Annotated in this window: 52 protein-coding genes (2 of these 52 only partly in view); 21 read left to right on the top strand and 31 right to left on the bottom strand. The window is 66.3% G+C overall.

What is annotated here, in order from left to right; genetic code table 11:
• Positions 1–734, bottom strand: the 5' portion of a protein-coding gene (gene glcC / locus CTR55_RS02480) for a transcriptional regulator GlcC (RefSeq protein WP_296283951.1). Its footprint begins 37 nt before the window's first position; the window shows 734 of its 771 coding nt (coding positions 1–734); its start codon is at positions 732–734; its stop codon lies beyond the left edge, outside the window.
• 244 nt (positions 735–978) lie between these two features.
• Between glcC and glcD the strand changes: the two genes are divergently transcribed.
• From glcD to CTR55_RS02455, 5 genes are all read left to right on the top strand, one after another.
• Complete coding sequence (gene glcD, locus CTR55_RS02475; protein WP_296283950.1) at positions 979–2,478, top strand: glycolate oxidase subunit GlcD; 1,500 nt, start codon at positions 979–981, stop codon at positions 2,476–2,478.
• Entirely contained in the window at positions 2,478–3,518 is a 1,041-nt protein-coding gene (gene glcE / locus CTR55_RS02470) for a glycolate oxidase subunit GlcE (RefSeq protein WP_296283949.1), read from the top strand. The genes glcD and glcE overlap by 1 nt, the downstream gene beginning before the upstream one ends.
• The gene (gene glcF / locus CTR55_RS02465) at positions 3,518–4,792 is read left to right on the top strand and encodes a glycolate oxidase subunit GlcF (RefSeq protein WP_296283948.1); all 1,275 of its coding nucleotides are present in this window, start codon (positions 3,518–3,520) and stop codon (positions 4,790–4,792) included. The genes glcE and glcF overlap by 1 nt, the downstream gene beginning before the upstream one ends.
• Positions 4,771–5,169 carry a heme-binding protein gene (locus tag CTR55_RS02460; protein WP_296283947.1) on the top strand — a complete coding sequence of 133 codons (399 nt, stop codon included), beginning with the start codon at positions 4,771–4,773 and terminating at the stop codon, positions 5,167–5,169. Before glcF ends, CTR55_RS02460 begins: the two co-directional genes overlap by 22 nt.
• Positions 5,170–5,407: 238 nt before the next feature.
• Positions 5,408–7,102: a lactate permease LctP family transporter gene (locus CTR55_RS02455; RefSeq protein ID WP_296283946.1), complete on the top strand. Its 1,695-nt coding sequence runs from the start codon at positions 5,408–5,410 to the stop codon at positions 7,100–7,102.
• Between the two features lie 389 nt (positions 7,103–7,491).
• On the opposite strand, the gene arfB is transcribed toward CTR55_RS02455, so the two are convergent.
• The gene (arfB, locus tag CTR55_RS02450; RefSeq protein WP_296283945.1) at positions 7,492–7,905 is read right to left on the bottom strand and encodes an alternative ribosome rescue aminoacyl-tRNA hydrolase ArfB; all 414 of its coding nucleotides are present in this window, start codon (positions 7,903–7,905) and stop codon (positions 7,492–7,494) included.
• 384 nt (positions 7,906–8,289) lie between these two features.
• Here arfB and CTR55_RS02445 point away from each other — a divergent pair, with 384 nt between their 5' ends.
• Entirely contained in the window at positions 8,290–9,084 is a 795-nt protein-coding gene (locus CTR55_RS02445) for a nucleoside-binding protein (RefSeq protein ID WP_296283967.1), read from the top strand.
• A 260-nt stretch (positions 9,085–9,344) separates the two neighbouring features.
• Here the strand turns inward: CTR55_RS02445 and CTR55_RS02440 are convergent, their stop codons facing one another.
• The 3 genes from CTR55_RS02440 to hppD all read right to left on the bottom strand — a co-directional run bounded on the left by CTR55_RS02440 (position 9,345) and on the right by hppD (position 11,626).
• Positions 9,345–9,722, bottom strand: a complete 378-nt coding sequence (locus tag CTR55_RS02440; protein ID WP_296283944.1) for an MliC family protein — start codon at positions 9,720–9,722, stop codon at positions 9,345–9,347.
• 128 nt (positions 9,723–9,850) lie between these two features.
• Complete coding sequence (gene maiA / locus CTR55_RS02435) at positions 9,851–10,492, bottom strand: maleylacetoacetate isomerase (RefSeq protein WP_296283943.1); 642 nt, start codon at positions 10,490–10,492, stop codon at positions 9,851–9,853.
• Positions 10,493–10,543: 51 nt separating this feature from the next.
• On the bottom strand, positions 10,544–11,626 hold the full coding sequence (gene hppD, locus CTR55_RS02430; RefSeq protein ID WP_296283942.1) for a 4-hydroxyphenylpyruvate dioxygenase: 1,083 nt from the start codon (positions 11,624–11,626) through the stop codon (positions 10,544–10,546).
• A gap of 314 nt (positions 11,627–11,940) precedes the next feature.
• Between hppD and CTR55_RS02425 the strand changes: the two genes are divergently transcribed.
• From CTR55_RS02425 to CTR55_RS02415, 3 genes are all read left to right on the top strand, one after another.
• Positions 11,941–12,708, top strand: a complete 768-nt coding sequence (locus CTR55_RS02425) for a helix-turn-helix transcriptional regulator (RefSeq protein WP_296283941.1) — start codon at positions 11,941–11,943, stop codon at positions 12,706–12,708.
• A gap of 655 nt (positions 12,709–13,363) precedes the next feature.
• Positions 13,364–13,525: a DUF1427 family protein gene (locus tag CTR55_RS02420; protein WP_296283940.1), complete on the top strand. Its 162-nt coding sequence runs from the start codon at positions 13,364–13,366 to the stop codon at positions 13,523–13,525.
• A gap of 34 nt (positions 13,526–13,559) precedes the next feature.
• A complete protein-coding gene (locus CTR55_RS02415; protein ID WP_296283939.1) occupies positions 13,560–14,516 on the top strand; it encodes a zinc-binding alcohol dehydrogenase family protein in 957 nt (318 codons plus the stop codon).
• Positions 14,517–14,576: 60 nt separating this feature from the next.
• On the opposite strand, the gene CTR55_RS02410 is transcribed toward CTR55_RS02415, so the two are convergent.
• Both CTR55_RS02410 and CTR55_RS02405 read right to left on the bottom strand, forming a co-directional pair.
• The gene (locus CTR55_RS02410) at positions 14,577–15,365 is read right to left on the bottom strand and encodes an iron-containing redox enzyme family protein (protein ID WP_296283938.1); all 789 of its coding nucleotides are present in this window, start codon (positions 15,363–15,365) and stop codon (positions 14,577–14,579) included.
• A 76-nt stretch (positions 15,366–15,441) separates the two neighbouring features.
• Positions 15,442–17,901, bottom strand: a complete 2,460-nt coding sequence (locus CTR55_RS02405) for an EAL domain-containing protein (protein WP_296283937.1) — start codon at positions 17,899–17,901, stop codon at positions 15,442–15,444.
• A gap of 356 nt (positions 17,902–18,257) precedes the next feature.
• Between CTR55_RS02405 and CTR55_RS02400 the strand changes: the two genes are divergently transcribed.
• Together CTR55_RS02400 and CTR55_RS02395 are read left to right on the top strand one after the other, a co-directional pair.
• On the top strand, positions 18,258–19,361 hold the full coding sequence (locus CTR55_RS02400; protein ID WP_296283936.1) for a PAS domain-containing protein: 1,104 nt from the start codon (positions 18,258–18,260) through the stop codon (positions 19,359–19,361).
• A 131-nt stretch (positions 19,362–19,492) separates the two neighbouring features.
• Entirely contained in the window at positions 19,493–20,380 is an 888-nt protein-coding gene (locus tag CTR55_RS02395; RefSeq protein ID WP_296283935.1) for a class I SAM-dependent methyltransferase, read from the top strand.
• Here CTR55_RS02395 and CTR55_RS02390 read toward each other — a convergent pair whose 3' ends face one another.
• The 5 genes from CTR55_RS02390 to CTR55_RS02370 all read right to left on the bottom strand — a co-directional run bounded on the left by CTR55_RS02390 (position 20,381) and on the right by CTR55_RS02370 (position 24,738).
• Positions 20,381–22,174: an ABC transporter ATP-binding protein gene (locus tag CTR55_RS02390; RefSeq protein WP_296283934.1), complete on the bottom strand. Its 1,794-nt coding sequence runs from the start codon at positions 22,172–22,174 to the stop codon at positions 20,381–20,383.
• Positions 22,167–22,802 (bottom strand): DsbA family protein, encoded by a 636-nt coding sequence (locus CTR55_RS02385; protein WP_296283933.1) that lies wholly within the window; start codon positions 22,800–22,802, stop codon positions 22,167–22,169. Before CTR55_RS02385 ends, CTR55_RS02390 begins: the two co-directional genes overlap by 8 nt.
• A gap of 3 nt (positions 22,803–22,805) precedes the next feature.
• Positions 22,806–23,741 carry a rhodanese-related sulfurtransferase gene (locus CTR55_RS02380; RefSeq protein ID WP_296283932.1) on the bottom strand — a complete coding sequence of 312 codons (936 nt, stop codon included), beginning with the start codon at positions 23,739–23,741 and terminating at the stop codon, positions 22,806–22,808.
• Positions 23,742–23,891: 150 nt separating this feature from the next.
• Positions 23,892–24,200 carry a BolA family protein gene (locus CTR55_RS02375; RefSeq protein WP_296283931.1) on the bottom strand — a complete coding sequence of 103 codons (309 nt, stop codon included), beginning with the start codon at positions 24,198–24,200 and terminating at the stop codon, positions 23,892–23,894.
• Between the two features lie 25 nt (positions 24,201–24,225).
• Positions 24,226–24,738 carry a DUF2059 domain-containing protein gene (locus CTR55_RS02370; protein WP_296283930.1) on the bottom strand — a complete coding sequence of 171 codons (513 nt, stop codon included), beginning with the start codon at positions 24,736–24,738 and terminating at the stop codon, positions 24,226–24,228.
• Between the two features lie 167 nt (positions 24,739–24,905).
• On the opposite strand from CTR55_RS02370, the gene CTR55_RS02365 reads away from it, so the two are divergent.
• From CTR55_RS02365 to aqpZ, 4 genes are all read left to right on the top strand, one after another.
• A complete protein-coding gene (locus CTR55_RS02365) occupies positions 24,906–25,919 on the top strand; it encodes a DUF2804 domain-containing protein (protein WP_296283929.1) in 1,014 nt (337 codons plus the stop codon).
• A 133-nt stretch (positions 25,920–26,052) separates the two neighbouring features.
• Complete coding sequence (locus tag CTR55_RS02360; protein ID WP_296283928.1) at positions 26,053–27,447, top strand: class II fumarate hydratase; 1,395 nt, start codon at positions 26,053–26,055, stop codon at positions 27,445–27,447.
• Positions 27,440–28,063: an NAD(P)H-dependent oxidoreductase gene (locus tag CTR55_RS02355; RefSeq protein WP_296283927.1), complete on the top strand. Its 624-nt coding sequence runs from the start codon at positions 27,440–27,442 to the stop codon at positions 28,061–28,063. The genes CTR55_RS02360 and CTR55_RS02355 overlap by 8 nt, the downstream gene beginning before the upstream one ends.
• Before the next feature lie 192 nt (positions 28,064–28,255).
• Complete coding sequence (aqpZ, locus tag CTR55_RS02350; RefSeq protein WP_296283926.1) at positions 28,256–28,939, top strand: aquaporin Z; 684 nt, start codon at positions 28,256–28,258, stop codon at positions 28,937–28,939.
• A gap of 180 nt (positions 28,940–29,119) precedes the next feature.
• Here aqpZ and CTR55_RS02345 read toward each other — a convergent pair whose 3' ends face one another.
• The 12 genes from CTR55_RS02345 to CTR55_RS02290 form a co-directional block, all read right to left on the bottom strand.
• Positions 29,120–30,079, bottom strand: a complete 960-nt coding sequence (locus tag CTR55_RS02345) for a DMT family transporter (protein WP_296283925.1) — start codon at positions 30,077–30,079, stop codon at positions 29,120–29,122.
• A 93-nt stretch (positions 30,080–30,172) separates the two neighbouring features.
• The gene (locus CTR55_RS02340) at positions 30,173–30,592 is read right to left on the bottom strand and encodes an MAPEG family protein (RefSeq protein ID WP_296283924.1); all 420 of its coding nucleotides are present in this window, start codon (positions 30,590–30,592) and stop codon (positions 30,173–30,175) included.
• A gap of 259 nt (positions 30,593–30,851) precedes the next feature.
• The gene (locus CTR55_RS02335; protein ID WP_152224774.1) at positions 30,852–31,067 is read right to left on the bottom strand and encodes a TOBE domain-containing protein; all 216 of its coding nucleotides are present in this window, start codon (positions 31,065–31,067) and stop codon (positions 30,852–30,854) included.
• Positions 31,068–31,106: 39 nt separating this feature from the next.
• Positions 31,107–31,919 carry an aliphatic sulfonates ABC transporter ATP-binding protein gene (gene ssuB / locus CTR55_RS02330; protein WP_296283923.1) on the bottom strand — a complete coding sequence of 271 codons (813 nt, stop codon included), beginning with the start codon at positions 31,917–31,919 and terminating at the stop codon, positions 31,107–31,109.
• Positions 31,916–32,704: an aliphatic sulfonate ABC transporter permease SsuC gene (gene ssuC, locus CTR55_RS02325; RefSeq protein WP_138212749.1), complete on the bottom strand. Its 789-nt coding sequence runs from the start codon at positions 32,702–32,704 to the stop codon at positions 31,916–31,918. The genes ssuB and ssuC overlap by 4 nt, the downstream gene beginning before the upstream one ends.
• 99 nt (positions 32,705–32,803) lie before the next feature.
• Positions 32,804–33,952: an FMNH2-dependent alkanesulfonate monooxygenase gene (gene ssuD, locus CTR55_RS02320; protein WP_296283922.1), complete on the bottom strand. Its 1,149-nt coding sequence runs from the start codon at positions 33,950–33,952 to the stop codon at positions 32,804–32,806.
• A 168-nt stretch (positions 33,953–34,120) separates the two neighbouring features.
• On the bottom strand, positions 34,121–35,083 hold the full coding sequence (locus CTR55_RS02315) for a sulfonate ABC transporter substrate-binding protein (protein WP_296283921.1): 963 nt from the start codon (positions 35,081–35,083) through the stop codon (positions 34,121–34,123).
• Positions 35,084–35,240: 157 nt separating this feature from the next.
• The gene (gene ssuE, locus CTR55_RS02310; RefSeq protein ID WP_296283920.1) at positions 35,241–35,834 is read right to left on the bottom strand and encodes an NADPH-dependent FMN reductase; all 594 of its coding nucleotides are present in this window, start codon (positions 35,832–35,834) and stop codon (positions 35,241–35,243) included.
• A 273-nt stretch (positions 35,835–36,107) separates the two neighbouring features.
• The gene (locus CTR55_RS02305) at positions 36,108–36,860 is read right to left on the bottom strand and encodes an ABC transporter ATP-binding protein (protein WP_296283919.1); all 753 of its coding nucleotides are present in this window, start codon (positions 36,858–36,860) and stop codon (positions 36,108–36,110) included.
• The gene (locus CTR55_RS02300) at positions 36,860–37,696 is read right to left on the bottom strand and encodes an ABC transporter permease (RefSeq protein WP_296283966.1); all 837 of its coding nucleotides are present in this window, start codon (positions 37,694–37,696) and stop codon (positions 36,860–36,862) included. The genes CTR55_RS02305 and CTR55_RS02300 overlap by 1 nt, the downstream gene beginning before the upstream one ends.
• A gap of 18 nt (positions 37,697–37,714) precedes the next feature.
• Positions 37,715–38,743, bottom strand: a complete 1,029-nt coding sequence (locus tag CTR55_RS02295; protein WP_296283918.1) for an aliphatic sulfonate ABC transporter substrate-binding protein — start codon at positions 38,741–38,743, stop codon at positions 37,715–37,717.
• A 176-nt stretch (positions 38,744–38,919) separates the two neighbouring features.
• On the bottom strand, positions 38,920–39,558 hold the full coding sequence (locus CTR55_RS02290) for a peroxiredoxin (RefSeq protein WP_045212297.1): 639 nt from the start codon (positions 39,556–39,558) through the stop codon (positions 38,920–38,922).
• 293 nt (positions 39,559–39,851) lie between these two features.
• On the opposite strand from CTR55_RS02290, the gene CTR55_RS02285 reads away from it, so the two are divergent.
• Positions 39,852–40,061: a DUF6316 family protein gene (locus tag CTR55_RS02285; protein ID WP_296283917.1), complete on the top strand. Its 210-nt coding sequence runs from the start codon at positions 39,852–39,854 to the stop codon at positions 40,059–40,061.
• Positions 40,062–40,171: 110 nt separating this feature from the next.
• On the opposite strand, the gene CTR55_RS02280 is transcribed toward CTR55_RS02285, so the two are convergent.
• On the bottom strand, positions 40,172–41,734 hold the full coding sequence (locus CTR55_RS02280) for a sigma-54-dependent transcriptional regulator (protein WP_296283916.1): 1,563 nt from the start codon (positions 41,732–41,734) through the stop codon (positions 40,172–40,174).
• 260 nt (positions 41,735–41,994) lie between these two features.
• On the opposite strand from CTR55_RS02280, the gene phhA reads away from it, so the two are divergent.
• The 3 genes from phhA to CTR55_RS02265 all read left to right on the top strand — a co-directional run bounded on the left by phhA (position 41,995) and on the right by CTR55_RS02265 (position 44,438).
• The gene (phhA, locus tag CTR55_RS02275; RefSeq protein ID WP_296283915.1) at positions 41,995–42,783 is read left to right on the top strand and encodes a phenylalanine 4-monooxygenase; all 789 of its coding nucleotides are present in this window, start codon (positions 41,995–41,997) and stop codon (positions 42,781–42,783) included.
• A gap of 105 nt (positions 42,784–42,888) precedes the next feature.
• Positions 42,889–43,245: a 4a-hydroxytetrahydrobiopterin dehydratase gene (locus CTR55_RS02270; RefSeq protein WP_017517211.1), complete on the top strand. Its 357-nt coding sequence runs from the start codon at positions 42,889–42,891 to the stop codon at positions 43,243–43,245.
• Positions 43,242–44,438, top strand: coding sequence for an amino acid aminotransferase (locus CTR55_RS02265; RefSeq protein ID WP_296283914.1), 1,197 nt, complete (start codon positions 43,242–43,244; stop codon positions 44,436–44,438). Before CTR55_RS02270 ends, CTR55_RS02265 begins: the two co-directional genes overlap by 4 nt.
• 223 nt (positions 44,439–44,661) lie before the next feature.
• Here CTR55_RS02265 and CTR55_RS02260 read toward each other — a convergent pair whose 3' ends face one another.
• The 6 genes from CTR55_RS02260 to CTR55_RS02235 all read right to left on the bottom strand — a co-directional run bounded on the left by CTR55_RS02260 (position 44,662) and on the right by CTR55_RS02235 (position 52,260).
• Entirely contained in the window at positions 44,662–45,684 is a 1,023-nt protein-coding gene (locus CTR55_RS02260; protein ID WP_296283913.1) for a transporter, read from the bottom strand.
• A gap of 162 nt (positions 45,685–45,846) precedes the next feature.
• A complete protein-coding gene (locus tag CTR55_RS02255) occupies positions 45,847–46,977 on the bottom strand; it encodes a TIGR03364 family FAD-dependent oxidoreductase (RefSeq protein ID WP_296283912.1) in 1,131 nt (376 codons plus the stop codon).
• Positions 46,978–47,055: 78 nt separating this feature from the next.
• Positions 47,056–48,081 (bottom strand): putative 2-aminoethylphosphonate ABC transporter substrate-binding protein, encoded by a 1,026-nt coding sequence (locus CTR55_RS02250; RefSeq protein WP_296283911.1) that lies wholly within the window; start codon positions 48,079–48,081, stop codon positions 47,056–47,058.
• 95 nt (positions 48,082–48,176) lie between these two features.
• Positions 48,177–49,892, bottom strand: a complete 1,716-nt coding sequence (locus CTR55_RS02245) for a putative 2-aminoethylphosphonate ABC transporter permease subunit (RefSeq protein WP_296283910.1) — start codon at positions 49,890–49,892, stop codon at positions 48,177–48,179.
• Position 49,893: 1 nt separating this feature from the next.
• Positions 49,894–50,961 (bottom strand): putative 2-aminoethylphosphonate ABC transporter ATP-binding protein, encoded by a 1,068-nt coding sequence (locus CTR55_RS02240; protein WP_296283909.1) that lies wholly within the window; start codon positions 50,959–50,961, stop codon positions 49,894–49,896.
• Positions 50,962–51,408: 447 nt separating this feature from the next.
• Positions 51,409–52,260, bottom strand: a complete 852-nt coding sequence (locus tag CTR55_RS02235; RefSeq protein ID WP_296283908.1) for a LysR family transcriptional regulator — start codon at positions 52,258–52,260, stop codon at positions 51,409–51,411.
• A 255-nt stretch (positions 52,261–52,515) separates the two neighbouring features.
• Between CTR55_RS02235 and wecB the strand changes: the two genes are divergently transcribed.
• On the top strand, positions 52,516–53,670 hold the full coding sequence (gene wecB, locus CTR55_RS02230) for a UDP-N-acetylglucosamine 2-epimerase (non-hydrolyzing) (protein ID WP_296283907.1): 1,155 nt from the start codon (positions 52,516–52,518) through the stop codon (positions 53,668–53,670).
• On the top strand, positions 53,667–55,342 hold the 5' portion of the coding sequence (nrfB, locus tag CTR55_RS02225; protein ID WP_296283906.1) for a cyclic di-3',5'-guanylate-activated glycosyltransferase NrfB. Its footprint extends 499 nt past the window's final position; 1,676 of the gene's 2,175 nt are visible here — the first part of the coding sequence; it begins with the start codon at positions 53,667–53,669; its stop codon lies off the right edge, out of view. The genes wecB and nrfB overlap by 4 nt, the downstream gene beginning before the upstream one ends.

Below are 55,342 nucleotides of genomic sequence, written 5' to 3'. Positions count from 1 at the left end.
AACCGCTGTTCCTCCTGCTCGATCTCCCGCAGGTTGTCCCGCACGCTGTGGATATGTTCGCGGGCGGCGCGCTGGGCCTGTTCCGGCTGGCGTTCGCTGATGGCGCGGTGCAGCCGCGCGTGCTGGCGGTCGATCTGGCGCTTCTGCGGCGGGCGGTTGTAGAGGTTGTTCACCGAGGCGAACACGGTGCTGAGCATCAGCTCGTTGAGCGACTGCAGCGTGTGCACCAGCACCGGGTTGTGCGAGGCCTCGCTGATCGCCTGATGGAAGGCATGGTCGCGCCGCGCATGCTCGCGCGGGTCCAGCGGCTGCGGTTCGTCGTAAGCGGCGTGCATCTCCTCGAAACGCCGGCCGATCAGCACCAGGTCGGCCTCGGTCGCGCGCAGCGCGGCCAGGCGCGCGGACTCGCCTTCCAGCAACGCGCGGACCTCCAGCAGGTCGTAGAGCGTGCGTGGTTGCGAACTGAACAGATGCAACAGCGGCGATACGTCCTTCGCGCCAGTCAGGTCCGCAACGAATGAACCGCGCCCCTGCTCGGTGTCGACGATGCCGCGCCCGCGCAGTGCACGCAGCCCTTCCCGCAGTGCCGAGCGCGAGCAGCCGAGCTTCTCCACCAGGCGCCGTTCCGAGGGCAACGCCTGGCCGACCTTCAGTACCCCATCGACGATCAGCCGCTCGATCTTCTCGGCCACCTGGTCGGCGACGCTCGGCTTGCCCTGTGCATAAGTCGTCATCGGTGCTCCCCGCAACGGCTGCTCTTGAAAACTGGTAGGACCAGTCAGTCCGCGCCTGCCTGGCTGCGCAGAACCCTAGCTGTCAGGACGGCGACTTTCCAGTGACCGCCCGTACAAGAACTGGTAGGACCAGTGTTGAAGGTGATGGACGCGCGCCGAGCATCGGTCGCATTTTCAGCGTGCCGTGGCTCCACGCCCCGCTTGCCGGGCGCGAACAACAACAAGATCAGAGCACCGCCAGCCTATGACCATCCTCTACGACGAGCGCGTCGACGGCGCGCTGCCTGCCGTCGACAAATCCGCCCTGCTGGCCGAGCTGCGCGCGGCCCTGCCCGACCTCGAACTGCTGCACCGCGCCGAAGACCTCAAGCCCTACGAGTGCGACGGCCTCTCCGCCTACCGCACGGTGCCGATGCTGGTGGCACTGCCCGAGCGCATCGAGCAGGTGCAGGCGCTGCTCAGGCTCTGCCACGCGCGCAAGGTGCCGGTGGTGGCGCGCGGCGCGGGCACCGGGCTCTCCGGCGGCGCGCTGCCGCTGGAGAAAGGCATCCTGCTGGTGATGGCGCGCTTCAACAGGATTCTCGAAGTGAACCCGCAGGGGCGCTTCGCCCGCGTGCAGCCCGGCGTACGCAACCTGGCGATCTCCCAGGCCGCCGCGCCGCACGGCCTGTACTACGCGCCTGACCCGTCCTCGCAGATCGCCTGCTCCATCGGCGGCAATGTTGCCGAGAACGCTGGCGGTGTGCATTGCCTGAAGTACGGCCTGACCGTGCACAACCTGCTCAAGGTGGACATCCTCACCGTCGAGGGCGAGCACCTGACGCTGGGCAGCGACGCCCTGGACTGCCCCGGCCTCGACCTGCTCGCCCTGTTCACCGGCTCCGAGGGCATGCTCGGCATCGTCACCGAAGTCACCGTCAAGCTGCTGCCCCGGCCGCAGGTGGCGCGGGTGCTGCTGGCCAGTTTCGATTCGGTGGAAAAGGCCGGCCGCGCGGTGGCCGAGATCATCGCCGCCGGCATCATCCCCGGCGGGCTGGAGATGATGGACAACCTGTCGATCCGCGCCGCCGAAGACTTCATCCACGCCGGCTACCCGGTGGACGCGGCGGCCATCCTGCTGTGCGAACTCGACGGCGTGGAAGCCGACGTGCAGGACGACTGCGAACGCGTCGACGGCGTGCTGCGCGCGGCCGGCGCCACCGACGTGCGCCTGGCCTGCGACGAGGCCGAGCGCGTGCGCTTCTGGGCCGGACGCAAGAACGCCTTCCCGGCGGTGGGGCGCATCTCCCCGGACTACTACTGCATGGACGGGACCATTCCGCGCCGCGAGCTGCCGCGCGTGCTGCACGGCATCGCCGAGCTGTCGCAAGAGTTCAGCCTGCGCGTGGCCAACGTGTTCCATGCCGGCGACGGCAACATGCACCCGCTGATCCTCTTCGACGCCAACGTGCCCGGCGAGCTGGAACGCGCCGAGGCCATCGGCGGCAGGATCCTCGAACTCTGCGTGGCGGTGGGCGGCAGCATCACCGGCGAGCACGGCGTGGGGCGCGAGAAGATCAACCAGATGTGCGCGCAGTTCAACAGCGACGAGCTGACCCTGTTCCACGCAGTGAAGGCGGCCTTCGACCCGGACCGCCTGCTCAACCCCGGCAAGAACATCCCGACCCTGCACCGCTGCGCCGAGTTCGGCGCGATGCACGTGCACCACGGCCAACTGCCCTTCCCCGACCTGGAGCGCTTCTGATGCGGGACGCCAGCGCCGAACTGCTCGACCAGGTGAACCACGCGCTGCAGGAGCGCACGCCGCTGCGCATTCGCGGCGGAGACAGCAAGGCCTTCCTCGGCCGCCCGGTGGAGGGCGTGGAACTCGACACACGCGCCCACAGCGGCATCGTCAGCTACGACCCGACCGAGCTGGTGCTCACCGCCCGCGCCGGTACGCCGCTGGTGGAAATCGAGGCAGCGCTGGAAGCCGCCGGGCAGATGCTGCCATGCGAACCGCCGGGTTTCAGCGCAGCGACCTTCGGCGGAATGGTCGCCGCTGGGCTCTCCGGCCCGCGCCGGCCCTGGGCGGGCTCGGTGCGCGACTACGTACTCGGCACGCGGCTGATCACCGGCCACGGCAAGCTGCTGCGCTTCGGCGGCGAGGTGATGAAGAACGTCGCCGGCTACGACCTGTCACGCCTGCTGGCAGGCAGCTTCGGTTGCCTGGGGGTGATCACCGAAGTCTCGATGAAGGTGCTGCCCAAGCCGCGGATGTGCGCCAGCCTGCGCCTGGAGATGGGCGTGCATCAGGCGCTGGGAGAACTGGCCGAATGGGGCACCCAGCCCCTCCCGATCAGCGCCGCCTGCTACGACGGCCAGGCGCTGCATCTGCGCCTGGAAGGTGGTGAGGGCTCGGTGTGTTCCGCGCGCCTGCGCCTGGGTGGCGAGGAGATCGACAGCGGCTACTGGCAGGACCTGCGCGAGCAACGCCTGGGCTTCTTCGCCGGCCCCGGCACGCTCTGGCGCCTGTCGTTGCCCAACGCCACGCCAGCGCTCTCACTGCCCGGCGAACAGCTGATCGACTGGGGCGGCGCGCAGCGCTGGCTGAAGTCCGAGGCAGACGCCCAATTGATCCGCCACAGCGTCGCCGAAGTCGGCGGCCATGCCCTGCGCTACACGCCGGGCGACGACGGCTTCCATCCGCTGCCCGCCGCGCTGCTGCGCTACCACCGCAGCCTCAAGCAGCAACTCGACCCGCAAGGCCTCTTCAACCCCGGCCGGATGTACAGGGAGCTCTGATGCAAACCAACCTGAGCGAACAGGCCAGACACCTGCCGCGCGCCGAGGAAGCCGAGCGCATCCTGCGCTCCTGCGTGCACTGCGGCTTCTGCACCGCCACCTGCCCGACCTACCAGTTGCTGGGCGATGAGCTGGACGGCCCGCGCGGGCGCATCTACCTGATCAAGCAGGTGCTCGAAGGCGCCGAGCCCAGCGCCAGCACCCGCGAGCACCTGGACCGTTGCCTGAGCTGTCGCAACTGCGAAACCACCTGCCCTTCCGGCGTGGATTACCACAACCTGCTGGATATCGGCCGCGCGGTGGTCGAGGAACAGGTGCCGCGCACCTTCGGCGAGCGCGCGATCCGCCGGGGCCTGCGCGCCGTGGTGCCGAATGCCGCGCTGTTCGGCGCGCTGGCCAAGGCCGGGCGCACCTTCTACCCGCTGCTGCCAGAAGGTCTGCAAAGCAAACTGCCGCGCCACCCGCATCCGCCCGTGGAGCGACCGAAACCACGCCACACGCGGCGCATGCTGATCCTCGAAGGCTGCGTGCAACCGGCGCTTTCGCCCAACACCAATGCCGCTGCCGCGCGGGTGCTGGATCGTCTCGGCATCAGCGTGATCCCGGCGGCGGATGCCGGCTGTTGCGGCGCCGTGGACTATCACCTGAACGCCCAAGGGCAGGGGCTGGATCGGGCGCGCAGGAACATCGACGCCTGGTGGCCGTCGATCCAGGCGGGCGCCGAAGCCATCGTGCAGACGGCCAGTGGCTGCGGCGCCTTCGTTCGCGACTACGGCCATCTGCTGGAGCGCGATGCCCAGTATGCGGCCAAGGCCCGGCGGGTCAGCGAACTGTCCCGCGACCTGTCCGAGGTTTTGCGCGATGAACCGCTGGAAGCGTTGCACTTGCACGGCGACCGTCGCCTGGCCTTCCACTGCCCCTGCACGCTGCAGCACGCGCTGAAGCTCGGCGGAGCGGTGGAAGGCGTGCTCACGCGCCTGGGCTTCAGCCTCACCGCCGTGCCGGACAGCCACCTTTGCTGCGGCTCGGCCGGGACCTATTCGCTGACTCAGCCGGAGCTGTCCCGGCGCCTGCGCGACAACCGTCTGAAGGCGCTGGAGAGCGGCGCCCCGGAAGTCATAGTCACCGCCAACATCGGCTGCCAGACGCACCTGGGCGGCGCAGGCCGTACGCCGGTCAGGCACTGGATCGAACTGGTGGAAGAGGCGCTCGCCGATGCGCCATTGGAATCCCTTCAAGGCGAGGTGCAAGCATGCTCAGCAAAGCCGTTCTGACCCAGCAGGAAGTCGGCCGCATCCTCGCCGCCGCGCGCGCCGAGGCGCAGCGCAACCACTGGGCGGTGTCCATCGTGGTGGTCGATGACGGCGGCCATCCGCTGGCCCTGGAGCGCCTCGACGGCTGTGCCCCGGCCAGCGCCTACATCGCCACTGAAAAGGCCCGCAGCGCGGCACTGGGCCGACGCGAAACCAAGGGCTACGAGGAGATGGTCAACGGCGGCCGCACCGCCTTCGTCACCGCGCCGCTGATCACCTCGCTCGAAGGCGGCGTGCCAGTCCTGCTCGATGGTCAGGTGATCGGCGCGGTGGGCGTATCCGGCGTGAAGGCCGGCGAGGATGCGCAGGTCGCCAGCGCCGGAGTGGCAGCGCTTTGAAAGCCCTCACACAATCCTGGCGAGCGGTGGCCACAAGCCAGGGCAGGGTCGCCGCCGGCCTCAAGCGAGCCGGTGGCGACACCCCGAAAAGCTTGCCCGAATCAGCTTTCAAAAGCCCCGCTACGCGCCGCGTTGCGGGGCTTTTTCAATACCTGCCGGCGCGTGCGCCGCCCAGGCGTACGCGACCTGAAATAGTTATCCACCGCTGACGCTTTGACAACAACAAGGGACAATCCCCATGCAAACCTGGCAGCAGCTCTATACCCCGCTTGGCAGCCTCGGCCTGTCGGCCCTGGCAGCCCTCGTGCCGATCATCTTCTTCTTCCTCGCCCTGGCGGTGTTCCGCCTCAAGGGCCACGTCGCCGGCGCCATCACCCTGGTGCTGTCGCTGCTGATCGCGGTGACCGTCTACCAGATGCCGGTGGACAAGGCGCTGGCCTCGGCGGTCTACGGCTTCTTCTACGGGCTTTGGCCGATCGCCTGGATCATCGTGGCGGCGGTGTTCCTCTACAAGCTGACGGTCAAAAGCGGGCAGTTCGAGATCATCCGCAGCTCGGTGCTGTCGATCACCGTTGACCAGCGCCTGCAGGTGGTGCTGATCGGCTTCTCCTTCGGCGCCTTCCTCGAAGGCGCGGCGGGTTTCGGCGCACCGGTGGCGATCACCGCGGCGCTGCTGGTCGGCCTGGGCTTCAACCCGCTGTACGCGGCCGGGCTGTGCCTGATCGCCAACACCGCGCCGGTAGCCTTTGGCGCGCTGGGCATCCCGATCATCGTCGCCGGGCAGGTGTCGGGGGTGGATGCGTTCAAGATCGGCGCCATGGCCGGGCGGCAGTTGCCGATCCTGTCGGTGATCGTGCCCTTCTGGCTGGTGGCGATGATGGATGGCTGGCGTGGCATCCGCGAGACCTGGCCGGCGCTGCTGGTCGCCGGCGGCACCTTCGCGGTCAGCCAGTTCTTCACCTCCAACTTCATCGGCCCGGAGCTGCCGGACATCACCTCGGCGCTGTTGAGCATGGTCTGCCTGACCCTGTTCCTGCGCGTGTGGCAACCGGCGAACGTGCGTGAAACCGAGTTCTCCAGCCTCAACGCCGACGGCAGCGCCACGCTGGGCAGCTTCGGTGGTGGCGGTGGCGGGCAGCGCCAGGAATCGCAGTACAGCTTCGGACAGATCTTCAAGGCGTGGTCGCCGTTCCTGATCCTCACCGTGCTGGTGACCATCTGGACCATGAAGCCGTTCAAGGCAATGTTCCTGCCCGGCGGCGCGCTGGAGAACTGGGTGGCGGTGATCGCCGTGCCCTACCTCGACCAGTTGGTGCTGAAAGTCGCGCCCATCGTCGCCAACCCGACGCCGATGCCGGCGGTCTACAAGTTCGACCTGGTGTCGGCCAGCGGCACGGCGATCTTCCTCGCCGCGCTGATCTCCATGGCCATCCTGCGCATCGGCGTGAAGAGCGGCGCGACGACCTTCCGCGACACGCTGCTGGAACTCAAGTGGCCGGTGCTGACCATCGGCATGGTGCTGGCCTTCGCCTTCGTCACCAACTACTCCGGGATGTCCACGACCCTGGCGCTGGTGCTGGCGGGGACGGGTGCGGCGTTCCCGTTCTTCTCGCCCTTCCTCGGCTGGCTGGGGGTATTCCTGACCGGTTCGGACACTTCGTCCAACGCCCTGTTCGGTTCACTGCAGGCGACCACCGCGCACCAGCTGGGGGTCAGCGACACGCTGCTGGTGGCGGCCAACACCACCGGCGGGGTGACCGGCAAGATGATCTCGCCACAGTCCATCGCCGTGGCCTGCGCGGCTACCGGGATGGTCGGCCGCGAGTCGGACCTGTTCCGTTTCACGGTCAAGCACAGCCTGATCTTCGCCGCGTTCATCGGCTTGATCACGCTGGCGCAGGCCTATGTGTTCACGGGGATGCTGGTGCACTGACGTCATTCATGCCTGGCGCCGAGGCTCCCTGTAGGAGCGAGCTTGCTCGCGAACCGGTTCCGCTGCGGGGTCTATTCGCGAGCAAGCTCGCTCCTACAAAGAGCCAGAGCCCCTCTCCCTAACCCTCTCCCGCAAGCGGGAGAGGGGACTGGTTCGGCAAATGGGAAAGCCCAGAGAGGCCAGTGTGCAGGGCGCATAACGCGCCAGCGTTATCCGCCGTGCGGAGAGAGGCGGCGAATAACCTGTGCCAGGTTATGCGCCCTACAGGACTGGCGGTGGAGTTGACCCTGTAGGAGCGAGCTTGCTCGCGAACCGAATCCGTTGCGGGGTCCGTTCGCGAGCAAGCTCGCTCCTACGAAAAGCAAGCGCTCTTGTCCCCTTACAACCGATCAGAAATCCACCTTCCCCCGCCCCGCCTTGATGCTCCCGCGCTTGCTCTTGCCCTCCAGCCTGCGCGTCTTCGAACCCAGCGTCGGCTTGGTCGGGTGGCGCTTCTTCTCCACCTTCGTGGCACTGCGGATCAGCTCCGCCAGGCGGCTCAGCGCGTCCTCGCGGTTCTGTTCCTGGGTGCGGTACTGCTGCGCCTTGATCACCACCACGCCCTCGCCGGTGATGCGCTGGTCGCTCAGGGCAAGCAGGCGTTCCTTGTAGAACTCCGGCAAGGATGAGGCGCGCACGTCGAAGCGCAGGTGCACGGCGCTGGACACCTTGTTGACGTTCTGCCCGCCGGCGCCCTGGGCACGAATCGCGCTCAGCTCGATCTCGGCATCGGGGATCTGCACGGTGTTGGAAATCTGCAGCATGGGGAGGATTCAGGGAGGAAATGAACGTCAGGATACCGCGCCCCGAGATGCCTGTCCCGAAACCATCTAGCCCGCCCCGGAGCGCTCGTTCCTGACTTTTGCGTCAATTTTTGTATACGAACTTGTGTACAAGTTTTTCTTGCAATGTCTGCAATTCACCATTAGAACCCAGCCTGTCACCGACCGCAGTTCGCCCTGCGGGACGCCGGCCCCGAAGCCCCCCTAAACCACGAAAAACAACAAAAACAAGAACAGAGGTGCAGCATGGTTTCATCCGCGATGACGGCCCTTGGCGCCGCCCGCCCCCAACCGCGTTCCAGCCGCCGCCTGAGCAACGGTCGCCGGTTCGCCCTCGGTACCGCCCTGATCCTCGCCCCGCTGGGCATGGCGCAGGCCGAGGAGGACCGCTTCTTCGAGTGGACCAGCAATACCCTGGGGTTCCGCTACGGCAAGGGCTTCACCAACCCGAACAACCCCCACGACATCAGCAAGCGCATCTTCAGCTTCAGCCACGCCGACGGTTACCGCTACGGCAGCAACTTCTTCCATCTCGATGTGCTGCAGTCCGACAGCGATGACCCGCGCAAGGGCACCGACCACGGCAGCAGCGAGGTCTACGGGGTGTTCCGCAGCCAGTTGTACGCCTCGCGGGTGTTCGATCTGCCGCAGGGCAAAGGTCTGGTGAAGGACCACGCGTTCACCTTCGGTTTCGACGCCAGCCGTAACAACAACCTCGGCTCGGCGAAGAAGCGCGCGCTGGTGTTCGGCCCCACCGTCAAGTTCAACGGCCCCGGTGTGCTGGACCTGTCGCTGTTCTACTACCGCGAGAAGAACCACTCGGGCATTCCCAACGCGAAACACCCGGACCACACCTTCGACGCCACCTACATGGTCAACCTGACCTGGCTGCGGCCGTTCCAGCTGGGCGACCACGGGGCGAAGTTCCAGGGCTTCCTGAACTACACCGGGGAAAAGGGTGAGGACTACAACGACAACGACACCGCGCCGGAGACGCTGATCCGCACCTCGCTGATGTTCGCCACCCTGCCGGGCACCAAGCGCCAGCCGAACCTGTGGCTGGGCGTGGGCTACGAGTACTGGCACAACAAGTTCGGCGTGGATGGCGGCCGTGGCACCCGCACCTCGACGCCGACGGTGAACGTCGAGTTCACCTTCTAGCGCCGGATTTGGCGGTGGTTCGCGAGCAAGCTCGCTCCTACAAGAGCCGGCCTGCACCAGGTCGGCTTTTCGTAGGAGCGAGCTTGCTCGCGAACCCGCCCGGTCGTAGGGCGCATAACCTGGAACAGGTTATCCGCCGTTGCCCGCGCGGCGGATAACGCTGGCGCGTTATTCGCCCTGCAAAAGCTCACCGGCCCAGTGGCCCCGAAATGAAAAAGCCCGGCAGATGCCGGGCTCTTTCATTCGTGCCGCGAGAAGAATCAGTTCTCCTTGCAGGCCACGCCGTCGGCGGGCTCGCCGCCTTTCCAGTCCTTGTACAGGGTGGCGTCCTCGCCCTTGGTCCACCACACATACTGACCCGCCGCATAGCGAGCGCCGGAGGCGGAGATGACGTTGGCGAAGACCAGACTGGAGGCGTCCGTCACCGGCACCACGGCCAGGCTGTTGTCGCCCTTGTTCAGGTACTGCACGCTGATCTTGCGGCCGTCCTCGCACTTGTACGAGACGCTGCGCGAATCCAGTTTGGCGTCGCCGGGCAGGACCAGTGCGTCGACCTGGGGCGCTTTCTTTTCTTCGCCGCCGCAGGCGACGAGGATGACCGGCACGGCAGCCGCGAGCAGCCAAAGTGCTTTTTTCATGAGTATCCCTCTGACGAAAAATGGCCCGGTCACTCTAGGAAAGGTCGGGCCGCGCGGTCAATCGCGGGCGGCCCGTCTCAAAGTCGGGCTGGCGCTTTTCAGCACTCGGCCCTCTTCCGGCCCGCCCATCACTGGGCGTCCGGCTGTGCCTCCGGGGCGGCCTGCTGGAAAGCTTCGAGGGGCTCGCAGCGCGCGGCGATGGCGAGCAGGCGGGGGCAAGCGGAGAGGTCGCAGTCGAAGCGGCGGGCGTTGTACAGCTGGGGAATCAGGCAGGCCTCGAAGTAGCCGGGGCGCTCGCCGAGTGACAGCGGGCCGCTCCAGTTGGCGACGCCCTCTTCCACCGCGTGCAGGCCGGTTTCGACCCAGTGCCGTATCCACGCACTTTTCGCCTCGTCCGCCACACCCAGCGGGCCGCTGAGGTATTGCAGCACGCGCAGATTGTTCAGCGGGTGGATGTCGCAAGCGATATGCAGGGCCAGCGCACGGACCTGCGCGCGTTGCAGCGCATCGCGCGGCAGCAGGCCGGGTTGTGGATGGGTTTCGTCGAGGTATTCGAGGATCGCCAGGGACTGGGCGATGCGTGCGTCGCCTTCCACCAACAAGGGCACCAGCTCCTGCGGGTTGAGCGCCTTGTAGTCGGCGGCGTGCTGCTGGCCACCGTCCTTCACCAGGTGCACCGGCACCTGGCGGTAGGCCAGGCCCTTCAGCCCGAGGGCGATGCGCACGCGGTAGGCGGCGCTGGAGCGCCAGTAGGAATACAGGGTGAGCATGATGTTCTCCGTGGGCGACCACGCTATGCGCGCGGCCGCCCGGCAAGCGAGTTACTGGTCGGAGATCACGCCACGGCGGATCTGGTCTTCCTCGATGGATTCGAACAGAGCCTTGAAGTTGCCCTCGCCGAAGCCCTGGTTGCCCTTGCGCTGGATGATCTCGAAGAAGATCGGGCCGATCACCGTATTGGTGAAAATCTGCAGCAGGATGCCGTCATCGCCCGGTGCACCGTCGATCAGGATGCTCAGCTCGCGCAGTTGCTCCAGCGGCTCGCCGTGGCCCGCGACGCGGGTGTCGACCTTGGCGTAGTAGGTGTCCGGGGTGCTCATGAAGTCCACGCCGTTGGCGCGCAACTGGCGCACGGTGGCGTAGATGTCGTCGGTGGTCAGGGCGATGTGCTGGATGCCTTCGCCGTGGTACTCACGGATGAATTCCTCGATCTGCGACTTGTCGTCCGCCGACTCGTTGATCGGGATGCGGATCTTGCCGCAGGGCGCGGTCATCGCGCGGGACAGCAGGCCGGTGAGCTTGCCTTCGATGTCGAAGTAGCGGATCTCGCGGAAGTTGGCGATGCGCTCGTAGAAGCCGGACCAGACATCCATCTGGCCGCGCTTGACGTTGTGGGTCAGGTGATCGATGCACAGCAGGCCGACGGCGTTGTCCTGGGCGGTGCGGCCTTCGATGAACTCGAAGTCGACGTCGTAGATGCTCTTGTCGCCGTAACGGTCGACGAGGTACAGCAGCGAGCCACCAATGCCTTCGACGCAGGGGATATTCAGCTCGCCAAAGTTGGCGTGGCTGCCCACCAGTCTGGCGCCCTGGGACTCGACATAGGCAGCAGCCTGGCCGGCGTTCTTCACCCGGAAGGCCATGGCGCAGGCGCTCGGGCCGTGCTTCTTGGCAAATTCGTGGACGTGGCCAGTAGGGCTGCCGTTGAGCACGATGTTGATGTCGTTCTGCTGGAACAGGAAGACTTCCTTGGAGCGGTGCTTGGCGGTCTCGGTAAAGCCCATGCCGGTAAACAGCTGGCGCAGTTGCTCGATGCCCTGGGCGTCGGGGGCGGTGAACTCGACGAACTCGAAGCCGTCGGTGCCGATGGGATTGTGTTGTGCGATCTTGGACACGGCGTTCATCCGGCCTCCTCGTTGTCGTTATCGGCTGGCTCGGCGCGGGGCCGTCCAGGCGTCTGGAATACCGTCATCACAACCGGCGGCGGGCGCCGGAACAAGCCGGGTGCGAGCTGCCCGCCGCATGGTTGCGCCGGTAGCCCGGCAAGAAATCCTTACGCCGTCCAGAGCCCCGTGCGGCATGCCGCCGCACCGTAAAGAATTCGTGACAAGGTGGTGTGCCAGCCTGCCAGTGCGAATGCCACGCTCTCGTCAGGCTGCCGCGCGGCGGCTACCATGCGGCCCATCTCCCCTGCCCGAACCGGACTAAGGCCCGCACTATGGCCCGCGCCGCTCCCCCTGATTTCGAAGCCACTCCGGCGTCCTTGCGTGCCCTGGCCCGCAGCTACCCGCGCGGCCTGCACATCGAGCCGCACTCCCACGACTGGGGGCAGGTGCTCTATGCGATGTCCGGGGTGATGTGGCTGGAGACGCCGTCCGAAGCACTGCTGGTGCCGCCGAATCGCGCCGTCTGGCTACCGCCGCAGGTGCCCCATGGCATCCGCGTGGTCAGCGAACTGCAGATGCGCAACATCTACCTGCGGCCGGGGACGGCGGATTCCCTCGGCGAACAGGTACAGGCGTTCGAGGTGAGCGGGCTGCTGCGCGAGCTGATCGTCAAGCTGGTGGAGCATGAGCGCGAACCGGACACCGAGTATTACCAGGCGCTGTCGCAACTGGCCGTGCTGGAGCTGCAACGCGCGCGCAGCCTGCTGTTGCGCGTGCCGCTGCCGGACGACTCCGACCGCCGCCTGCTGAACCTGTGCCTGGCAGTGATGGCCGAGCCGAGCCAGGAGGTTTCCTTCGAGCAGCACGCCGCCGACGCCGGCGCCAGCGTGCGCACCCTCGCCCGCCTGTTCCAGCACAGCCTGGGCATGGGCTTCGCCCAGTGGCGCCGGCAGGTGCAGTTGGCCACGGCGGTGGCGCAGCTCAACGAGGGCATCGCGGTAAGCCAGATAGCCCATGGGCTGGGGTATCAGCCGGGGAGTTTCAGCGAGATGTTCCGCCGTGAATTGGGCGTGGCGCCTTCGGAGTATTGCGCGCGGTAGCGCGATGCTTTTCGTAGGAGCGAGCTTGCTCGCGAACTGGATGGGCACGGCGCTATGCGTTCGCGAGCAAGCTCGCTCCTACGAAGTGCCCCACCCAACGATCCAGCGCTGGCTTTGGTTCTGAAGACTTCCAGAGAAATACCAGCGCACTCCAGACCGCCCCGTTCAGGAGGCCTCGTTGAAGCGGAGTTTCAGGGGTTGAGCGACATGGATGTCGCGAGAGCTGCGATGGGCCAGGGATGGCCCTTCGCAGCGTGCCCCTGAAACTTCGCTTCAACGAGGGTATTTTTCGCCTGAGCGAAAAACCGGATGTCCGGGGCAAGACTTTTTGGTTCCTTTTGTGGCGTTTGACAAAAGGGACTCGCCCGAGGGGGCGAAACCAGAAGTCCGCGCGCACGCCGAAGCGACGCAGAAACTCCCAAACCAACGCAGCAGACCTGCAACGCCAGAGCAAGAGAAAGCGCCGGCCCTGTCGGTGGATCGCGCCCATGGGGCGCTCCTACAGGTCGAATCCGAGCAGCACCTGACACGCCCATCCAATACACCCCACCCACATCTGTCCGATATTCCGAAGCCAATGACCGGCGGCGCCCCGGCGCGGCTCCTAGACTGGATCCATTCCCGCCAGCCGCCGGAACCACCCGCGGAGAACAGCATGAGTTACCTGGTTTCACTGGCCATCGGCATCGCCGTCGGCCTCGCCTACCACTTCCTCGACTTCCGTTCGCCGGCGCCGCCGCTGGTGGCGCTGGTCGGCCTGCTGGGCATGCAGATCGGCGAAAACGCCCTGCCGCTGCTGACCCGCTGGCTCTCCTGATTCGATTCCCCCCTTGCTGCCACGGAACCTTGCCATGAAAGCCCTGCAATTCGACCGTACCGGCGACCTCGCCGCCCTGAGCTTCACCGAGATCGCCGACCCGCTACCCGCCGCCGACGAAGTGCTGGTGGAAATCCACGCCGCCGGCCTCAACCCCAGCGACGTGAAGAACGTCCTCGGCCGCTTCCCCTACACCACCCTGCCCCGCGTGCCCGGCCGTGACTTCGCCGGCACCGTGGTGAAGGGCCCGGCCGAGCTGCTGGGCAAGTCCGTCTGGGGTACCGGCCGGGGGCTGGGCTTCACCCGCAACGGCAGCCACGCCCAGTTGATGAGCGTACCGGCCGGCGGCGTGGCGCTGATGCCCGAGCGCATGAGCTTCGCCCAGGCCGCCAGCTGCGGCGTGCCCTTCACCACCGCCTGGGACGCGCTGGAGCGCAGCCAGGTCGGCGCCGGCACCCGCCTGCTGGTGATCGGCTCCGGCGCCGTTGGCGCGGCAGCCATTTCCCTGGCCAAGGCCCGAGGCGCCCAGGTGCTGGGCGCGGTGCGGCGCACCGAAGCACAGGCGGAGCTGCAGGCCCGGGGTGTACCGAGCCTTCTGCTGGGTTCGGCGGAAACCCTGGCGGCGCAGGTGGAGGAACACTTCCCCGGCGGCGCCGAGGTGATTTTCGACACCACCGGTTTCTGGCTGCCGGCAGCGGTTTCCGCCCTGGCCACATTCGGTCGCATCGCGATCATCGCCGCACCGGTCGACGGCCACGTGCAGCTGCCGGCCCTGGCGCTGTATCGCCGTGGCGGTTTGGTGGTGGGGGTGAATTCGCTGCTGTACGACACACTTGCCTGCGCGGCGATGCTGCGCCAGTTCGGCCAGTGGTTCGACGACGGCAGGCTGCCGCTGCCCACCGGCCTGCGCGAAGTGCCGCTGAGCGAGGGCGTGCAGCGTTACCACGAGGTCAACGAGGGGAGCAGCGAGAAGATTATTCTGGTGCCTTGATATAGGTCTTCGGCGGCCGGGGAGCCCCACTCCGATCAACCAGCAATCCCCCGACCTGCCCTACCCCGCCACCTGCATCGAACCCCGCCGCACATCGCCCTGCGCCTGCTCCAGCGCCAGGCACTGGTCGAGGAACAGGCGCATGTAGCCGTAGCTCTTGCAGATCGCCTCGCGCAGCGCCAGGCAGCGCGGCATGGCGAGCTGCGGGCCGCAGAGAGTGCAGATGATCTCCAGGGCTTCCCAGGGGTGATCGTCGTCGTAGCGGGCGTGCATCCTCAGCCAGCGCATGGCGTCCTTGCGGGTGCCGGCCGGGAGCGTTCGTTCATAGGTGTCGGTGGAGCAGACCAGCGCCGACCAGTCGCCGGTGGCGCCTTCGATGGCGTAGTTGGTCGCCGCCATGGCCAGCGCCAGCTCCTCGGTGGCGCAGCTGTGCCAGCACCAGTGGCCGAGGGCGTGGAGTTCGGCGGGTACCAGTTGGGCCTTGAGTTCGGCCAGGGTGACGCCGTAGGCCTCGGCCCAGCGCAGCCAGTAGTCGGCGTGGTTGAGTTCGACGCGGATGTTGCGCATCAGCCAGCGCCGCGCCATGTCTTCACCGGGGCTGCGGCCGAAGCGGGTCTTGAGCAGGTTGTGGGACATGTACAGGGGGAACTGCTCCACCACCTGCCAGCCGCCGATGAGGAAGGCGCGCATCGCCTGGCGGCTCAGTTGGCCGTCGCGCATTCGCGCATAAAGCGGATGCGCGACCACCGCCAGCCGGCTGGCCTCGCACTCCTGCACCAGGCGCTGTGCCCAGTGCGGGTAACTGGAAAGGTCCTTGAGCGGCCCACTGCGAACAAAGGTGTCGTTCATCCAAGGCTCCGTTGCTGGTCGATCCCTGCAAGCACCGGTAAGGCAGGCCTCAGATTAGTCCTCTCTTGTCGGCACGTCACCGTCCGGAGGTTGTGTCGGAGGCCACCGCTGCGACCTGAATCTCACGCAGGAAGCTCCGGTTGAACGGCTGCGGCCTGGCCAGGCCGTATCCCTGGGCGTAATCGATGCCGATCTCGCGCAGTACATCGAGGATCTCCTGCGTCTCGACGAACTCCGCCACCGTGCGCTTGCCCATCACATGGCCGATCTGGTTGATCATCTGGACCATGGCGCGGTCGATGGGGTCCTTCAGCATGTCCTTGATGAAACTGCCATCGATCTTCAGGTAGTCCACCGGCAAATGCTTGAGGTAGACGAAGGAGGACATGCCGGCGCAGAAGTCGTCCAGCGAGAAGCGGTAGCCCAGCGCCTTGAGTTCCTGGATGAAGCGCGTGGCGTTGACCAGGTTGGCGATGGCGCTGGTTTCGGTGATCTCGAAGCAAACGCTGGCCGGCTCGATGCCGTAGCGCGGCTGCGCCTCGCGGAGGAAGTCGAGGAAGGTGTCGTCACCGATGGTCGCGCCGGAGAGGTTGATGGCGCAGGTATGGATCGGTTCGTAACCGCTGTCGGCAATGCGCTCTGCCAGGGTCCGGAAGGCGTTCTCGACCACCCAGCGGTCGATGTCCGGCATCAGCCCGTAGCGCTCGGCGGCTGGGATGAAGTTGATCGGCGCCACCAACCGGCCGCTTTCATCATTCAGGCGCAGCAGCAGTTCAACGTGGGCGCCCTCTGTCGCGCGCTCATCGACCGGGAAGATCGACTGGGCGAAGAGGCAGAAGCGCTCTTCTTCCAGCGCCAGGCGGATGCGCTGCACCCAGGCCATCTCGCCGACGCGGTTGGACAACTCAGTGTCGTCCGGACGGAACACCTGAGCGCGGTTACGGCCCTTTTCCTTGGCCATGTAGCAGGCCATGTCGGCGCAGCGCAGCGCCTCTTCCACCGACACCAGCATCACCGAGATGTGCACCACGCCAATGCTGACGGTGATGCTGAAGCCCCGGCCTTCCCACATGAAGTACAGGGCCTGCACGGTCAGGCGGATACGTTCGGCGATCTGCACCGCCATGTCCGGGGGGCAGTGCTGGAGGAGAATGCCGAACTCATCGCCGCCCAGGCGCGCCAAAGTGTCGCCATCGCGCAGGCATTGCTGCAGCACCGAGCAGACCTGGCGCAGCAGTTCGTCGCCGGCGGCGTGTCCACAGGTGTCGTTGACCAACTTGAACTGGTCCAGGTCCAGGTACATCAGCGAGTGCTGGTCGTGGGAATCCGCCGAGCTTTCCAGTGCCTGTTTCAGGCGGAATTCGAACTCGCGGCGGTTGGTCAGGCCGGTCAGCGCATCGTGGGTCGCCTGCCAGGACAGGCTGGCCATGTACTGCCGCTCGCGGGTCATGTCGTGCAGCACCAGCACCACGCCGACCACCCGGCCATCGGCATGGATGGGGGTAGCGACCAGGGTCACCGCCACGCTGGTGCCATCCAGGCGCTGGATCATCTTGCTGGTTTCGTTGCCACCGTCCACCTCGCCACGCAGGATCTGCCCCACCAGCGGCAAGCCCTCGACCTGGGAGTTCTCGTCGAACACCCGCAGCAGCGAGCGCAGTGGCAGGCCGACAGCCATGGAGTTGTCCCAGCCGATCAGCCGCTCGGCCGCCGAGTTGAAGTAGGCGATGCACTCATATTCGTCGAGGGTGACCACGCCGTCGCCGATGGCCGCCAGGGTGGTCTGCGCGCGCTCCCGCTCGGTGTCCAGCGCACTTTCGAAGGCGCGCTGCTGGTGCAGCAGCTTGCGGGTGCGCCACACCGCCAGGAGGATCAGCGCCAGGCCGGTCAGGCCGTTGAGCACCAGCAACACCCACATGATCATCCGCGAGCCCTGCCCGAGCGCGGCGGCGAAGGCCATGGCGGCGGGAGTGACGCCGTCGTTGACCGCCTGGATGCGGCTGTTCCAGTAGCTCAGGTCACCGGGGCGGACGTCATTGGCACGGATCTTCGCGCTCATCTCGTCGGCCAGTTGCTCCAGCTGGTCGAGGTAGGCGTCGCCGATGATCCACATCTTCACCGCCTGGTCGAAATAGCTGTACTCGTGGAAGTAGCGGTACAGCCAGATCAGCCCGTTGATGTCGTCGGGATGGATGCCCCCCTGAAGCGCACCGACGCGGGCCAGTTCCAGGTCGGGCTGGCTGAGATCGAGCGCGTCGCGGAAGATGTGGTCGCCCTGGGGGATGGCAATGGCGGTGCGGTAACGCTCGTAATCCGAAGGGTCACGGGTCTGGCCGTAAAGCTGCAGGTAATGAATGGCGTCCTTCTGGCCCTTGGACCAGAGACTCTCGCCACCGACATAGGCGCGCACGCCAGAGAGGATAAAGAAGCTGCCGCTGCCGATCAGCGTCTGTAGCAGGACCACGACCATGAACGGCCAGACCAGCTTGAGCAGACGCGTCGTACGTCGGGTCGGCAACAGTCCCAATGCATCCATAACCAGTTTCGACTTCCTTCTTCTGATCCCTGCCAGGCCACAGGGGAGGAGCGCCCGCTCCACCTCGGGGACTTTTCTGTCAGACCGCCCCTTCTTAACTTCTAGCCGATCGCGGGGATTCCTCAAACTCCCAGGCATGACGCTTGGTCGGCTGGACACTCTCCGTCCGGCAGAAGGGTGCCGGGAACCCTCCGCAAACGCCCTCTCCCGGGCCGCCGGGTGGGCTCTCGAGCGCCAGCCGATTAGTGGCCTTGCGACAGCAAGGGCCATGTGCCATACCTCAGTCGATCGTGCAATCTGCAAAGTGCAATCTGCACGATGCAAAGTGCAATCCCCAAACAACCGATGGAGCGGCCATGCCACGGCGGGATATGGATAGGCAGTACGACCGGCTGGTGGGCCTGACCTACGAGTGCGTGCTCGACGAGGGCAACTGGCTGCCGCTGCTCACCGAGTTGATCCCCTCCAGCGGCCGCCAGCAGGGCGCCCTGCTGTTCTGGGACCAGACCGAGAGCGGCGCGCTGGCCAGTGAGATCAACCTCTGCGACCCCGGCGCCATCGAGATCTACAACCGCGAGTTCTGCACCATCGACCCGTCCAAGGGCTTCATGCTCCACCGGCCGGTCGGCCACTGGTACCACGACCGCGAGGAGTACGGCCCGCAGCGCATGGCCCGCGACCCGTACTACCAGGAATTCCAGCGGCCCAACGGCATGCACAACGTGTCCTGCCTGAAGCTGAACGAGCAGGCCAGTTCCGGCGTCTACCTGTCGGTACTGACCAGCCTCGGCGCGCGCTATCCCGACCCGCTGGAACAGACCCTGCTGACCCGCCTGAGCGAACACCTCACCCGCGCCGCGCGCATGTTCGGGCGCATCGACCAGATGCGCCAGGAGCTCGCCCACCGCAACCTGCTGCTGGACCAGCACCCCACGCCGCTCTGGCTGCTGGAAGGCAACGCCCGCGTGCTCTACGCCAACCAGGCGGCGCAACAGCGGCTCGGGCTGCGCGCCGGGCTGTTCCATGAAGTCTTCGGCCGCCTGCACTGCCGCCAGTACGACGCCAAACTCCAGGCCCTGGTGCGCCAAGCCGCGCCGCGCACCGGCAAGGGCAAGGCCGGCTGGCTGCCGCTGGGCGATGGCAGCGGGCAGGAACTGCTGGTCACCCCGGTGCCCGCCGAGGCGAGCTTCAACCAGCCCTTCCAGCGCCCGTTGGTGCTGCTCGCACTGCTCGACGCGCACCGACAGAGCCAACTGCTCGGCGAACTGTTCGGCCTCACCCCGGCCGAGCAACGCCTGGGCGCCCTGCTGGTGCGCGGGCTTGCACCGGAACATTGCGCCGACCAGCTCGGCACCTCGATCAACACAGTGCGCAGCCAACTGCGCGCGCTGTTCCGCAAGACCTGCACCAGCCGCCAGGCCGAACTGGTCAGCCTGCTGGTGCGGCTGGGGCAGCGCTGAATTTTCGTGGCCGTCATTCATTCAGATGATGGCCCGGGGCCAAACGGTCCCTAAGGTGTTGGACGGACCACCGGCCAGGCCGGCGAGTGGCGTACTCATTTCACTGAGCAGTGCATCCCAGGTGAACGGCAATGGACAATCGCACTCAGCAGCAACCAGGTTCGCTTACCGAAGCCATCGAGCAACTCGAACAGCAGCTGCGTCATCTGCGCGATGACGAAACCGACCTGCTGGCGCTCGCCACGGGCAGCGCCACGCCACCGGAAGCGCCGCGCGTGGTGCCCTTCCCCCGGCGGCGTGAACGACCGATGGGCGAAGGCGCCGGCAACGCCGTGCTGATGGACTATCTCTATGGCATCGACAGCACCTTGCGCTCGCTGCTGCCCGACGGCCCGACCGAGGAACTGTTCCGCTATGCCAGTTCCGCCCCCGCATCCCGCGCGCTGCGCTCGCGCCGCCAACTGCTGGCGCGGGAGATCGACCGCTGCTGCGACCATCTCAGCGGCCAGGCACGCATCCTCTGCGTAGGCTGTGGGCACTTGCGCGAGGTGGAGCTGGCGCGCTCGCTGCGTCATGGGCACTTCGCCGAATTCACCGCCCTGGATGCCCAGGTACTGTCCCTGCAGACGGTCGAAGCCAGCTACGCCGCCCTCGGCATCCAGACCCAGCAATGCACCCTGGATGACCTGTTCTACAGCCGTCAGGACCTCTGCCATTTCGACCTGATCTACTCGCCGGGCCTCTACGAGGTGCTGGACGACCAGGATGCCCGCGACCTGACTCGCAACCTGTTTGCCCGCCTGTTGCCCGGCGGGCGCCTGCTGATGGGCAACTTCCTGCCCAACGTGCCGAATATCGCCTACCTCGAAGGCCTGCTGGACTGGCACCCGCACTACCGCAGCGACGCCTCGCTGCTCGACCTGCTGCTGGGCATTCCCTACAACGACATCGGCAGCGCGCGGGTCTTCCACGACCTGGGCAATTGCGTGGCCTTCCTCGAGGTCACCCGCTACGGCTGATCAGCCCTGCTGCAGGTGGCCGTACAGGCGGGCGTAGAGCCCGCCTTCAGCGATCAGTTGCTGGTGATCACCGTCCTCGGCGATACGTCCGCCGTCGAACACCAGCACGCGGTCGGCCTGTTTCACCGCGGACAGGCGGTGGGCGATGATCAGCGTGGTGCGGCCTTCGAGGAAGCGCTCCAGCGCCTGGTGCAGGGCGTATTCGGTGGCGGCGTCGAGGGCCGAGGTCGCCTCGTCGAGAATCACCACCTTCGGTTCGGCGAGCACCATGCGGGCAATCGCCAGGCGCTGCCGCTGGCCGCCGGAGAGGCGCACGCCGGAACGCCCGACCACGCTGTCCAGCCCTTGCGGCAAGGCGTGGATGGTGTCCGCCAACTGCGCCACTTCCAATGCGCGCCAGCAGGCTTCGTCGCTGCGCTCGCGGCCCATGGTCAGGTTGGCGCGCACCGTGTCGTTGAACAGCGCCGGATGCTGCAGCACCACGGCGACCTGCTCGCGCACGCAGTCCAGGCCGATCTCCTCCAGTGCCGCGCCGCCGTAGCGGATGCTGCCGGACTGCGGCTGGTAGAGGCCGAGCAGCAGTTGCACCAGGGTGCTCTTGCCGCCGCCACTGGCGCCGACGATGGCGACCTTCTCGCCGGGGGCGATGTCCAGGTCGAGGCCGTCCAGCACCCGCTCGTCGCGGTAGGCGAAACTCAGGTCGCGCACCTGGATGCCGACGCTGGTCTGCCCGGCGAAGGGATCGCGGCGGTGCTGGTAATGCGGCTCATCGGCGCGGGCCAGCAACTCGTTGATACGGGCCAGCGCGCCACCGGCGGCGTAATAGGCGTACTGCAGACTGAGCAGTTGTTCGACCGGGCCGATCATGAACCAGAGGTAGCTGAACACCGCCAGCATCTGGCCGATGGACAGGTCGGAGAACAGCACGGTGACCATCGCCGCGGCGCGGAACAGGTCGATGCCAAACTGGAACAGCAGGCCGCTGGCGCGCCCGGCCGCATCGCTCTTCCACTGCGAGGCGACAGCGTAGTCGCGCACCTCGCGGGCACGCACGCCAAGGCGGCCGAGGAAGAAGCCCTGGCGGTTGCCGGCGCGCACTTCCTGGATCGCTTCGAGGGTTTCGGTGAGGGCCTGGGTGAAGCGCGCCGTGCTGTCGTTCTCCAGCTTCTTCAGGTGCTTCACGCGCTTGCCCAGCTGCACCGTGGCAAAGATCACCAGCGGGTTGAACAGCAGGATCAGCAGCGCCAGTTTCCAGTGCATCCAGATCAGGATGCCGGCGGTGCCGCAGAGGGTCAGCAGCGCCACCAGGAAGCGGCTCAGGGTGTCGCCGACGAACTTGTCGAGGGTGTCGAGATCGGTCACCAGATGCGCGCTGACCGAGCCGCCGCCAAGGGTCTCGTACTCGCCCAGGGCGATGCGTTTCAGCCTTTCGATCAGGCGCAGGCGGATGCGGTACACCACGTCCTTGGACAGCCGGGCGAACAACTTGGCCTGCAGCACGTTGAACACCAGCGCGCAGCTGCGCAGCACCAGGGTCACCAGCAGCATCAGGCCGATGTAGCCGGCGGGTTTATGCCAGCCTTCGGGCAGCCAGTGGTTCATCACCTGCAGGGCGGCGTCACCCTTGCCCAGCAGCACTTCATCCACCAGCAGCGGCAGCAGCAACGGGATAGGCACGCTGCAGGCGGTGGCCAGGACGGCAACCAGGTTGGCGAGGAGCAGGGCCTTGCGGTGACGGAAAGCGAGCCGGCGAATCTCCGCCCAGCTCAGGCGGTCAGCGGCCAGCTCAGGCATGCCGCCCGCGCTCCAGCCAGCGCTCCAGCAGCGGGGCGAGTTCGCCCAGCGGCTGGTAACCGTTGGTCAGAAGGGCCAGTTGGCCATCGCGCTCGGCCAGCAGCGTGGGGAAGCCGGCGATGCCCAGGTCGCGCGCCCAGGAGAAGTCGGCCAGGGTTGCCAGGTGGTTGTCCTGGCTGTCGAAGGCTTCGGCGAACTCGATGCGCGGCAGCCCGGCACGTTCGGCCAGTTCGCTGAGAACGCTGGCCTGGGTGACGTCGCGGCCCTGCGCATAGAAAGCCTGCTGGATTTCGCTGACCAGCGCCCAGGCGCAGTCCTCGTCCAGGCGGCGCGCGGTGACGACCGCCCGACAGGCCGGCTCGGTGTCGTAGACGAAGCCGTCGGGCAAGGCGTTTTCGAAGCGGAACGGCTGGCCGGTGGCGTCGTGCACCGCGTGCCAGTGTTCGAGGATGTAGCGCTTGGTGGTCGGTTCCAGCGCGGCGCCCTGCCCCGTGCGCAGCCCGCCCATCACCAGCGCCAGCGGCACACCGGCGGCGCGCGCCTGCTCAATCAGCTGCCCGGCTACCGGAGCGAAGCCCCAGCACCAGGAGCACATCGGGTCCATCACATAGAGCAGGCGGCTGGTCATGGATCAGATCTCCGCGCGAGGGTCACGGCCAATGGGGTGCGGCTGGTTGCGCTCGCGCGCCAGCTCGATCTGCTTCTGCCGCTCGCGGGCGCTGGCGCGGGTCTTCTCCGACAGCGAATCCCAGCAATGCGGGCAACTGATGCCCGGCGCGTAATGCTCAGAGGCGCGTTCCAGGGCCGAGATCGGGTTGCGGCAGGCATGGCACTGATCGTAGTCGCCCTCGCTCAGGTCATGGCGCACGGTCACCCGGTTGTCGAACACGAAGCAGTCGCCGCGCCAGAGGGTCTGCGCCTCGGGCACTTCTTCCAAGTACTTGAGGATGCCGCCCTTGAGGTGGAAAACCTCTTCGAAGCCTTCGCTCAGCATGTAGCTCGACGCCTTCTCGCAGCGGATGCCGCCGGTGCAGAACATCGCGACCTTCTTGTGCTTCGCCGGGTCGTAGTGCTCGCGGATGTAGTCGGGGAATTCGCGGAACGACTTGGTCTTCGGGTCGACGGCGCCCTCGAAGGTGCCGATGGCCACTTCGTAGTCGTTGCGGGTGTCGATCAGCAGCACTTCCGGGTCGGAAATCAGCGCGTTCCAGTCCTTGGGCTCGACGTAGGTGCCGACCTTGGCGTTCGGGTCCACGCCCGGCACGCCGAGGGTGACGATTTCCTTCTTCAGCTTGACCTTGGTGCGGTAGAACGGCTGCTCGTCGCACCAGGACTCCTTGTGGTCGACGTCGGCCAGGCGCGGGTCGTTGCGCAACCAGGCGAGCAGGCCGTCAATACCGGCGCGGGTACCAGAGACGGTGCCGTTGATGCCTTCTTCGGCGAGCAGCAGGGTGCCCTTCACGCCGTTGTCCAGCAGGGCCTGCAGCAGGGGTTCGCGCAGGGCGACGTAGTCGGGCAGGGAGACGAACTTGTACAACGCCGCGACAACGATTCTTTCGGTGGTCATGCATCACTCCAGTGGTCACCCGCGTAAAGGGCGGACCGGGCTCAATCAGAACAAAAGCTGAAAATGACAGCGCCGGCAGGAGCCGGCGCTGGGGGTCGCATTCTACTCGGAGCGGGACGATTACCGCATGCGGCTGGTCAGCGCGCCCGATCAGTGCAGATCGTGCTTGCTGCCACCACGGCAGGTTGGCGAATCGGGCGCCTGGCCCTGCTCCGCCCACTCCTCGGGGGTGTAGGTGTGCATGGCCAGAGCATGAAACTGGCCCATCAGCTCGCCGAGCGCGCCGTAGACCTTCTGGTGCCGCTTCACCGCGTTCAGCCCGGTGAAGGCCGGGCTGACGATCACGGCCTTGTAGTGCGTTTCCTGCCCGCGGCTGTGCATGTGGCTCTCGTCGAACACCTCGAGATGTTGCGGTTCGAGGGCGCCCAGGGCGGACTGGATACGGTCACGCATACTCATGTCAGGCCTCGTACGCTATGGGAAATCAGGGTTTCTTGGCCGGAGCGGCCGGGGCTTTCACGCCCAGCTCCTTGTCCATGTCGGCCATCAGCTTGTTCACCGGCTCCACCGCGGTCTGCAGTTTGGCCTGGGTCAGTTGGGCGGACTCGGCGGTCAGGCGCGGCATCTTCTCCAGTACCTTGCGGCCCAGCGGCGAGGCATAGAAGTCGTTCAGCTGCTTGAGCTCGGATTCGCTGAAGTTGCTGGTGTAGAGCTTGACCAGTTCCGGCTTGAGCTTGTCCCAACCCACGGCGCGGTCCAGTTCGGCATTGGCCTTGGCCTGGTAGCGATCGAGCACGGCCTTCTTGCTGTCCGGCGCCTTGGCCTGGGCGAAGCGCTGGGCGAGCATCTGCTGGACTTGCGAATAGACCGGCACGGTCAGCTTGTCGGCATGGACCTGCTTGAGGAATTTCTCCGCCTCGGCGTTGGCGTCAGCCAGTGCCACGGAACTGAAGCCAACCAGGAGTGCTGCGGTGCAGAGGGAGCGAAGAACGGTCATGGGGCGGTCCTGTGAGTCTGAAGGGTGTCCGGGTGGGACCCGCCATTCTGCGCCTAAGTTCGGAATGCGCTCAAGAGACTGCCAATTGGCCTGGAAGTGACCGGCGTCTCTTGTAGGACAGTTCATGAAACGGCATGCTGCGGCGCGTTGCCACACGGATGTGACCGATGAACATTCTCACCCACCCGCCGACGACCGCTGCCGCGCCGCCCCTGTGCGATGCGCGCGGCCGCCTGAACAGTGCGGCCGTGGGCTGGTCGTCGCGGCCGCAGACGCTGTGTCAGCTCTCCGGCAACGCCGGCCGGCGCAAACGCTGGAACCACTGGTGCATCAACGCGCCGGGCTGGATGCTCTCGATCACCATCGCCGACCTCGACTACCTGGGTTACGGCGCCGTGTACTTCCTCGACCTGGAAACCGGACAGTCGGTGCATCGCACCCAGTTCAGCCCCTTCGGCCTGGGCTGCCACCTGCCCGATATGCCGAACCAGAGCCACCGTTTCGAACACGGCCAACTGTGCCTGGGCTTCGACGAGCAACCCGGCCAGTTGCGCATCACCGCCTGCGCGCCGAACCTAGGCGGTCAGCCGCTGAACCTCGCCCTGGAAGTGCAACGCCCGGCGCACCTGGAGTCGGTCAACCTGGTGGTGCCGATGGACGGCAAATGCTTCCACGCCTGCAGCCGGCAAATGGGCCTGCCGATCAGCGGCAGCCTCACCCTCGGCCACAAGACCTACCACTGCAGCGAAGGCCAGAGCTTTGCCGCACTGGACTTCGGACGCGGCGTCTGGCCCTTCAATACCCACTGGACCCGCGCCGCCTTCGCCGCGCCCGGCGGCATCGCCGGCAACTTCGGCGCCGGCTGGACGGAAAACAGCCACCTGAGCGAGAACGCCCTGTGGTTCGGTGGAGAGTTGCAGCCGCTGCCAGGCCCTGTGGATATCCGCCAGGTGCCGCACGATCCGTTGTCACCCTGGCAATTGCGCGGCGCCGACGAGCGCGTCGAACTCACCTTCACCCCGCGCAAGCTGCACCGCGTCTGCCCGCGCCTGGGCCCGCTGTTCGTCGAGACCAGCCAGTGGTTCGGCCGCTTCGACGGCGCCCTGCGCAGCGACGAAGGCGACCTGGTGCCGGTCAACGGCGCCCTGGGCTGGATCGGCGCCACGAACGCTCGCTGGTGATTACACGTTGGTAAACGCCAGCCGGCGCAATAACGCCTGCTGAAACCGCTCTATCACGCCCATTGAGCCCTTGTGGAACCCGGAACCCGCGCCGCGGCCTAAACTGGCCGAGACCCTTTTCCGGAGAAGCACCATGAGCCGCACCGAAACCGACAGCCTTGGCCCTATCGAAGTCCCCGACGAAGCCTACTGGGGCGCGCAGACCCAACGCTCGCTGGAGAACTTCGCCATCGGCGGGCAGCGCATGCCGCTGGCCGTGGTCCATGCCCTGGCGCTGATCAAGAAGGCCGCCGCTCGCGTGAACGCGCAACTGGGCGAGTTGCCCGAGAACATCACCAGTCTGATCGAGGAAGCCGCCGACGAAGTACTGGCCGGCGAGCACGACGAGCAGTTCCCGCTGGTGGTCTGGCAGACCGGAAGCGGCACCCAGAGCAACATGAACGTCAACGAGGTCATCGCCGGGCGCGCCAACGAGATCGCCGGCAACGGTCGCGGCGGCAAGAAGCCGGTGCACCCCAACGACCATGTGAACCGCGCGCAAAGTTCCAACGACAGCTTCCCCACCGCCATGCACATCGCCGCCGCGCAAGCGGTGCAGCACGACCTGCTGCCGGCCATCGCCGAGCTCAGTGGCGGCCTCGCCCAGCAGGCCGCGCGCCACGCCAACCTGGTGAAGACCGGGCGCACCCACCTGATGGACGCCACGCCCGTCACCTTCGGCCAGGAGCTTTCCGCCTTCGTCGCCCAACTCGACTATGCCGAGCGCGCCCTCCGCGCGGCGCTGCCGGCAGTCTACGAACTGGCCCAGGGCGGCACCGCCGTCGGCACCGGGCTGAACGCGCCGAAGGAATTCGCCGACGCCATCGCCGCCGAGCTGGCCGACCTCTCCGGCCTGCCGTTCGTCTCCGCACCGAACAAGTTCGCCGCCCTCGCCGGCCATGAACCGCTGGTGACCCTGGGCGGCGCCATGAAGACCCTCGCCGTGGCGCTGATGAAGATCGCCAACGACCTGCGCCTGCTTGGCTCCGGCCCGCGCGCGGGCTTTGCCGAAGTGAAGCTGCCGGCCAACGAGCCGGGCTCCTCGATCATGCCCGGCAAGGTCAACCCGACCCAGTGCGAGGCACTGTCGATGCTCGCCTGCCAGGTGTTCGGCAACGATGCCGCGATCACCTTTGCCGCCAGCCAGGGTCACCTGCAGCTCAACGTCTACAAGCCGGTGATCATCCACAACCTGCTGGAATCCGCGCGCCTGCTGGCCGACGGCTGCCGCAACTTCAACAGCCACTGCATCGCCGGCATGCAGCCCGACGCGGCGAAGATGCGCGAACACCTGGAGCGCGGCCTGATGCTGGTAACCGCGCTGAACCCGCACATCGGCTACGACAAGGCCGCCGAGATCGCCAAGAAGGCCTACAGCGAAGGCAAGACCCTGCGCGAAGCCGCGCTGGAACTGGGCTACCTGACCGACGCCGAGTTCGACCAGTGGGTGCGCCCGGAAACCATGCTGGAGGCCGGGCAGAATGGTTGAGCCAACCCGTTCCGGCGCCACCCCCATCGAAGGCGATGGCAAGCGCGTGCTGCTGGTGCTGGGCTCGCCCAAACCTGGCGGCTTCTGCCACGCGCTGGCCGAGGCCTACGCCCACGGCGCCCGCGCCAAGGGCCATGTAGTGCATACGCTCAAGCTCGGCGAACTGAACTTCGACCCGGTGCTGCGCGGCGGCTACGAACTCGGCCAGAAGCTGGAGCCGGACGTGCTCGAAGCCCAGCGGCAGATCCACTGGGCGCAGCATCTGGTATTCGTCTACCCGGTCTGGTGGGGCGGCTTGCCAGCGCTGCTGCAGGGCTTCTTCGACCGCGTGCTGCAACCGGGTTTCGCCTTTCGCTACCGCTCGGTGGAGTCCCGCGAATTCGAGCCGCTATTGAGCGGGCGCACGGCGGACCTGCTGGTCAGCCATGACCAGACCCACTGGCACTACCGCCTGCGCCAGGGCGCCCCGGCGCATCGGCAGATGACCCGCTGCATCCTCGCCCCCTGCGGCATCGCCCTGCACCACCTGGAGGAGTTCAGCCCGGTGCGCGGCTCTAGCGAGGAGCAGCGGCAAACCTGGCTGCGGCGGGCGGAGCAACTGGGTACGCAAGCCTGAGCAAGGTGGCGGATAACGCTTGAGGCGTTATTCGCCCTACCGCCCTGCTCTACACGGGTAACTTTCCGTCGCCACCTTTTGATCCGAATATTCTGACAAAGTCACCGGACTTTCCCTACACCACAACAAACCCGACTTCCCTAGCATGCGCAGGCCCGAATTCCGGGACCTTTCTTTGCCTCTGGAGGCAGCATGCTTCGCAAACTCTCCGCCGAAATGATCGGCACGTTCTGGCTGGTGTTCGGTGGTTGCGGCAGCGCCATCTTCGCGGCCCACGCCATCGGCGTACTGGGTGTCGCCCTGGCCTTCGGCCTGACGGTGGTGACCATGGCCTATGCCATCGGCCCGATCTCCGGCTGCCATCTCAACCCGGCCGTCACCCTCGGCCTGTGGGCCGGCGGCCGCGTCCGCACCCTGGACGTGGTGCCGTACATCGTGGCCCAGGTCATCGGCGGCGTGCTCGCCGGTGCCGTACTGTTCTACATCGCTTCCGGCAAGCCGGGCTTCGATGCGCTGGCCGGCTTTGCCGCCAACGGCTTCGGTGAAGGCTCCCCGACCGGATACAGCCTGCAGTCGGCGCTGTTCATCGAGGTGCTGCTGACCGCGTTCTTCCTGTTCGTGATCATGGGCGCCACTGACAGCAAGCTGGCTCCGGCCGGCTTTGCGCCGATCGCCATCGGCCTGACGCTGACCCTGATCCACCTGATCAGCATCCCGATCGACAACACTTCGGTGAACCCGGCCCGCAGCCTGGGCGTGGCGCTGTTCGCCGACCCGCTGTTCATGAAGCAGCTGTGGCTGTTCTGGGTCGGCCCGCTGGTGGGCGGTGTGATCGGTGCGCTGGTCTACCGCGTGGTGCGTCCGGCCTCTGCCTGATTCACCCTGCACCGCTGATACCAAAACGGGCGCCGTGATGGCGCCCGTTTTCGTTGGTGTCGGCTGTAAGAGCGAGCTTGCTCGCGAACCCACCCAGCTTCACTGCCGCCGGGAAATCCGTTCGCGAGCAAGCTCGCTCCTACACTCGACCTCGTACCGGCGGTGCCGCAGGGCGGAGGCTCAGATGTCAGCGATGCGCGCCCTTCGCGCCCGGTAACTGCGCAGCAGCGAAGGCGCCAGCGCGGTGAGCGCCGAGCCACTGACCACCAACAATGCGCCGACATAGGCCAGGCCGTTGAGGTCTTCGGGCAACACGAACTCCGGCCACAGCGAGGCCGCCAGCGCCACCGAGGCGAAGGTCACCAGCGGTGTGATCGCCAGGGTTGCGCTGACCCGCGAGGCTTCCCAGTGCGCCAGCGCCTCGGCAAAGGCGCCGTAGGCCACCAGGGTATTCAGGCAGCAGGCCAGCAGCAGCCAGCCTTGCAGCGGGGACAGTTCCAGCGCCTCCAGCGGATGCGCCCAGGGCGTGAGCAGCGCGCCGCAGCCCAGGTAGATCACCATCATCACCTGCACCGAGCTCCACTGGGTCAGCAACTGCTTCTGCGCCAGGCCGTAGAAGGTCCAGATGAAGGCGGCGAAGACCACGATGAGCACACCGGTGGTGTACTCGCCGAGCGAGCCGAACAGCTCCGCCAGGCGCTGATTGAAGAACAACCCGAAGCCGAAGATCAGCACCACGAGGCCCAGCGCCTGGCCGACGCTGAAGCTCTCCTTGAAGACGAACAGGCTGCCCAGCAACAGCAGGATCGGCGCGATCTGGATCACCAGTTGGGTGGTGCCCGGCGTGAGCATGCGCAGGCCGATCAGGTAGCAGACGTAGTTGCCGGTCAGGCCGAGAATGGCGACCAGCACCAGGCCCTTGCCGCGCGTGCCCAGGGGCGAGAAGCGCGGCAACTGGCGGGTGAGGCTCAGGTAGATGAGCAGCAGGCCACCGGACACCACCAGGCGAAACCAGGTGACAGTGATCGGGTCCATGACCTTCAGGACTTCCTTGAGCTTGATCGGCAGGATGCCCCAGAGGACGGCGGTGACCAGGGCGAGAAACAGGCCGAACTGCCAGCGGCCGGATGAAACGTGCATGAGTGCCTCGACGCGTGTGCGGTCCGCCATGCTAAGTCATGGCGGTTTCGCCCCATAGGAACAGTTGCGTGGTGCAACTGTTCCGGTCGCCGGTCAGATCAGGGTAGAGAGGCGCAGCAGCCACCAGATCAGGATCAGCAGTTGGACGAAGAAGGCGGCGAAGCGGATCCACACGGCCAGTGCCGAGGTGCTGATCAGGTGAACCGCCGACTGGACGATGCGCGCCACCAGCAGCGCCGGCGCCAGCGGGTCGGTGGTCACCACCTGCTGGGTGACCATGGCGTAGAGCAGCACCGCGCAGAAAAGTGGCACGCTCTCCACGCAGTTGGCATGGGCACGCACCAGGCGCTGGCCGAAGGTGCCAGGGGTGTTGCTGCCGTCGGCGGCGAAGGCGTTGACCTTCATGCGGCCGGACATCACCAGCAGGCCGCGCTGGTTGACCAGCAACAGGACCAGCAGCACGGTCCAGGCGACCAGGCCGAGCAACGCGAAGGCAGAGGGACTCAGGGACATGCGGGACTCCTTTCTCTTGTTGGTTTGAGCGGAGTCTAGGGGAAGTAGAGCAATTGCTCTAGCCGCAAATCACCGGCACAAAGGTGGGGCATTCGTAGGAGCGGACTCCGTCCGCGATGTGCAACCGGCCAGCTCGGAGCAGCCGGAAATCGATCGCGGACGAAGTCCGCTCCTACGCTCATTGGGAATGCCGCGCGCCACCCACAAAAGAAAACGGGCAGTCCGTCGCCGGCCTGCCCGTTCGTGTCCAGCGCCGCACTCACAGCTTGGCGATGGAAACCTCGGTGGATTTCACGAAGGCGATCACTTCGCTGCCGATGGCCAGTTCCAGTTCGCGCACGGAACGGGTGGTGATCACCGAGGTGACGATACCGGCGGCAGTCTGTACGTCGATTTCCGACAGCACATCGCCTTCGACGATTTCCTTGATGGTGCCTTTGAACTGGTTGCGGACGTTGATGGCTTTGATGGTCATGGCGTAGCTCCTTGGGAGAATGGGGGGTTCACGGATTGATCAGAGCGCCCAACGCAGCTGCGTGGGCAGTGGGGAAACGGGTTCCGGTTCGGGCGGCTGGGCCGGCAGCGACAGCACGCGTTCAAGCACTTCGGCCTCCAGCGCGGCCAGCCTGGCCGAGCCACGGGCACGCGGCCGGTGCAGCTCGACATTGAGGTCCAGGCCGACTTCGCCGTCCTCGATGAGGATCACCCGGTCGGCGATGGCCACGGCCTCGCTGACGTCGTGGGTGACCAGCAGCACGGTGAAGCCATGCTGCCGCCAGAGGTTCTCGATCAACTGCTGCATTTCGATGCGGGTCAGGGCATCCAGCGCACCCAGCGGCTCGTCGAGCAGCAACAGGCGCGGCTGGTGGATCAGCGCACGGGCCAGGGCCACGCGTTGCTTCTGGCCGCCGGACAAACCCGCCGGCCACTCGTTGGCGCGGTCGGACAGGCCCACCGCCGCCAGCGCATCCAGCGCCTTGGGTCGCCAGTCGCCCTTGAGGCCCAGGCCGACGTTGTCGATCACCCGCTTCCAGGGCAGCAGGCGCGAATCCTGGAACATCAGGCGGGTCTCTTCACGGGCGCTTTCCAGCGGCGCGGAGCCAGCCAGCAACTGGCCGTCGCTGGCTTCATCCAGCCCGGCCAGCAGGCGCAGCAGGGTGCTCTTGCCGCAGCCGCTGCGGCCGACGATGGCGACGAACTGGCCGGCGGGAATCCGCAGGTCGATGCCCTTGAGCACCTCGCGGTCGCCGAAGCGCTTGCGCACGTTCTCCAGCGCCAGCGGGATGCCTTTCTTGAGTTGCTGAGGTAGATGATTCACGGCATTCATGCCGCACCTCCCTTGACCTGATAGGCCGGGTGCCAGCGCAACCAGATGCGCTCCAGGCCGCGGGCAGCGAGGTCGGCGAGCTTGCCGAGCACGGCGTAGAGCAGGATCGCCAATACCACCACGTCAGTCTGCAGGAACTCCCGTGCGTTCATTGCCAGGTAGCCGATGCCGGAGTTGGCGGAGATGGTCTCGGCGACGATCAGGGTCAGCCACATGAAACCCAGGGCGAAGCGCACGCCCACCAGGATCGAGGGCAGCGCGCCGGGCAGGATCACCTGGCGGAACAGCGCGAAGCCGGACAGCCCGTAGCTGCGCGACATCTCCAGCAGGCCCGGATCGATGTTGCGGATGCCGTGGTAGGTGTTGAGGTAGATGGGGAAGAGCGTGCCGAGGGCGACCAGGAAGATCTTCGCCGACTCGTCGATGCCGAACCACAGGATCACCAGCGGGATCAGCGCCAGGTGCGGCACGTTGCGGATCATCTGCACGGAGCTGTCGAGGAAGCGTTCGCCCCATTGCGACAGGCCGGTGATCAGGCCCAGCACCAGGCCGATGCTGCCGCCGATGACGAAGCCGACGGCGGCGCGCCAGGTGCTGATCGCCAGGTGCTGCCAGAGCTCGCCGCTGACCACCAGGTGGTAGCCGGCCTCGGCCACGGCGCTGGGCGCGGGCAGAATGCGGCTGGACAGCCAGCCGAATTCCACCGCCAGCTGCCAGATGACCACCAGGCCCACCGGCAAGGCCCAGGGCGCGAGGCGCTGGGCAAGGTTGTTGGTAACGCTCATCTCATCTCTCCGGATTCTTCGGTCGCTACGTAGGGCGCATAACGCGCCAGCGTTATCCGCCACGGCGGATGAAGCGTTCCGCTTCATCCGCCCTACGGGTCAGCTGGCGGACGTGGCCTTGGGCAGGATGTCGTTCGCGACCATCTCGCCGAACGGGCTGACGTAGCCACGCGCCTGCGGTGCCTGTGCCTGAGCCAGTTCCAGATGCGGGAAGAGCAGTTCGGCGACCCGGTAGGACTCTTCCAGGTGCGGGTAGCCGGAGAAGATGAAGGTGTCGATGCCGAGGTCCGCGTACTCCTTCACGCGCGCCGCCACGGTCGGGCCATCGCCAACCAATGCGGTACCCGCGCCGCCACGCACCAGGCCAACACCGGCCCAGAGGTTGGGGCTGACTTCCAGGTTGTCCTTGTTGCCGCCGTGCAGGGCGGCCATGCGTTGCTGGCCGACGGAATCGAAGCGTGCCAGCGAGGCCTGGGCGCGGGTGATGGTGTCGTCGTCCAGGTGAGAGATCAGGCGGTCGGCGGCCTGCCAGGCTTCGGCGTTGGTCTCGCGAACGATCACGTGCAGGCGGATGCCGAAGCGCACCGTCCGGCCTTGCTTGGCAGCCTTCTCACGGACCTGGGCGATCTTCTCGGCGACGGCGGCCGGCGGTTCGCCCCAGGTCAGGTACAGCTCGACCTGCTCGGCGGCCAGATCCTGGGCGGCATCGGAAGAGCCACCGAAATACAGCGGCGGACGCGGCTGCTGGATCGGCGGATAGAGCAGCTTGGCGCCCTTCACCTGCAGGTGCTTGCCGTCGTAGTCGACGGTCTCTCCTTCCAGCACGCGGCGCCAGATGCGGGTGAACTCGACCGAGGCTTCGTAGCGCTCGGCGTGGCTCAGGTGCAGGCCATCGCCGGCCAGTTCATCCGGGTCACCACCGGTCACCAGGTTGAACAGCGCGCGGCCGCCGGAGAGCCGGTCGAGGGTGGCGGCCTGGCGGGCGGCCACGGTCGGGGAAATGATGCCCGGGCGCAGGGCGACCAGGAACTTCAGGCGCTGGGTCACCGGGATCAGCGAGGCAGCGACCAGCCAGGAGTCCTCGCAGGAGCGGCCGGTGGGGATCAGCACGCCGCCGAAACCGAGGCGGTCGGCGGCCTGGGCGACCTGTTGCAGATAACCATGGTCCACGGCGCGGGCGCCTTCGGCGGTACCCAGGTAGTGGCCGTCGCCGTGGGTCGGCAGGAACCAGAAGATGTTCAGACTCATCGCAGTAACTCCAGTTAAGCGCGCCGGCGTGGCGTAGCCGCGCGATGATGGGATTCGGGTGTTTCGTGTTGCCTTTGTAGGAGCGAGCTTGCTCGCGAACGGATTTCCCGGAAGCTCTTGAGCCGGGCGGGTTCGCGAGCAAGCTCGCTCCTACGAAAAGCGGGGCGGTTACTGGGCGGCCACCTTGGCCGGCGCCGTCCAGACCACGTCCTTGATGCTCAGCGCCTTCGGGATCAACTTCAGTTGAGTGAAGGTGTCGGCGATCTTCTGTTGCGCGGCGGTGACTTCCGGGGTGATCGGCTGGGCGCCATAGCCCTGGCGTTTCACGGCGGTGAAGGTGATGTCCGCCGGCAGGCCGAGCAGCGGCGCGACCTGATCGGTGACCTGCTGCGGGTTCTGTTGCGACCACTCGCCCACTGAACGCACTTCGTCGATCAGGGTGGTGATCACCTGCGGGTGGTTGGTCGCGTAGGGGCGGGTCGCCAGGTAGAACTGGTGGTTATCCACAAGGCCGCTGCCATCCACCAGGGTGCGGGCGGAGAGCTGCTTCTCGGCGGCGGCCTGGTACGGGTCCCAGATCACCCAGGCATCCACGCTGCCGCGCTCGAAGGCGGCGCGGGCGTCGGCCGGCGGCAGGTACACGGGCTGGATGTCGGTGTATTTCAGGCCGGCTTTCTCCAGGGCGCGTACCAGCAGGTAATGCACGTTGGAGCCCTTGTTCAGGGCGACCTTCTTGCCCTTGAGTTCGGCGAGGGATTGGATCGGCGAATCCTTGGGCAGCAGGATCGCCTCGCTGGTCGGTGCCGGCGGTTCGTGGGCGACGTAGACCAGATCGGCGCCAGCGGCCTGGGCGAATACCGGCGGGGTTTCGCCGGTGACGCCGAAGTCGATGCTGCCGACGTTGAGGCCTTCCAGCAGTTGCGGGCCGCCGGGGAACTCGGTCCATTGCACCTTGACGCCCTGCTCGGCCAGGCGCTTCTCCAGCGTGCCGCGAGCCTTGAGCAGCACCAGGGTGCCGTACTTCTGGTAGCCGATACGCACGGTACCGGGTTGTTCGTCTGCCTGGGCGTTGTAGGACAGGGCCGCAATCAGCAGGGCCGCCAGTCCACTACGCAAAGTGAGGGTCCGCATGGAGTGCTCCTTTATCGAGTGTGCTTGCCGGACCTGCGGTCCCGTTGACGGGACAGTGAGGGCCTGTAGTTGTTTGAAGCTGTGGGTTTGACACAGTGGCCGCCTGCCGGGTCGGGGCTTGGCGTACACCTGCGTTGGGTCCGGTTCCGGGTGTGGCTCAGATGCTCCAGCGGGCGTTGATCAGCCGTTCGTTGAGCAGGTTCGGGTCGATGGGTTTGGGCCGGCGCGCCAGGGCGCCGTGGAACTGTTCCAGGGATTCCAGCAGGCGGTGTTCGAGGGTCGGTTCCAGGCGCGCCGGGGTATTGCCCTCGGGGTATTGCACCTGGCGCTCCTCGGCGAACACGCCGTGCAGGGTTTCCTGGGCCTTCAACGCGGCGAGGACCGGCTTGAGCGCGTAGTCCACCGCCAGCATGTGAGCGTTGCTGCCGCCAGTGGCCAGGGGCAGCACTACCTTGTGTGCCAGGGCGCGCTCTGGCAGCAGGTCGAGAATGACCTTCAGCGCACCGGCGATGGACGCCTTGTACACCGGGGTGGAAATCACCAGGCCGTCGGCGCGCAGGACTTGTTCTATCAGCTCGACCACCCGCGGGCTGTCGAAGCGTGCGTGCAGCAGGTCGTCCGCCGGGAAGTCGTGCACGGAGTAGGAGCGCACCTCGGCACCGTGGGCGTGCAGCCAGTTCCGCGCGATGTCCAGCAGGACACCGGAACGGGAACGCTGGCTCGGGCTGCCGGCAAGGGTGACTACATACATCTGCACGCTTCCTTATAACGATCAGGCCGGTACAAATGCCGGCCTGCTAACCAATGTGCATAGACCTTAACAGCCCTCCTCATATTCCAATAAATGGTATTTATTCATTTAGTTATGCGATTTTGTTTTAAATATAGGAGCGAGCTTGCTCGCGAACCTCTTCACGCGGGGCTCGTAGGATGGGCGGAGCGCAGCGATACCCATGCTGCCAGCCGGCGCGCTCGGATCGATGGGTATCGCTACGCTCCACGCCATCCTACGCAGAGCGAAGAGTCAGATGACGTGGGACTGGTGCAACTCGGTCAGCGCTTCGCCACGCAGGAAGGCCAGCTCCACCGCGCGGCGGTCACGCGGGCGCGGCAGCGGCACGGGGAATTCGCGGCGCAGGCGGCTGGGGGTGCCGCCCAGTAGCAGGACACGGTCGCTGAGGTAGAAGGCTTCGTCGAGGTCGTGGGTGACCAGCAGGATGCTGATGTCGTACTCCAGCGCCAGTTGCTGGATCAGGTCCTGCAGGCGGATGCGGGTGAAGGCGTCCACCGCGCTGAAGGGTTCGTCCAGCAGCAGCACCTGCGGCCGCCCGTAGAGGCCACGGGCGATGGCCGCGCGCTGGGCCATGCCGCCGGAGAGTTGCTTGGGCAGCAGGTCGCCCTTGCCTTCCAGCCCGACGTCGCGCAGCAGGTGCTCGATGCGCTGATCGTCGGCCAGCCAGCCGTCGGCGAAGCCGATGTTCTGCGCCACGGTCAGCCAGGGCAGCAGGCGCGGCTCCTGGAACACCACGCCGACGCCACCGCCGCCACGACCGGTGTCGCCATCCGGGCCGAAACCCAGCAGCGGGTTGCGCTCCAGCGAGCCGGCGAACTCGTCGTCCAGCCCGGCAGCGATGCGCAGCAGCGTACTTTTTCCACAACCGCTGGGGCCGAGCAGGCTGACCACCTCGCCCGGCGCCAGGCTCAGGCTGACGTCGTCCAGCACTCGCACGCCGGAGAAGCTTTTGCGGATGTCACGCAGTTCCAGCAGAGCGCTCATCAGTTGTCTCCCTGCTCCTGAGGACGATTGCCCAGAAAGGTATCGCGCCAGGCCAGCGCGCGCTGCTCCAGCGCCTTGAGCAGGCTGTCGCTGAGCTTGCCGAGCACCGCCAGCACCAGGATGGCGGCGATGACGATGTCTGGCCGCGAGGTTTCCCGGCCATCGCTGAGCAAATAGCCCAGGCCGCGGGTGGCGGCGATCAGTTCGGCGGCGACGAGGAACATCCAGCTCAAACTCAGCGCGCCGCGCAGGCCGGTGAACAGGCTCGGCAATGCCGCCGGCAGGAGGATGCGCCGCACCAGGGCGAAGGGCGACAGGTGATACAGGCGGCCCAGCTCCACCCACTTGCGGTCGACGTTGCGCACGCCGGCCACCAGCGAGAGGTACACGGGGAAGAAGGCGCCCAGGGCGATCAGCACGATCTTCGGGGTTTCGTCGATGCCCAGCCAAAGCAGCAGCAAAGGCACCCAGGCGAGGCTGGGGATGGCCCGCAGCGCCTGGAAGGTTGGCTCCAGATAGGCCTCGGCACGCTGGCTGAGGCCCACCCAGGTGCCGATCAACACGGCGGCCGCCGCGCCGATGAAGAAGCCGGCAGCGACCCGCGCCAGACTGGCGGCGACATGCTTCCAGAGCTCGCCCTGGGCCAGTTGCCAGAGGGTCAGCGCGACACTGCTGGGTGCGGGCATCTGGTGCTCGGCCAGCCAGCCGACGCGCACCGACAGCTCCAGCGCCGCACACAGCAGCAGCGGCACCAGCCAGGCGCGCCAGCTCAGCCGTGGCCAGCGCAGTTTCAGTCCGCGACGCTGGCGGGCCAGGCGCAGGCTCGGGGTTGGCAGGCTCTGGGGTGGCATGGACTACTGCTCCGCCCTGGCGACAGCGGGCTTGCCGATCACTTCGCCGGCCAGTTGCGGCGCGATCAGTTGATCGACCACGGCGGTGACGTCAGTCCCCGGGCGCACCAGTTGCTCTTCCAGCAGGATCGGAGCGGCAGCCTTCAGCGCGGCCACCTGTTCGGCGCCCGGCAGCGGCTTGCTGAAGTCGGTGCGAGAGAGTTGCAGCTTCGCCACTTCCAGCGGCAGCTTGGCTTCCTCGGCGAGCAGCTTCGCGGTCTCCTCCGGGTGCGCCACGGCCCACTGACGCGCCTCTTCATAGGCGGCAATGACCTGCTTGATCAGTTGCGGCTGTTCCTTCTCGAACTTCTCGGTGACGCTGAGCACGCCGTAACTGTTGAAGTCGACATTGCGGTACAGCAGCCGCGAACCGGCCTGCCGCTCGCTGGCGGCCATGTGCGGATCGAGGCCGGCCCAGGCGTCCACCCTGCCCTGCTCCAGTGCGGCGCGGCCGTCCGGGTGCTGCAGGTGGACGATCTCCACGTCGTTCTTGTCCAGCCCGGCCTGCTGCAGGCTGCGCAGCAGGAACAGGTAGGGGTCGGTGCCCTTGGTGGCGGCGATCTTCTTGCCCTTGAGATCGGCGACGGATTTCAGCGGCGAATCCTTGGGCACCACCAGCGCGGTCCACTCCGGGCGGCTGGCGATGTAGACAGTCTTCAGCGGGCTGCCGTTGGCGCGGCTGAGCACGGCGGCGAGGCCTGCGGTGGAGGCGAAGTCGGTGCTGCCGGCGTTGAGGTACTCCAGCGAACGGTTGCTGCCCTGGCTGAACACCCAGCGCACTTGCGTGCCTTGCGGCTTGAGGGACTTCTCCAGCCAGCCGAAGTGCTTGAGCACCAGGCTGGTGGGTGCGTAGTAGGCGTAATCCAGGCGCAGCTCTTTCGGTGGAGCGGGTGCGGTTGCGTCGGCGGCTTGGGCGGGGCTGTTGTAGGCGCCGATCGGCAGGCTCGCGAGAAGAGCGACGGCCAGGCTGCGGCGCCAGGTGGAATGACCCATGGTCGTTCTCCTTGGCGTGGGCTGACGTCTTCTCCCCGTTTGGCGGGTAAGTCAGAGCTTGAATAAAAAAGCGCGGCGTGGTCCGCGCATGAAGGATAAAAAACAGGCCGGCGAACCGGCCCGATTTCCGCTCGAGGTTTGCTCGCGCAGTGACTCCCCGGATGGGAAGCGGAGAGTCACTTGTTCGGTTGCGGCGTCAGGCGCAGGTACGGCTTGATTGCGCGGTAGCCCTTGGGGAAACGCTGCTTGATCTCTTCCTCGTCCTTGAGCGAGGGCACGATCACCACGTCGTCGCCGTCCTGCCAGTTGCCGGGCGTGGCGACCTTGTGGTTGTCGGTGAGCTGCAGCGAGTCGATGACGCGCAGGATCTCGTTGAAGTTGCGCCCGGTGCTTGCCGGGTAGGTGATGGTCAGGCGCACCTTCTTGTTCGGGTCAATGACGAACAGCGAACGCACGGTGAGGGTGTCGTTGGCGTTCGGGTGGATCAGGTCGTACAGCTCGGAGACCTTGCGGTCGGCGTCGGCGATGATCGGGAAGTTGACCACGGTGTTCTGGGTCTCGTTGATGTCCTCGATCCACTTCACGTGGGAGTCCACCGGGTCGACGGACAGGGCGATCACCTTGACGCCCTTGGCGGCAAACTGATCCTTGAGCTTGGCGGTCAGGCCCAGCTCGGTGGTGCACACCGGAGTGAAGTCGGCCGGGTGGGAGAACAGAACGCCCCAGCTGTTGCCGAGCCATTCATGGAAACGGATGCGGCCTTCGCTGGATTCCTGTTCGAAGTCGGGGGCGATGTCGCCAAGTCGCAAGCTCATGGGTCTCTCCTTGTTCGTGTTGGTAGCCACTATGCACAAGGTCTTTACGCATTAAAAAGAATATATTTTGATTTTCTTATAACCAAAATACTCAACTTTCCGAGACCCTGCTCAGCGACGATTGTCGCCGGACACTGAGCATAGACAAGGCTGGCTAACAGCCGGATGACGGGGCTGTTTCATTGCTGAAACAAAACCCCGCCGTTCGTCGCCATTCCCCTGCGACCCCGGCACTGTGCGGCTTTGCGGCATACACTCGTTCTCATTAATCCTTTGGTTCGGGAGGTCAGTTCATGTTGGGACAACGGGTCAACGACAGTCAGGCGGCCACCCACTACCGCAGCGACCGCATCAGTTCGGTCAATGGGCAGTACTTCTTCTCTACCCGTGAGGGCACGCTCGAAGGGCCCTACTTCACCCGCTTCGATGCCGAGCGCGAGATCGTCCAGTACATCACCCGCATGCAGCAGGCGGCCGGGTTGTTCGCGCGGGCGGCGCAGTGACCGCAGGCTGACGGAATGCGAATGAAAAACCCCGGCCTGATGCCGGGGTTTTGTTTTTCCGCGTCCGGTGGATGCTCTTCGCAGACCGCTCGCTCCCACGTCTCACAACGTCAAGGCTCCTCGTTGTGCCCCAGCCCATGCATGCGCAGCTTGTTGGCGATAGTGGTGTGCGACACCCCTAGCCGTTTGCCCAGTTGCCGGCTGCTCGGGTGCTCGCGGTAGAGCCGCTCCAGCACCGCCTTCTCGAATCGGCCAACGATGGCATCCAGCCCACCGTCCAGTGAAAAATCCCCCAGCGGATGCGGCGCACCGTAGTCCGGCAAGCGGATGTGCTCGGGGCGGATGGTGCCGCCTTCGCACAGCGAAACCGCCTGGAACAGCGCGTTCTCCAGCTGCCGCACGTTGCCCGGCCAGTGGTAGCGGCCGAGGCGGTCCAGCGCCTGCGGCGAGAGCTTGGGTAGCGCACAACCGATCTGCCGGCTGGCCTGATCGAGGAAGTGCTCCACCAGCGGCTCCAGGCCATCCAGGCATTCGCGCAGCGGCGGGATGTGCAACGACAGCACGTTGAGGCGGTGGTAGAGGTCCTGGCGGAACTCGCCCTTGGTGCAGAGCTCGGACAGGTCCGTCTGGGTCGCGCAGATCACCCGCACGTCCAGGTACACCTCCTCGTCGCTGCCCACGCGGCGGAAGCAACCGTCCTGCAGGAAGCGCAGGAGCTTGGCCTGCAGGCGCGGGCTCATTTCACCGACGCCATCGAGGAACAGGGTGCCGCCGGCGGTCAGCTCCAGCAGGCCGAGTTTGCCTTCCGGGCGCGCGCCTTCGAAGGCGCCGGGGCCGTAGCCGAACAGCTCGGTCTCGGCCATGGATTCGGGCAGGCCAGCGCAGTTCAGCGCCATGAACGGCGACTGTCCACGCGGGCTGGCGAGGTGGCAGGCGCGGGCCAGCAGCTCCTTGCCGGTACCGGTCTCGCCCTCGATCAACAGCGGTGCATCCAGCGGCGCCATGCGGCGTGCTTCGCGCACCACGGCAGCCATCACCCGCGAGCTCTGGAAGATGCTGTCGAAGCCGCGCAGCTCCAGGCGACGCACGTTGTAGATGCGCTCGCCGACGCGGTCGGCGCGGTGCAGCGTGAGCACGGCGCCGGCCAGTGCTTCGCTTTCGTCATGCTCGGTTTGCAGCGGCGCAATGTCGGCGAGGAACACGTCCCCTTTCACCTTCACCCGCAGGCCATTGATGCGCGCCTTGTTGGCTCGCACCAATTCCGGCAGGTCGAGGTCCTCGGCGTAGCGCGACAGCGGGATGCCCGGCACTTCATCGACGCGTACGCCCAGCAACTGCGCAGCGGCGCGGTTGCCCGCGACTATCTGCCCGGCCATATCGATGGACAGCACCGGAAACTCCAGCGCCGCCAGCAGCGCATTCAGCTCCAGGTGGCGGCGCTCGCTGGGCATCAGGCCGACGCGCTTGACGCCGAATACGCCGGGCACCGCTTCGAACTTGGGCTTGAGCGACTGGAACTGCAGGTTGATGAGGTTCGGGCAGAGCAGGTAGATGGCGTTGCCCTGCTCGCCGCCGACCTCGCCGCGGTTGACGTTGATGCCGTAGTCGACCAGCAGGTTGAGGATGTCGCGCAGGATGCCGACGCGGTTCTGGCAGTGCACTTTGATGCGCATGGCGGGCCCGTGGTTGTCGTTGTGGTGGGCGCTCCGGCGCGGATTTTCGCAAGGCGGCCGGAAATTATCGTCAAGAATATGTGACAGATGACCGCAGCTTCAAGCCATGGCCGATTGCCCGCGCCGCCATCCGTAATCATTTCTTTACGGATTGCCCTGCAACTCGCCCGCCAACGCAGCGCCCAGGGGGCTGTTTGCCGGCACGCATCGCGCTATTTGTGAGTCATCACAAGAACAGGCAGCTCGACGCCGGAGGCTCCATGAAGACAACGCAGTACGTGGCCCGCCAACCTGACGAGCACGGTTTCATCCACTACCCGGAAACCGAGCACCAGGTCTGGAATACCCTGATCACCCGCCAACTGAAAGTGATCGAGGGCCGCGCTTGTCAGGAATACCTGGACGGCATCGAGCAGCTCAGCCTGCCCCATGAGCGAATCCCGCAACTGGGCGAGGTCAACCAGGTGCTCCAGGCCGCCACCGGCTGGCGCGTGGCGCGGGTGCCGGCGCTGATCCCGTTCCAGACCTTCTTCGAGTTGCTGGCCAGCCAGCAATTCCCCGTCGCCACCTTTATCCGCACCCCGGAAGAGCTGGACTACCTGCAGGAGCCGGACATCTTCCACGAGATCTTCGGCCACTGCCCTCTGCTCACCAACCCCTGGTTCGCCGAGTTCACCCACACCTACGGCAAGCTCGGCCTGGCCGCCAGCAAGGCAGAACGGGTGTACCTCGCCCGCCTCTACTGGATGACCATCGAGTTCGGCCTGCTGGATACCTCGCAGGGCCTGCGCATCTACGGCGGCGGCATCCTCTCCTCGCCCAGGGAAACGGTCTACAGCCTCTCCGGCGAGCCCGAGCACCAGGCCTTCAACCCGCTGGAATGCATGCGCACGCCTTACCGCATCGACATCCTGCAGCCCCTGTATTTCGTGCTGCCCGAGCTCAAGCGCCTGTTCGAGCTGGCCCACGAAGACATCATGGCGCTGGTGCGCGAAGCCATGCACCTGGGCCTGCACGCGCCGAAGTTTCCGCCGAAACAGGCTGCCTGATCCGCTGCAATCGATCCCATCTGTGCCTAGGATGAGACGTGCTCGCGAGCCTAAGATGGTTCGCGAGCGCACTCCTATGCCACCCACGACAAGGAGAACCCTTTCATGACCGCACTCACCCAAGCCCATTGCGAAGCCTGCCGCGCCGACGCCCCGAAGGTGTCCGACGAAGAACTGGCGGTGCTGATCAAGCAGATCCCGGACTGGAACATCGAGGTCCGCGACAACCACATGGAACTGGAGCGGGTCTTCCTGTTCAAGAACTTCAGGCACGCCCTGGCCTTCACCAACGCGGTGGGCGCCATCGCCGAGGAAGAGGGCCACCACCCCGACCTGCTGACCCAGTGGGGCAAGGTCACCGTCACCTGGTGGAGCCACGAGCTGAAGGGCCTGCACCGCAACGACTTCATCATGGCCGCGCGCACCGACGAGCTGGCCGCGAAAGCAGAGGGACGCAAATGAAGCACTTCGCCAAGGTTACCCGCGTACCGGGCGACCCGATCCTGGGCCTGCTCGAAGCCTACCGGGCGGACCCCAATCCCGCGCGGCTCGACCTTGGCGTGGGCGTCTACAAGGACGCCCAGGGCCTCACCCCGATCCCCCGCGCGGTGAAGCTCGCCGAACAGCGCCTGGTGGATAGCGAAACCACCAAGAGCTACGTCGGCAGCCACGGTGACGCGCTGTTTGCCGCGCGCCTGTGCGAGCTGGTACTGGGCGTCACCTCGCCGCTGCTGGCCGATTCGCGCGCCGACGCCACCCAGACGCCCGGTGGCACCGGTGCCCTGCGCCTGGCGGCGGAGTTCATCGCCCATTGCCTGCCGGGCAAGAGCATCTGGCTGAGCGACCCGACCTGGCCGATCCACGAGACCCTGTTCGCCGCCGCTGGCGTACCGATCAAGCACTACCCCTACGTCGGCGCGGACAACCGCCTCGACGCGGAAGCCATGTTCGCCATGCTGGAGAAAATCCCCCAGGGCGACGTGGTGCTGCTGCATGCCTGCTGCCACAACCCCACCGGCTTCGATCTGGATCATGAGCAGTGGCAGCGCGTGCTGGAGATCGTCCGCCGCCGCGAACTGCTGCCGCTGCTGGACTTCGCCTACCAGGGCCTGGGCGACGGGCTGGAGGAGGATGCGTACTCCGTGCGCCTGCTGGCTGAAAGCCTGCCGGAAGTGCTGATCACCAGCTCCTGCTCGAAGAACTTCGGCCTCTACCGCGACCGCGTTGGCGCGCTGATCGTCTGCGCCGAGAACGCCGACAAGCTCACCGACATCCGCAGCCAACTGGCGCTGTTCGCCCGCAGCCTCTGGTCCACTCCGCCGGCTCATGGCGCGGAAGTGGTCGCGACCATCCTCGGCGACCCGGAACTGAAGAACCTCTGGCTGGAAGAACTGGACGGCATGCGCGGGCGGATCGCCGAGCTGCGGGTCGGCCTGGTGGAAGCCTTGCGCCCCCACGGGCTGGCGGAGCGCTTCGCGCACATCGCGATCCAGCGCGGCATGTTCTCCTACACCGGCCTGCAGGCCGAGCAGGTACGCATCCTGCGCGAGGAGCACAGCATCTACCTGGTGAGCAGCGGCCGCGCCAACATTGCCGGGCTCGACGGCGAGCGCCTCGACCACCTGGCGGCGGCCATCGCCCGCGTCTGCCGCTGACGACGATTTCTTCCCCCTCGACCGGCCTTTGAGCCGGTCTTTTTTTGCCTGCGCTGGGGGTCGACCTGAGCGTAGGAGCGGACTTCGTCCGCGATGTGCAGCCGGCCAGCTCGGAGCAGCCGGAAATCGATCGCGGACAGAGTCCGCTCCTACGCAGGCTGGTTGCGCCGGTGTAGGCCTGTAGGGGCGCGCTCCTACAGGGTGCAACAATGTCCGGGCTCGATTAGTAATCGTCGCGCTTGCGGAACGCCCAGCGCCCGGCCAGGCCGGTGAAGCTGGCCACCAGCACCACGAGTATCCAGAAGCCCTCCGGGTCGCCGGAGAAGGGAATGCCGCCGACGTTCATGCCGAAGAAGCCGGCGATGATGTTGATCGGCAGCGCCAGCACCGTGACCACGGTGAGGGTGAACAGCGTGCGGTTGCTCTGCTCGTTGATCTTCGCGGCGATCTCTTCCTGCAGCAGCTTGATGCGTTCGCCCAGCGCGGTGAGGTCATTGATCACCAGGGAGAACTCCTCGGTGGCCTCGCGCAGCACGCGCACGTCGTCCTCCGTCAGCCACACTGGCGGGCGGTTGAGCAGGCGCATCAGCGAGCCCGGCTCCAGCGCCAGCAGGCGCTGCAAGCGCACCAGCACACGGCGCATGGCGCCCAGGTCCGCGCGGCTGGCGGAGAGCCGCGCGGACAGTAGTTGGTCCTCGATGCGATCCACGCTGATGCTGGTCTCGCGGACGATGCGGGTGAGGATTTCGCCTTGGTCGCGCAGCAGGTGGATCAGCAGTTCCAGCGGCGAATTGAAGCTCTCGCCGTGCTTTACCGAGGAGCGCAGCGTGTCCACTGAGCGCAGTGGCTGCGCACGGGCGGTGACCAGCAGGCGGCCGCGGGCGCAAACCCACAAGGTGGCAACGTCCGAGGACATGCGGCTGCTGAAGTCGAACACCACGTCGTTGACCACCGCCAGCAGCGCGCCGTCCACGTGTTCGATGCGGGTGGAGCGCGAGCCTTCGCGCAGGGTCTCGAAGAAATAGTCGGGCAGATCCAGGTGCGACTTCATCCAGCGCTCGCAGGCCGCATGCGCGAGGTTCAGGTGCAACCAGAGGAATTCGTCCGCCGCGCGCGGCTCCCGCAGGCGTTGCAGGGCGGTGGGCGAATCGATCTCCAGGCCCGGCTGGTCGGGGCGAAAGCTGAAGCCATAAAGCAGGCCGAACAGGTCGGAATCCTGGTGGCTCTGGACGATGCTGTGGTTCATGGATTTCTGCGCACGCAAGTGGGACGTGCGTGTAGGAGCGAGCTTGCTCGCGAACCCGCACGGCACGGACTGTTCGCGAGCAAGCTCGCCCCTACGAAGAGCAAGGCACGCCCGCCCTTTGGTGTTACCAGAAGCCCGTGACCCTCAAATGACAGCCCCGTGTCAGCCGAACAGGCCCGCGACGGTGCGCTCGCCCAACGCCGGACCGATGCTCATGCCCACGCCGGTGTGCATCAGCACGGCGGTGATGCCGTCGGCAGCCTGCAAGACCGAGAACGGCCCCGGCCCGCGCGAGCCATACACGCCCTGCCAGCGCTCGATGACCTCGACGCGCATACCCAGGGTGTCCTCGGCCAGTTCCAGCATCAGCCGGTCGACGAACTCGGCGTTGAACGGCGCCGCGTCGCTGCCGTAGTGGTGGGAGTCACCGATGATCAGCTCGCCATGGGGCGTCGGGCTAACCAGCAGGTGGATGCCCTGCTCTTCCAGCTCCGGCGTCTCGCGGCGAATCTGCTCGCGCACCGCCTCGGCCTCGGGCAGGTCGGAGAAAGCGCCGTAATGCACGCAGCTCAGGCCGGTGAGAATCGAATGGGCGAGGCCCAGGTCGACCTGCGGGCGGGCGCGCAGCATCTGCAGCCGGCACACCTGCGGCGCCAGCGGTGCGATGACCTCAGCCAGCAGCGTCTGGTAGTCGTGGCCGGAGCAGACGATTACCTGCCCGGCAGTGAAGGTACCCGCCGTGGTGCGCAGCACGCCGGTGTCGACATCACGCACCAGGGTGGAGAAGTGGAACGCCACACCGTGCTCGCGGCGCAGGTAGTCGATCAGGCTCGGCAGCGCCTCGCGGGAATACAGCTGCTGGTCGTCGAAGCCCAGCAACGCCGCGCGATGGTGGCGGAAGTGGCCCTGGTAGAGGTCGTTCAGTTCGCTGCCGCGCAACAGGCCCACGCGGTAGTCCAGCTCTTTGCCGCGGCCGGCGCAGAAGGCCTCCAGCAGGTGTTCCTCGGCTTCAGTGCGGGCGAACAACAGCGAGCCGTTACGCCGCAGAGAGAACCCGGCGCCCTCCGCCCACTGCGCCCAGATCGGCCGGCTGGCACGGGCCAGGTCCGACATCACGCCCGGCGGCTGGCCGGTGACCAGCGCCTGACCGAAGTTGCGCACCGAGGCGCCCAGGGGAGTGGCAGTCCGCTCGAAGACGCGCACGGACAGGCCGCGGCGGGCGGCGGCATAGGCGTGTGAGAGGCCGAGGATGCCGGCGCCGACGATGGCGACGTCGCAGTGGGTGTGGGTCATGGGGTATTCCTGCGGGGCGAAGAGCCCCCTCTCCCTTCAGGGAGAGGGTTGGGGAGAGGGAGCCATCGGCGTCAAAGTTTACTTCTGAGCAACCTTTTCCGACTTGCCGTCATAGCGCTTGCGCCACTCGGCAAGGATCTCGTCGCGGTTCTTCGAGGCCCAGGCGAAGTCGTTCTTGATCAGGCGCTGTTCGTAGTCGGCCGGCAGTTCGGTCTGCGGCTTGGCGATGCCCGGCTGGGCCAGCACGGCGAAGTTTTCCTTGTACAGCTCCATGGCTTTCGGGCTGGCGGAGAAGTCGGCGAGCTTCTTCGCGGCAGCTTCATGCTGGGTGCCCTTGACGATGCCGGTGGCTTCGATTTCCCAGCCCAGGCCTTCCTTCGGCAGGACGATGTCCAGCGGCGCACCCTGGCGCTTGAGCTGCACAGCCGGGTACTCGAAGGAGATGCCGATCGGGAACTCGCCAGCGGCGGCCAGCTTGCACGGCTTGGAGCCGGAGTGGACGTACTGGCCAATGTTCTCGTGCAGCGCGTCCATGTAGGCCCAGCCCTGCTTCTCGCCGAAGGTCTGCAGCCAGGCGGAGACATCGAGGAAGCCGGTGCCCGAGGAAGCCGGATTGGGCATGACGATCTTGCCCTTGTACTCGGGCTTGGTCAGGTCCTGCCAGCTCACCGGCTTCTCCAGGCCCAGCTTCTCGGCCTCGACGGTGTTGAAGCAGATGGTCGCGGCCCAGACATCCATGCCGACCCACGCCGGCGGGTTGGCCGGGTCGCGGTAGTTCTTGCCGATGGCGTCCAGGTGCTTGGGCGCGTACTTCTCCAGCATGCCCTGCTGGTCGAGGATGGCCAGGCTGGAAGCGGCCAGGCCCCAGACGGCGTCGGCCTGCGGGCGATCCTTCTCGGCCAGCAGCTTGGCGGTGACGATGCCGGTGGAGTCGCGCACCCACTTGATCCTGATGTCCGGGTTCTCGGCTTCGAAGGCCTGTTTGTAGGCGGTCAGCTGCTCCGGTTCCAGGGCGGTATAGACGGTCAGCTCGGTGTCGGCGGCATGGGCCTGTGCGGCGAAACCGGCGACCACAGCGGCGGCGAGGGCAAGACGTTTGAACATGTGGAGCTCCTTGGCAGTGTTTTTCTCCCGCGAGGTGCGGGGTTTTGTCAGGGGTTGAGCCCTCGTACTGACGGGGGCGACAGCGTCCAGCGGTGTTACAGGTTCGCGTCCGTCCTCCAGGCCTGGGAGCGGCGCAACAGGCCGCGCGAGGCGCCGGCCAGCAGCAGCGACACGGCGGCGGAGGTGAGCAGGATCAGGGTGGACATGGCAGCGGCGCCGCCGACGTTGCCGGAGTCGTCCATGTTCAGCACGGCGACGGCGGCGAGGATGGTGTCGGGGTTGTAGAGGAAGATCGCCGCCGAGACCGTGGTCATCGCCGAGACGAACAGGTAGCGGGTGATGTCCAGCAGCGCCGGCAGGCAGATCGGCACGGTGACGCGCAGGTAGTGGCGCCACAGCGGCATCTTCAGCGACAGCGCGGCGGCCTCGAACTCGCCGTCGAGCTGGCGCAGCGCGGCGGTGGCGGTCATCTGCGCGGTGGTCAGGTAGTGGGAAATGGTGCACACCACCAGCAGCGCCATGCTGCCGTAGAACACGTGCAGCGGGTTGCCCGGCAGGTTGAAGAAGAACACGTAGCCCAGGCCCAGCACGAGGCCCGGCACGGCCATCGGCACGAAGCACAGCATGCGCAGCAGTTGGCTCAGCCAGCGCTGCTCGCGGGTCTTCTCGATCAGGTAGGCGCCGGTGAAGATCAGCGCACTGCCGATGATCGCGACGCAGGTGGCCATGGTCAGGCTGTTGCGGTAGGCCAGCCAGCCGCCGCCGGCGGTGGTGTTGAAGTCGTAGTGGTTCAGCGACAGCGAAAGGTTATAGGGCCAGAACTTCACCAGCGAGGAATACACGGCCATGCCCAGCACGCCCAGCAACACCACGCTGATCAGCACGACGATGGCGAGGAAGGCGGCATCGCGGCGGCGCGACGGTTTGGGATGGTAGACCTGCGCGCGGCCGCTCATGGCGTCGCCCTGGCGGCGGCGCAGCCAGGTATCGACGGCGAAACTGAGCAGTGCCGGCAGCAGCAGGATCATGCCGATCTGCGCGCCACGGCCGAACTGCTGCTGGCCGACCACCGCCTTGTAGGCCTCCAGCGCCAGCACCTGGTAATCGCCGCCCACCACGACCGGCACGCCGAAGTCGGTGATGGTCAGGGTGAACACCAGGCAGAAGGCGGCGAACACACCCTGCCGGGAAGCCGGCCAGGTGATGCTGCGGAAGGCCTTCCAGGGGCCGGCCCCCATGCTCGAAGCGGCGTCGAACAGGCGTGCATCGGCCAGCGACAGCGCCGACAGCAGGATCATCAGCGCATGGGGGAAGGTGTAGATGGCCTCACCGAGGACGATGCCCCAGAAGCCATAGATGTTGTCCGCCAACAGATGGCGCAGCAGGCCCTGGTTGCCGAACAGGTAGATCAGCGCGATGCCCGGCAGCATCGACGGCGCCAGCAGCGGCAGCAGGGAAATCCCGCGCCACAGGCCCTTGGCCGGGATCAGCGTACGTTGCAGCGCATAGGCGAACAGGTAGGCCGCCGGCACCACGATGCAGGCCACACTCAGCGAGACCTTCAGGCTGTTGCCCAGCAGCCAGTGGAAGTTGTCGCTGCGCAGCAGCTCGCCCATGGCCGCCAGGCCGCCGCCCTGCCCCGCTTCGCCGCTGAAGCCGCGCCAGAAGATGGCCAGCAGCGGCATCAGTACCGCGAGAGTGAGCAGGAGCAGCAGCAGGTATTTGCCGCCACGGACGAACAGGCGATCACCCAGATCGCCGCGAATCTTGCCGGCGGACAGCGCCGGGCTGCGTTTCACCACGGCTTCCATCTCAGGCGAACACCTGCAGGCTGCGGGGCGGCAGCGACACCCAGATATCCGGGGTGCCCAGGCGCGGCATGTCCTCGGGCGCCAGCTCGGCGAGCAGCGCGTGGCCCGGCAGTTGTTCCAGCTCGAAGCTCATGCGGCAGCGGTTGCCAAGGAAGGTGATCTCGCGGATCTGCGCGCGGAACAGGTTTTCCTGGTGCACGGCGGGGTTCACGCTGATCGCTTCCGGGCGGCAGAACAGCCGTCCCGATGCACTCGGCGCCTGGCTGTGCAAACGCAAGTTGAGGCCGCCGACACGAGCGTGACCGTCAATGCCGCGCTCGAAGGGCAGCCAGTTGCCCTGGCCGACAAACTCGGCGACGAAGGGTGTGCTCGGGCTGCTGTAGATGGCCTGGGCGGTGCCGTACTGCTCGATGCGCCCGTGGTTCATCACCGCGATGCGGTCGGCCATCAGCATGGCCTCGTCCTGGTTGTGGGTGACCATCACGGTGGTGATGCCCAGGCTCTTCTGCAGTTGGCGCAGCTCGCCGCACAAATGTTCGCGCACGCGGGCGTCCAGCGCCGACATGGGCTCGTCGAGCAGCAGCAACGAGGGGCTCGGCGCCAGCGCACGGGCCATGGCGACGCGCTGCTGCTGGCCGCCGGAGAGCTGGCCGGGGTATTTCTTCTCGCTGCCGGTCAGGCCGACCAGTTCGAGCATCTCGGCGACGCGGCGGCGGGCTTCTTCCTTGCTGGCATTCTTTGTGGTGCAGCTGAGGCCGTAAGCGATGTTCTGTTCCACCGTGAGGTTGGGGAACAGCGCGTAGGACTGGAACAGGATGCCGTAGTCACGCGCCTGCGGGGGCAGCTTCGATACATCGCGCGGGCCCAGGTGCAAGGTGCCGTCGTCCTGCTGCTCCAGCCCGGCGATGCAGCGCAGCAGGGTGGTCTTGCCGCAACCGGAGGGGCCGAGCAGGCAGACCAGTTCACCGGCCTTGACGTCCAGCGACACGCCGTCGAGGGCAACGAACTGGCCGAAGCGCTTGCGGATGTGGCGCACGCTGAGCGGCGTGCCGGCGACGGTGGGATGCATGGCGGTACCTCGTTTTCTTGTGGTCCACGCCGCGTGAGCCGTGGCGTGAAGGAACGAGGTCCATGCTAGGGAGCGATTGCGACGGCACTGTTGCTAAAGGGCCAAGTGCGCCGATAGATCCATAGGCAGATTTGGGTATGGGGGGCGAAAAAATTTGGGAAGTGATGGCGTCTCGGCAGACATCCGTAGGAGCGAGCTTGCTCGCGAACCGCACCCTGCCGTCCTATCCGGCGAACACTTAGTAGGATGGCGTGGAGCGCAGCGATACCCATGCTGACGGCGCACGGGAATTGATGGGTATCGCTTCGCTCCACGCCATCCTACGGTCGTGCTTCGCCGTGATTTCGGTGGGGATGGGAACTCCGATCGCGGGCAAGGTCCGCTCCTACAGGTAGGTAGCTGTGCCAGGTTGTTCGCGAGCAAGCTCGCTCCTACAGAGAGCGTTCTCTACCCCTGCGCCACCGCCAGGAAAGCACTCGGCAAGCGCGCCTGGCGCCGATCCTTCAGGCAATACAGGTACTCGTCGATCCGGCTCGCGCCCTTGATTTCCAGCACGCACAACTGCGGGTTATCCGGCACTTCCTGGCGAGCGATGATGCTCACGCCCAGGTTGCGGATCACCGCCTCGCGGATCGATTCGCGGCTGCCGATCTCCAGCATCGAGGCCGGCGTCACCCCCGCCTGCTGCAACATCGCCTCGGTCAGTTGGCGAGTGGTGGAACCCGCCTCGCGCATCAACAGGCAATGGTTGCGCAAGTCGCCCAGGCTTACCGACTGCAGCGTCGCCAGCGGATGGCTGCGGTGCACCGCCAGCACCAGCGGGTCGCTGCCCAGCACCACGCGGGTCAGGCGCGCGTCGTCCACCTGCTGCGACGAAGCCGCCAGGTCGACCCGGCATTCGATCAGCGATTCGAGCACCTGCTGGGAGTTGCCGATCTCCACCGACACCTCGATCTGCGGGAAGCGTTCGCGGAAGCTCTTGATCAGCCCGAGCACGTAATAAGGAGAGGTGGCGCCAATACGCAGGGCACCCTGCATCTGCCCGCAGTTGCGCAGGTAGAACTCGATGTCGGCTTCCTGCTGCAGCAGCGCCTCGACCATCGGCAGCAGGCGCGCGCCTTCGTCGCTCAGGGTCAGGCGGCGGCCGCCGCGATAGAACAGCTCCACCGCGTACTGGCTTTCCAGGTGGCGGATCTGCGTGGTCACCGTCGGCTGGCTGAGGCCGAGCTTCTTCGCCGCCTGGGTGATGCTGCCCAGCCTGGCCACCCGGTAGAACGCCTTCAATTCCGCGCTCAGCATCGGCCGATCCGCCTTTTCGTAAAATTCATCAACAGTTTTTCTCGGCGCTGCCGGCAAACCGGCGCCAGCCCATTGGTGACGCGGCCTGCAGCCAGGCGACAAAACACCCAAAAAGGTCAATAGACCTGACCTGTATCACTGGCAACACCCGTTGTCGCTGGACAGCCCGGAGTTGAGCGACTTTCATTCCCTTTGAAAAAATCCCACACGCAAAACCGAAGGCGGCCTCACAAGGGTGCGCCCAAGGAGCAATTGATGAAGTACAAAGTCACCATGGTTTTCGGAACTCGCCCGGAAGCCATCAAGATGGCTCCCCTCGCCCGCGTCCTTCGCCGTACCCCGGAAATCGAGCTGCGTATCTGCTCCACCGGCCAGCATCGCGAGATGCTACAGCAAGTGCTGAACGCCTTCGAACTGGAGGTGGACGAAGACCTCGACGTCATGACCCAGGGCCAGACGCTGAACAGCCTGTCCCTGCAGATGATGGGCAAACTGGACGACAGCTACGACCGCCACCGCCCGGATATCGTGCTGGTCCACGGTGATACCACCACCAGTTTCATCGCCGCCCTCACCGCCTTCCACCGGCAAATCCCGGTGGGCCACGTCGAGGCCGGTTTGCGCACGGGCAACATCCATCAGCCGTGGCCGGAGGAAGCCAACCGCCGCCTCACCGCGGTGATCGCCGACCTGCACTTCCCGCCGACCAAGGCCTCGCGCGACAACCTGCTGCGCGAAGGGGTGAACATCGACCAGATCGAAGTCACCGGCAACACGGTGATCGACGCCCTGCTGTGGATGCGCGAGCACTTGCATGAGACGGATTGGCAGCCCGCCGCCGACTCGCCCCTGGCCCAGTTCACCGGCGACCGCCGCCTGGTGCTGATCACCGGGCACCGCCGGGAAAACTTCGGCAAGGGCTTCGAGCGCATCTGCCAGGCCCTGGCAGAACTGGCCCAGCGCTTCCCCGAGGTGGACTTCGTCTACCCGGTGCACCTCAACCCGCAGGTGCAGAACGCCGTCTACGGCCTGCTCTCGGACAAGCCCAACATCCACCTGATCGCCCCGCAGGACTACCAGCACTTCGTCTGGCTGATGGACCGCGCCTACCTCATCCTCACCGACTCGGGCGGCATCCAGGAGGAAGCCCCGGCGCTGGGCAAGCCGCTGCTGGTACTGCGCCGCGTCACCGAGCGCCCCGCTGTGCTGGAGGGCGGCACCGTGGTGCTGGTAGGCACCAACACCGCGCGCATCGTCAGCGAAGCCAGCCATCTGCTGCGCGACGACGAGGTCTACGAACAGATGAGCCGAGTGTTCAGCCCCTACGGCGATGGCCACGCCAGCGAGAAGATCGTCGCCCGGCTGCTGTCCTGGTTCGGTGAATCGCGCAAGCCAAGCGAGTTCGAATGAGCCTCGAACTGGTCGATATCCTCACTTACGTTCTCTATGCCCTGAAGTACCTGGCAATCATCCTCGCCGCACTGATGTTTCTGCTCGGCCTGGATGACCTGTTCATCGACCTGGTCTACTGGGGCCGCGTGCTGGTACGCCGCTTCCGTATCTACAACCGCTTCGACCGGGCCGACGAGGAACGCCTCTTCGCCGCCCCGGAGAAGCCACTGGCGATCATGGTGCCGGCCTGGAACGAGGTCGGCGTGGTGGGCGAGATGGCGCGCCTGGCGGCCTCCACCCTGGACTACGAGAACTACCAGATCTTCGTCGGCACCTACCCCAACGACCCGCAGACCCAGGCGGACGTGGACGCGGTGTGCCTGCACTACCCCAACGTGCACAAGGTGGTCTGCGCGCGCCCCGGCCCGACCAGCAAGGCCGACTGCCTGAACAACATCATCGACGCCATCCTGCGCTTCGAGGCCGACGCGCGGATCGAGTTCGCCGGCTTCATCCTGCACGACGCCGAAGACGTCATCTCGCCGCTGGAGCTACGCCTGTTCAACTATCTGCTGCCGGCCAAGGACCTGATCCAGATTCCGGTCTACCCCTACGCCCCGGAGTGGACTGGTTTCACCGCCGGCCACTATGTCGACGAGTTCGCCGAGAACCACGGCAAGGACGTGCCGGTGCGCGAAGCGCTGACCGGCCAGGTGCCCAGCGCCGGGGTCGGCACCTGCTTCAGCCGCCGCGCCATCGCCGCGCTGCTGGAAGACGGCGATGGCATCGCCTTCGATGTGCAGAGCCTTACCGAGGACTACGACATCGGCTTCCGCCTCAAGCAGAAAGGCATGAAGTGCATCTTCGCCCGCTACTCCATCACCGACCCGCAGTTGGCGCTGAAGAGTGAGTGGGTACCGGGTATGGACCGGCGCTTCTCCCAGGTCATCTGCGTGCGCGAACACTTCCCGCGCACCTGGCACCACGCCATCCGGCAGAAGTCCCGGTGGATCACCGGGATCGTCTTCCAGGGCACGCGCAACCTGGGCTGGAGCAGCAAGACCATGCTCAACTACTTCCTCTGGCGCGACCGCCGGGGGCTGATCGCCTACCTGCTGAGTTTCCTGGTCAACCTGCTGTTCCTGGTGCTGATCACGATGTGGCTGATCAGCAGCCTGTCACCCAACGCGTGGCGCTTCCCGTCGATCCTCGAAGGCAGCCAATTGCTGGTGGTACTGCTGTCCCTCAATGGCCTGATGCTGTTCAACCGGCTGTTCCAGCGCTTCTGGTTCGTCACCCGTTTCTACGGCATCTTCGAGGGGCTACTGTCGGCGCCGCGGATGATGTGGAGCAACTTCGTCAACTTCTTCGCGAACCTGCGCGCGCTCAAGCAGGTGATGGAGATGGGCGACTCGCGCCGGGTGGCCTGGGACAAGACCACCCACGAGTTCCCCGCCCTTGCCGGCCCGCAGCGCACACCGCTGGGCCAGCGCCTGGTCGCGCAGGGCCTGATCACCGAGGAGCAGCTGCAATCGGCGTTGACCTGCCCGGTCCGTCGCCGCCTGGGCCGCGAGCTATTGCTGCGCGAGCTGATCACCAGCACCCAACTGGTCGCCACCCTGGCCGAGGAGCTGGGCGAGGAATGGGCGCCGCTCAACCCCTTCACCCTCGACGAGAAGCTGATCGAAGC

The organism is Pseudomonas sp., assembly GCF_002796985.1.
Classification (GTDB): Bacteria; Pseudomonadota; Gammaproteobacteria; order Pseudomonadales; family Pseudomonadaceae; genus Pseudomonas.
Note: the sequence above shows the minus strand (reverse complement) of the source record. Positions and strands in the feature narration are given on the sequence as shown.

Excerpts from the sequence above, each read along its gene's own strand:
- CTR55_RS02255 (WP_296283912.1), bottom strand. The coding sequence starts at position 46,977 with ATGACCCACACCCACTGCGACGTCGCCATCGTCGGCGCCGGCATCCTC.
- CTR55_RS02415 (WP_296283939.1), top strand. The coding sequence starts at position 13,560 with ATGAAAGCCCTGCAATTCGACCGTACCGGCGACCTCGCCGCCCTGAGC.
- CTR55_RS02315 (WP_296283921.1), bottom strand. The coding sequence starts at position 35,083 with ATGCGGACCCTCACTTTGCGTAGTGGACTGGCGGCCCTGCTGATTGCG.
- CTR55_RS02280 (WP_296283916.1), bottom strand. The coding sequence starts at position 41,734 with ATGCGCATCAAAGTGCACTGCCAGAACCGCGTCGGCATCCTGCGCGAC.
- glcD (WP_296283950.1), top strand. The coding sequence starts at position 979 with ATGACCATCCTCTACGACGAGCGCGTCGACGGCGCGCTGCCTGCCGTC.
- phhA (WP_296283915.1), top strand. The coding sequence starts at position 41,995 with ATGAAGACAACGCAGTACGTGGCCCGCCAACCTGACGAGCACGGTTTC.
- aqpZ (WP_296283926.1), top strand. The coding sequence starts at position 28,256 with ATGCTTCGCAAACTCTCCGCCGAAATGATCGGCACGTTCTGGCTGGTG.
- CTR55_RS02355 (WP_296283927.1), top strand. The coding sequence starts at position 27,440 with ATGGTTGAGCCAACCCGTTCCGGCGCCACCCCCATCGAAGGCGATGGC.
- CTR55_RS02345 (WP_296283925.1), bottom strand. The coding sequence starts at position 30,079 with ATGCACGTTTCATCCGGCCGCTGGCAGTTCGGCCTGTTTCTCGCCCTG.
- CTR55_RS02270 (WP_017517211.1), top strand. The coding sequence starts at position 42,889 with ATGACCGCACTCACCCAAGCCCATTGCGAAGCCTGCCGCGCCGACGCC.
- CTR55_RS02260 (WP_296283913.1), bottom strand. The coding sequence starts at position 45,684 with ATGAACCACAGCATCGTCCAGAGCCACCAGGATTCCGACCTGTTCGGC.
- CTR55_RS02445 (WP_296283967.1), top strand. The coding sequence starts at position 8,290 with ATGGCGCAGGCCGAGGAGGACCGCTTCTTCGAGTGGACCAGCAATACC.
- CTR55_RS02405 (WP_296283937.1), bottom strand. The coding sequence starts at position 17,901 with ATGGATGCATTGGGACTGTTGCCGACCCGACGTACGACGCGTCTGCTC.
- CTR55_RS02385 (WP_296283933.1), bottom strand. The coding sequence starts at position 22,802 with ATGACCAGCCGCCTGCTCTATGTGATGGACCCGATGTGCTCCTGGTGC.
- CTR55_RS02395 (WP_296283935.1), top strand. The coding sequence starts at position 19,493 with ATGGACAATCGCACTCAGCAGCAACCAGGTTCGCTTACCGAAGCCATC.
- CTR55_RS02440 (WP_296283944.1), bottom strand. The coding sequence starts at position 9,722 with ATGAAAAAAGCACTTTGGCTGCTCGCGGCTGCCGTGCCGGTCATCCTC.
- glcF (WP_296283948.1), top strand. The coding sequence starts at position 3,518 with ATGCAAACCAACCTGAGCGAACAGGCCAGACACCTGCCGCGCGCCGAG.
- CTR55_RS02390 (WP_296283934.1), bottom strand. The coding sequence starts at position 22,174 with ATGCCTGAGCTGGCCGCTGACCGCCTGAGCTGGGCGGAGATTCGCCGG.
- CTR55_RS02380 (WP_296283932.1), bottom strand. The coding sequence starts at position 23,741 with ATGACCACCGAAAGAATCGTTGTCGCGGCGTTGTACAAGTTCGTCTCC.
- CTR55_RS02425 (WP_296283941.1), top strand. The coding sequence starts at position 11,941 with ATGGCCCGCGCCGCTCCCCCTGATTTCGAAGCCACTCCGGCGTCCTTG.
- CTR55_RS02265 (WP_296283914.1), top strand. The coding sequence starts at position 43,242 with ATGAAGCACTTCGCCAAGGTTACCCGCGTACCGGGCGACCCGATCCTG.
- CTR55_RS02410 (WP_296283938.1), bottom strand. The coding sequence starts at position 15,365 with ATGAACGACACCTTTGTTCGCAGTGGGCCGCTCAAGGACCTTTCCAGT.
- wecB (WP_296283907.1), top strand. The coding sequence starts at position 52,516 with ATGAAGTACAAAGTCACCATGGTTTTCGGAACTCGCCCGGAAGCCATC.
- ssuE (WP_296283920.1), bottom strand. The coding sequence starts at position 35,834 with ATGTATGTAGTCACCCTTGCCGGCAGCCCGAGCCAGCGTTCCCGTTCC.
- CTR55_RS02455 (WP_296283946.1), top strand. The coding sequence starts at position 5,408 with ATGCAAACCTGGCAGCAGCTCTATACCCCGCTTGGCAGCCTCGGCCTG.
- CTR55_RS02290 (WP_045212297.1), bottom strand. The coding sequence starts at position 39,558 with ATGAGCTTGCGACTTGGCGACATCGCCCCCGACTTCGAACAGGAATCC.
- CTR55_RS02285 (WP_296283917.1), top strand. The coding sequence starts at position 39,852 with ATGTTGGGACAACGGGTCAACGACAGTCAGGCGGCCACCCACTACCGC.
- CTR55_RS02375 (WP_296283931.1), bottom strand. The coding sequence starts at position 24,200 with ATGAGTATGCGTGACCGTATCCAGTCCGCCCTGGGCGCCCTCGAACCG.
- CTR55_RS02420 (WP_296283940.1), top strand. The coding sequence starts at position 13,364 with ATGAGTTACCTGGTTTCACTGGCCATCGGCATCGCCGTCGGCCTCGCC.
- CTR55_RS02335 (WP_152224774.1), bottom strand. The coding sequence starts at position 31,067 with ATGACCATCAAAGCCATCAACGTCCGCAACCAGTTCAAAGGCACCATC.
- CTR55_RS02245 (WP_296283910.1), bottom strand. The coding sequence starts at position 49,892 with ATGGAAGCCGTGGTGAAACGCAGCCCGGCGCTGTCCGCCGGCAAGATT.
- CTR55_RS02365 (WP_296283929.1), top strand. The coding sequence starts at position 24,906 with ATGAACATTCTCACCCACCCGCCGACGACCGCTGCCGCGCCGCCCCTG.
- CTR55_RS02295 (WP_296283918.1), bottom strand. The coding sequence starts at position 38,743 with ATGGGTCATTCCACCTGGCGCCGCAGCCTGGCCGTCGCTCTTCTCGCG.
- CTR55_RS02400 (WP_296283936.1), top strand. The coding sequence starts at position 18,258 with ATGCCACGGCGGGATATGGATAGGCAGTACGACCGGCTGGTGGGCCTG.
- hppD (WP_296283942.1), bottom strand. The coding sequence starts at position 11,626 with ATGAACGCCGTGTCCAAGATCGCACAACACAATCCCATCGGCACCGAC.
- ssuC (WP_138212749.1), bottom strand. The coding sequence starts at position 32,704 with ATGAGCGTTACCAACAACCTTGCCCAGCGCCTCGCGCCCTGGGCCTTG.
- CTR55_RS02370 (WP_296283930.1), bottom strand. The coding sequence starts at position 24,738 with ATGACCGTTCTTCGCTCCCTCTGCACCGCAGCACTCCTGGTTGGCTTC.
- maiA (WP_296283943.1), bottom strand. The coding sequence starts at position 10,492 with ATGCTCACCCTGTATTCCTACTGGCGCTCCAGCGCCGCCTACCGCGTG.
- CTR55_RS02340 (WP_296283924.1), bottom strand. The coding sequence starts at position 30,592 with ATGTCCCTGAGTCCCTCTGCCTTCGCGTTGCTCGGCCTGGTCGCCTGG.
- CTR55_RS02250 (WP_296283911.1), bottom strand. The coding sequence starts at position 48,081 with ATGTTCAAACGTCTTGCCCTCGCCGCCGCTGTGGTCGCCGGTTTCGCC.
- CTR55_RS02235 (WP_296283908.1), bottom strand. The coding sequence starts at position 52,260 with ATGCTGAGCGCGGAATTGAAGGCGTTCTACCGGGTGGCCAGGCTGGGC.
- ssuD (WP_296283922.1), bottom strand. The coding sequence starts at position 33,952 with ATGAGTCTGAACATCTTCTGGTTCCTGCCGACCCACGGCGACGGCCAC.
- CTR55_RS02460 (WP_296283947.1), top strand. The coding sequence starts at position 4,771 with ATGCTCAGCAAAGCCGTTCTGACCCAGCAGGAAGTCGGCCGCATCCTC.
- CTR55_RS02305 (WP_296283919.1), bottom strand. The coding sequence starts at position 36,860 with ATGAGCGCTCTGCTGGAACTGCGTGACATCCGCAAAAGCTTCTCCGGC.
- arfB (WP_296283945.1), bottom strand. The coding sequence starts at position 7,905 with ATGCTGCAGATTTCCAACACCGTGCAGATCCCCGATGCCGAGATCGAG.
- glcE (WP_296283949.1), top strand. The coding sequence starts at position 2,478 with ATGCGGGACGCCAGCGCCGAACTGCTCGACCAGGTGAACCACGCGCTG.
- ssuB (WP_296283923.1), bottom strand. The coding sequence starts at position 31,919 with ATGAATGCCGTGAATCATCTACCTCAGCAACTCAAGAAAGGCATCCCG.
- CTR55_RS02360 (WP_296283928.1), top strand. The coding sequence starts at position 26,053 with ATGAGCCGCACCGAAACCGACAGCCTTGGCCCTATCGAAGTCCCCGAC.
- CTR55_RS02240 (WP_296283909.1), bottom strand. The coding sequence starts at position 50,961 with ATGCATCCCACCGTCGCCGGCACGCCGCTCAGCGTGCGCCACATCCGC.